Below are 52,759 nucleotides of genomic sequence, written 5' to 3' on the forward strand. Positions count from 1 at the left end.
GCCCCCTCCTCTTCTCCCACTGCTGCACAGGAAGGCCCCACCATGACCACCACGACCACCGCACCCCGCCCCGCCCACCGCTTCGACCCGTACCAGGACGACCCGACGCTGCGAGCAGCCGAGGTCGCCGTCGACGCCGCGGCCGCGTCCGGCGACGCCGACGCGACCGCCGCCGCAGCGCGAGCGCTGATCGTCGCCGCTGCCGCCTACGGCTGGCCCACCGCGACCGCCCTCGTCTTCACATACGAGACGACCGGCCCCATCGCCCACGTCTGGGGACTGTGGAAAGTCCTCGACGCCGACCGCCAGGTCCTCCGCGAATGGGACGAGGAGCCCGGCGACATGACGGACGAATCCGACGAGGAACTGATCGCCCTCGACCTCATCAGCAACCGCCGCGCGACCCTCGACTACACCGACTTCGGAAAGCCCATCGGCTCCACGACCCTGATCCTCCACACGCTCGCGCTCTGAGCGCGTGCGCGGGCCGACCCGAAACGGGCCGGCCCGCACGAGGGGGAGAGCCCCCTCGACCCCCCGGTCACGCGCGTGGAACGGCCACGCGCGCTCGAGCGGTAGTCAGCGGCGAGGACGCGGCTTGTACTTCTTCCCCGCCCGGATGTTCCGGTTCTCGATCACCCCGACGACCGCCAGGCCGGCGGCCACGGCGACGATCAGCACCCACCCGAGCACGTTGAACCACTCACCGGTGAACGCCGCGTACGTCTGCTCACCGGCGATCGCGAAGAGCATGAACGACAGCCCGAACCAGACCATCCCGTTGCTGATCAGCGCAGCACGCGCGAGCTTGGTCCGAGGCTTCGACATGCGCCCACCCTCCCACCGGACCCTGGACGTGTCCAAGGTCCTTGGGAGGAATCTCCACCTCCTGCGCCTGGCCGTCGAGCTGGCCGGCCTCGCCTCTAGATTCGAGGAATGAGCCCCAACCACGCTGACGGCACGGTCGAGACGCAACGGCTCCTGACTCTCTGGGAGCAGCTCAGCTCCCGCCGGTTCGCGCCGAGGGACGGCCTGCACCCCTCGAACGCGATACAGGTGTGGACTTTCGCGCACCACGCCGCGCGCCTTTCGCGAGCGGTGCTCCTGCTGCACGGAGCAGGACACGACCTCGAAGCCATGCCCCTCATCAGGCAGACGATGGAATGCGCGATGAACGCGGCCTGGCTACTGGTCACCGATGACGGTGGAGCAGCGCTGAGCGCAGTAGACACGAAGAACCGGCGCCAGACCTTCAAGGAGGTGACCGACCTGGGCCTCGCTGACCTGTCCGACGTGATCCGTCGACTGGACGAGGAAGAGAATCGGGACGCCCGCGCCAAGAGCACGCGTAGCTTCAAGGAGCGGTGCGACGCGATCGCTGGAGGCCCCCAGATCTACGCGATGTACCGGACGCTAGGGCTCTACTCGCACGGCACGTCCAGCGTTGCGGACGTCTACCTCGCCATAGCGCCCGAGAACGAGGGAAACCCGTACGGCGTGAAGCTCCTATGGGAAGCGGACTGGGACCAGGGCGAGACGTGGATGCGGGTCCAAGCCCTCATGCTGCTTCTCGCTCAGATCGCAGCCGACGACGCGCAAGCCAAGCCGATGCACCGGACGCAACTCGACAGAGCACGTCGCCGTCTCGGCGTCACCTGGCAGATTCGCGCAGCGAAACCCGGCTAGGGCTGGTTGGGAAGCGAGGTCTTGTATCTCTTTGACTCCGCTCCGAGGGAGTTGACAACGGCCAAGACAGCCAGAACAGCCTCGGCAGCCCCCTGCATGTCGTTCTTCGCGGCGCACGCTTTCGCCTTCGCGAGGTACACACCCGCCAGGTCGACGCCGGTGTGGTCGTAGGCGAAGAATGACAGCTGCCCCACCTTGTGATAGTCCTCGCTCTGAAGTGCGATCTGCATGTCATCGAGTGTGTTGAGGAGCGCCTGCATCGTCATGAACCGCAGCCTAGCGGGGCGCTGAGGCCTAGCCGCGAGGAGTCCAGTTAGGGGATCGCCTAGCGGCCGCCCTCCGCGCAGACTGAGCCCATGACGTCGGTAGAACTACTCAATGCGCGCCCCCGAGACGACGCGCAGATGGAGACACTCTTCGGTTCGGGGTGGCCGGCGTTCATCTCCGCCGACCGCCTCGCGGAGGAGCACCTGCCGCACATCCGCGAGCGATTCACCCGGTTCGAGCTCGTGGTCCTCGATGAAGACGTGCCGGTCGCCGCGGGCTGGGCTGTGCCAATCCGGTGGGATGGCACCCGCGAGGGTTTGCCCGCCGGGTACGGCGACTCCCTCCGCCGGGCGCTCGAGGAGGAGGACGAGGCGACGACCCTCGTCGTCTGCGCCGCCCAGGTGCATCCCGACCGCACCGGCGCCGGCCTCGCCGGGACGCTGCTCGGCGCGTTTCGCGACCTCGGCGTCACTAGCGGCTACGACCACATGATCGTCCCGCTGCGCCCGACGATGAAGCCGCGCTACCCGCTGACCCCGATCGACGTCTACGCGGCGTGGACGCGGGAGGACGGGCTGCCGCTGGATCCGTGGCTGCGTACGCACCTGCGGATGGGCGCTCTCGTCCTCGGCGTCGCCCCTCGGTCGCAGGTGATGACCGGCACCGTCGCCCAGTGGGAGGAGTGGACCGGGATGGCCCTGCCTGCGTCGGGGGAGTACGTCATTCCCGGCGGCCTTTCGACGTTGCGCGTTGACCGTGATGCGGACGAGGGGATCTACGTGGAGCCGAACATCTGGGTGCAGCACCACTGAGCTGGCGGGTGCTGCTCTCGGCCGCGCCATGCGCGCAGCCGAGAGCAGGGCGGCACCGGAGCCCCTTGCCCGGTATGGCCGCTCGCGGCGTCAACGAAGTCCCCACTTCTCAACCGCACCGCACCATTAGACATGAAGTGCCAACGTTGGCGACGCCCCGTGCACCTGGTCGAGCGGTCTCTACTTGCGGTCGCGTCGCGCCTCGCGGCGCATGAGGACCACGAACCCCACGATCACGAACAGGACGACAAAGCCGACCGCGATGAAGGGCAGGTAGTTCAGGAAGAGAACCAGCAGGAACGCTGGCAGGTCGAGAGTCACCTAGGTCAGTTCACAAGCGCGGCCGGCGGGAGCGGAGTGCGTAATGGCTACCTCTCAAGGGCAACGGATCCGAAGGACGGGTAATCGGGGCCTTCGTAGTTCATGGCGGTGAGGGTTCTGATCGCCGGCATGGTGTGCGCTCCGGGTATTGCGATTTCCTGGTCCGGCTGTTCCGGGTCCAGGGGGCCGATGTCGAAGGAGTAGCCGGCAGTGTCGACCCAGGCGCCAGAGCTGTCCTGCTCCAGTGCACCCTCCTTGAGTTGCAGCCTCAGATCAGATGCGTCACCGGTCGACAAGTCGGTGAGGATTGCCCAGGTCGATCCGTCCGCTCGGCGCTCGATCAGGACCGATCCTGTCGTCTCGGTCTGCTGACTGACGAAGTCGCCCCTCAGAGGGAGTTGCTGCTCGAATGCGCTGAGCTCAGGGCCATCGGACGCGGCCGGCGCCGGCGAGCCTGCCGAATCCACGCCTGATGATTCGACAGCAACTCTCGATGATTCGTCGCCGGCGGTCTCGTTTGCGGTGCAGCCGGACAGCACAACTACGCCGGCTATGGCGAGCGTGATTCCGATTCTGCTGATTCCCATGGCCCGATCCTGGCATGAGGGCGCACCGGCAGTCAGGGCGCCGCTCCCTGTGCTGGAAGGGGATCTTCCGGTGCTCATGTCTCGTGCGGTCTGTTCAAGGTTGTCTGCACTCGCGGCGCGAGTGTGGCGGCGTCGGTCCATCTTTCAACCCCAGATCGCGCGAAGTATGGCAACAGCGTCGTCTAGGGAGACGTTCGCCGAAGCGGCGGAGTCCGCGAGGGCTCGTGCGCGTTCTACGACGAGTTGGGGCGCGCGTGATGCTCCTGGGGCGACGCGGGTGCCGGCGGCGGTGCGGGTGACGACGAGGCCGTCTTGCTCGAGGGTCTTGTAGGCCTTGGCAGCGGTGGCTTGGGCGACTCCGAAGTCGCGGGCCGTCTGGCGGACGGTCGGAAGGCGTTCGCCGTCACCGAGCTGTCCGGCTTGGATGGCTCCGCGGAATCGTTCGGTGATTTCCTCCGCGGTTTTGATCGTCAGCGTGGTCACTGTGTCACTCCGTCGAAGGGGATCGTCTCGATGAGCGGCCGACGTGCACGCCGGAGTGCGGCGGCGGAGCGGAGGGTGTCGGTCGCGACGCGGAGCAAGAGTGCGATGCCGATCCCCTGGCCGAGGAATCCGGCGTAGAGGAGAGGCTGCGCGAAGGTGCGGTAGGCGCTGCCGACGTAGATGAGGTTCCCGTCGGCGGTGGTCTGTCCCTCGACTCCGACAATGATCGTTCCGATATCTCCGGCGTGCATCCAGACAGCGCCGAGCGTCGTGATCAGCCCGCCGAGTAGAAGCAGGGTGAAGAGGCGAGCGGTGAGCTCTCGCTCCGGGCGCACGCTGGTGGCGGTCGATCGAGCGCGCAGGGGCCGGTTCGCGTCCGTGCGTAGTGCGAGCACGAGGGCGGCCACGGCGAGGACGAGGGTGATCAGGGTGGCGAGGTAGTTCGGCCAGCCGACGCCGGCGATGTAGCCGTAGTTCGCGTTGAAGGGCATGTAGATCGGCAGAGTGGTGTGCTCGGGCACGTTGCCGAGGAAGAACGCATCTGCCGGCGCGCTGGTGGCGATGACCGTCTGCCAGACCGACGTGAGCGCGAGCAGCGCCGCGATGACCGCGCCGACCCACAGCAGAGGCCGAGAAGCGAACTCGTTCCAGCGACGCTGAGGAGCGACCGCAGCTTCGCCCGGCGCCGGAAGGGGCTCGCGGCGCACCAAGAACATGGCGACCGTCACCACGAGGGCGGCGACGAGCAGCGGGGCAGGCCGGCGCCACCACCCCTCGAATCCGGTCGTGTCCGCCGGGGTGCTCACGTGAACGACGAACGCCACCACGATCACGAGGAGAGCGCCGGCCACTCCCGCCCAGGTCAGTGTCGACGTGCGACGTCCGCTGGTCGGCAGCGAGACGATCCGGCGCGGGTACACCCAGGACAACACGAAGCAGATGAGGCCGAACGTGACCGGAGCGGCGACGGCCGAGAGGAGTTGATACACCTCGCGGGGAATGAGCAGTGACATGGGACCTCCACAGCAGACATCAGCGGCGACGACTTCGCCTTGTGCAAGGAAGTTAGCACAATGTTGTTCTAGGAAGAAAGATCAAGATTGCACCCCCTGCCACGCACCCTGTGCTGCTCGGTCGCTGCTCGAGACGTCCCGTGAGGGGACGTTCGGATGGGGCCAGCTCCGCGGGGCTATGTCGTCGCTGTGATGACCAGAAACGGCCCCACCATCCGTCCCGTATGGGGGTCGTTCACCGGGATGGCCCGAGCTCGAGCGCAGCCCGCTTGCGGCGGGAACGGATCCTTCGGAGAACGATGCCGGTCACGAGGAACCCGAGCCCTGTCGGGATGGTGCCTGCGGTCAGAAGGACGGCGTGGAGCGCGAGTAGGAGGTAGTCGATGGAGGACAACCAGGTCATCGACAGAGGGCCGAGGACGTCCATGATCAAGAAGGAGAACAGGGAGATGGCCAGTCCACACCAGGCGAGGCTCGCTGCGGCAGGAATCAAGGCGAGCGGGACGCGGCGACGCGGATGTCTCCGGGCCACTATGTGAGCGGCGACAGCGGCGAGGGCGATCCACGTCCCGACGCCGATCGCACCGAACGCGATTCCGAAAACTCCCTCAGACGGGTCCGAATCGGTCACGCCCGTTGCGACCATGAAGCTGCTGAGCATGAGAATCAGGGCTGCTATCGCGGTGGCGAGTCCCACGCCCGACCAGGTGATGAGGCTGTCCAGTGAAGTTTCGGGTGCTGTAGTCGAGGTCGTCGGAGTTGCTGGAGCGGGAGTGTTGGTCACGATCAGGGGTCCTCGTTGGTAGCGGGAAGGACGTGGCTCATCGTGCAGTGACGGTGAGGTTCAGCTCTTCCCCTACGCGCAATATCTCGTTCGAGGGGAAGCGGAACGGGTTGAGGTAAAACAGGTCATCGTCCGTCATGCCGAATCGTGCCGCGACGTCCTCTGCGAGGTCGTTGCGAGCGACGCTGTATGACGTTGGTACTCCGTTCGTCGTTTTGGTCTCGCCACGTGCTGCTGCGCGCGGGCCGGTGTCCCGGGCGACGAGGGTGCTGCGTTGGGGCTCCACACTCCACTGGATGTCAGCGATGGCGATGATTTCCGTCGAGCAGTCCGGGTCGTTCTGCGGTCGGGTCGTGAGGACGAGCTGATCGATCGCTGTCGGGTCGCCGCGGAACTCGGCGAGGTTCCGCCACGCCTTGTAGGGCTTTCCCGACTCCGCGTCCGCGAGGCGCATCGGGAAATCAACGTTGAAACAGGTGGCACCCTCATCGATCGGATCCAGCGCCCCCATGACCGCGACGAAACCGGAAGAGGATTCTGTTGCGGCGGGGATCGCGAGCGCCTCTGACGCGAGGGCCAGCCGACCGTCTGCCGCACTCAAGCGAATGACGCTGGCCGTCCCATCGCTCCCCGTGAACGTTGCCACGCCAAGGTCGCCGGTGAGCGCAGCGTCGGAGCTGCCATCCGTGGGCGTCACCCGAGCCGGCGGCGTGGGCTGTGGCGTGCATCCCGTGATGACGATCAGGCATGCTGCGACTACGACCGTGCTTCGCGCCCTCGAGAATGCCCCCATCGGCTCAGGGTAAGCAATGTCCCCACTCCTTTCTTGGTGGGCAGCGTTGGCGCCTTCTCCTGTAACGCTAGGGATGATCGTCTACCGGGTGGGTTGGTTGAAGGATTCTCTGGCGTCGGTGATGGTGCTTCCGTTGCGGAGGGTGAGTGTGACGGTGAAGGTCGGCTCGGGTCCGCTGCGGCCCGTCTCGCCTCCCTCGGTGAGGCCGGTTCCGGGCCACCAGGCTGCCCAGTGGCCGTCTGTGATCGTGGCGAGGACGCTCGTGCCGTCGTTGGTGCGGATGGTGAGTCCGGTCACGTCCGAGCCGACATCGCCGCTGGTGAAGACGGCGGGCGGAAGGTTCTCGCCGGTGAACTGGCTGATGCCTCCCTGCGTGTATTCGTCAGCGAGCGGAGTGAACCCGCCCTCGCTTCCGGTGGAACTGATGAGCGCCCTCCCGGCAGTGCTCGTCCCGGCCGGGATCTCGATGAGGCACGCCCGCTGGCTGGGGGTCGTGTAGGAGAGCAGGACCCAGTCGCCGCGCCGTTCCCCTATCGCCGGCTGCCCGAGCTGCTCCGTGTCACCAGCTGCACACGCCGCGCCGGCGACGGTCAGGTCGGAGGCGCTGGCAACCTCCGCGGTCGACGTCCATGAGGCGTACGCGCGGGAGTCGACACCGGACGGCAGGACGGCGAGAGCGACCCCCAGCGCTGCGGCCGCGAGTCCTGCGGGAAGGATGAACTGCCATCCCCGAGGACGCCGAGCGGCGGGCTCTCGAGCGGCCACCGGGTCGCTGTGGAGGATCATCTGGAGCCGCGCTTCGGCGGCCTCGCGAGCCGGGCCGTCGAGCTCGTACTGGGCGGCCGGGTCGAGGTCTTTCGTGGCGAGGAGTTCGGGCGTGGTCATGATGCCTCCAAGGCGGGCGCGTGGTGCTGATGCGAAGGGGGATCGAGCAGTGCCCGCAGCGCGGTGCGTGCTCGGTGAAGTCGGAGCCGGAAGGCGACGGCGGTGATGCCGAGCACTCCGGCCGCGGACGGGGAGTCGAGTCCTTCCCAGGCCGTCAGCGCGATCGCTTCCTGGTGCTGCGGTTTGAGTTGCTGCCACGCCTGGTAGAGGTCGAGCCGGGTCGCGATCGCGTCCTCCGGTGACCGCGCGGCCGCGTCGGTGTGAGCGGCGACCCGGATCGCGAGCGCGGCGGAGCGCTGCTGGCCGCGAAGGTCGTTGAGGAGGCAATTCCGGGCGATGGTGAACAGCCACGCCCGCGCGGGCTCGTCCTCCGACGGCGCGGTGTCGTGGCGGCGCCAGGCGATCAGGAACGCCTCGTGCGCGAGGTCGGCGGCACGCTCGGGGTCAGCGCGACGCCTCAGGAATCTGACGACGCTGACGTACTCGCGTTCGTACAGCTCGGAGAAGCTCGCCTCGCGAGCGGACTGTGGTGGGCTCATACCTGGGACATGTCCCCAGCCGAGCTGCTGTTACAGATGATCGACCAGTTGATGTTCTGTCCCACTCCGGGACCTCGGCTACGGAACCGCTCGCGAATGATGAAGCCCGAGTTCGGCACGTCAGGCGCCGAGGGCGCCAGGCAGTTTCCTTTCGAGTCGCGCTGCTCGGCTCGCGGCGAGTCCGATCGCCAGCAGCACGCCGCACACGATGGGGAGCTGCAGTCCAGCCGGCAGCGCTGGATACATCGGGAAGAGCACTGCTCCGAGCACCTCAATCCCGATCAGCAGGACAGGCAGACCGATGAGTACGAGCGTCGAAACCGCGGCGGTGACTCGCCCGCGCCAGGGGAGCGCTGTGAGCAGGCCGAGCGCTGCGATAGGCGCCGCTGTCGAGAGGCCGGGACCAAGCCACCCAGCGGACGCCGAAACGAAAGCGATGATCAGTTCCGCGGCAGAAGCCGCCAGTGCCATGCCGCGGGCGGCACCTGTTCGTCCGGCCACCGCGAGCCCGAGCGCGACAACGAAAGCGGCTCCCGCAAAGACGGAGGGATTGGTGAACGGTCCGATCGCGCCGGGATAGTTGATCCCCGGTGACCAGTTGATCGTGAAGTAGAAGATGAAGAACGCCGTGGCGAGAGCGAGCGGAATGATCGCGGCCGGCGATCGGCCAGCGTGCGAACGGAAGTGATGACGCACCCCACCGACCATCAAAGTGACTCGCTGTCCGAGCGTGGGGCGGGACCGGCCTGCGTCGTCGGCTTCGTCCAACAGGATGCCGAGCAGCACCTCACCGTGCTCCGCCCTCCATACGGGCGGGTACCAGCGCAACGCGCGTCGGAAGCGGTCGGCTCGGTAGGCGTCATCGTTCGTCGTCATGCCGTTCTCCAATCAGGGGCGTGGCCAGGTCGGATCGCTGCGGCGGGAACGAGTCCGAGGTTCGCCCGTGCTCGGCGCGCGCTGGCTTCCATGCGGTCGACCTCGACACCGAGCGCAGTACGGCCGGCGTCGGTCAGTCGGAAGTAGCGACGGACTCGACCGTTGATCCGCTCATCTCCATCGGAAGAGATGAGTCCCTCCGTATCGAGCCGTTCAAGTGCCGCGTAAAGCGTCGTCACTCGAAGGCGCACGCGATCCTCGGACTGCTCCTCGATGTCCTGGAGGAGTGCGTAACCGTGGCGCCGACCTGTCGCCAACGTGGTCAAGATCCAGAACGTCGTCTCTCGCATCTCGCCGACCATGATCCGAACCATACTCCAACGCTCGCACTATGAGTCACCGAGTGACTCCACCGCACTCGTGCGCCAACACTTGGCGCTACATTCCGGGAATGACCAATCGCACGCTCGGCAACGCGTACACGGCCGTCCTTCTGATCGTGGGTGCGGCAATGACTTTCATCGGCGCGTTCACCTCAGGCTCAGTGGGCGCCACCGCCGCCGTCGCCTTCGGTGCAGCGGCGGTGGCGGCGGGGCTCGTACTCATCGGTATCCGCTTGACGACCCCCACCCGTTAGTCGCGCGACGAGCGGACTTGAGGAGCGGTCCCGTAAGGGGATCGATCCGCGGGACGCTTTCAGCGGACTGCTCGGAGGGGCTACTGCTCGTCTTTCCGGGCTGCTCGGCCGACGAAGTGCACGGACCGTCGAGCGTCGACGAGTTCGCGCTTCTCGAAGTGGCGAACGACGAAGGCTCCTGCGACGAACGAGTAGCCGATGCCCTCCGCGATTCGTGTGAGGACCGGGATGGTGCTGATGATCTGTTCGACGGTGGGTGATCCGTTGGCTTGGTAGGGGGCGATCCAGAACGGCACGATCGTGCCGAAGACGATGCCCAGGAGAATCCCGGCGACACCGATCCAGAACATGGAAGTGGACGAAAGTGCTCTGAGCATGGGATCCCCGGAATGTTCGGTGGGCGAGTCGAGAGGCGCCGCTGTCGGACGCGCCGTCCTCGCTCACGGCTGATCGGTCTGGTTACAAGCGCAGGTTGAGCGCGGCGAGGACGGTGACGAGGCCGGCCGCGACGACGACGACCGTCAGTGCAACGCGCCCCGCCGTACGGCGGAGAAGGCCGGTCATCGTGGCGGCGTCCGCCACGCGAGTCGCGATCACGAGGTCAGGAACGCCGGCCGGCGGTTGCGGTGGCGTCGTGGAGTCGTCTTCGCTGGCCGGGACGCTCACGGTCTGCTGAGCCGGCTCGATCCGATCGGGCAGCTTCTTGAAGCGGCCATCATTCGATTCGCCCACAGCGACCTCCCCAGCGGTCGCCGCATCGCGACCCTCCTTCGTGACTGTAGCCGTGCAACTCCATTGCGTCAGCGTGAGCGCGTAGCGGCCTGGAGCTGGAGACTGCTGCGGCGCACGTCTCCTCTCCACTCCTCGAGCGTCCACCGATCGGGTCCCGTAGAGGAACCTGCTGCTTCCCGAGCGCGCTGCTCGCTGCCATAGATTCCAACGACGTCGGTGGCGTCTGCCCAGAGGGCTGTCCTGAGGAGGAGGTAGTGCTCACCGTCACTGCTGTTCTTCACGCCTCGGATCCTCGTCGGTTCCGACGTCGTTCGGTCACCGTGGCGCGAGGTATCACAGTGCTGGCGCGCGTCCCGTATCGGGATCCTAAACCGGTCACCTATAGCGGCGTTTCTCGCGGCGTCGTTGCGCTCCTCAGCGCGTGTGTTCTCGCGGCACTGTGCGACTGGGCTACTCCGCGTCGTCGCTAGCAGTGTCGCCCCGGCCGCTTGCAAGAGGTCTGTAGCTGGGCAGAGGGGTGGAGCTCGCATCGAACCCCTCAGGGCGATCGTCTCCGTGATCCGCGGTCTCGCGGTCGGCTTCCATGCGCTGCCGCCGTGCCTGCTCCTCGGCCACGGCAAAATCGATGAGCCTCTTCGATCCGTACATACGACCACCTCATTCCTCGGAGTGGCGAGCGTATCGACCTCGGCTGGGGAAGGCGTCATCCCGGTACACACGACCGCTGCCCGCGGTTCCCGCCGCAGCCGACGTCGCCCGTGCCCCAGGTCGCTTACCGGCATTCGCTGCAGCGTGTTCCGTATGGGGATCGATCTGCGGGACGCTTTCAGCGGACCGCTCGGAGGGGCTTGGCGTCGTCGTCGCTTGCTGGTGATGCCGCCAGGGTCGACCGCAGGTCTTCTCGTGCTCGTTGGTAGCGGGTGCGTGCCGTGGACGCGGGGACGCCGAGGAGTTGTCCTGCTTCGGTGATGGAGAAGCCGTCCCAGTGGATGAGGCGGACGAGCTCGGCCTGTTCTGGCGCGAGCCTGGCGATCGCATCGCGCACGTCGACTCCTTCGTCGGCGGGGCGTCCTTCGGTAGGAGCGGTCGCCAGAACGCCGCGGAGCCGGCCGGAGAGGTCGGCTCGCCTGTTCTCAGTGCGGGTGCTGTTCGAGAGGACGTTCCGGGCGATGCCGAAAAGCCACATCCGCGACTCCTCCGCGGTGCGGGGAAGGGCGCCTACGCGGCGCCATGCGGTGAGCATGACGTCCGCGAGTGCGTCGGCGGCGTCCTCGAGAGGGAGGCGGCGTTGCAGGTACTTGAGCAGGTCAGGCGAGGCGACGCGCAGCGCCTCGGTGAGTCGCTCCGCCTCGTCGGTCTTCCTGCGGGTCACCAGGTCGCTCCGGGGCAGTGGGCCTCGCCCGCGATGCTGAGGTTCGCGGCGTCGACGTCGACGTTCTGCGCAGTGAGCTCGGCGTCGAGAGCGTTGCTGATGATGCGCCCGACGGCGGTCGAGTACTCCCGGTCGGCGTTGTAGAACTCGGTGCCGTAGCCGGCCGGCGTGCGGGATCCGTCAGCGTTGATGAAGGATCGGTCCTCGGTACGCAGCTGCGCGATGGTCTCCTGGAGTGCCCCGTCGCTGAGGAGGGCGTCTATGTCGGTCGTCTGGTAGAAGTTATCGACCACGGCGACGGCCGCCGGATCGGTTCCTTGAACGTCTCCCATGCGCTCCTCACACTGAACACCGCTGGGCAGCGAATAGGTGATCGAGGCGTCCGGCGTCTCCGCCCACGGCGACCACGCGCCCGTCGCCGCGGCGGCCGCGGTCGCCATGCCACCGAGCAGTACCAGCGACGCCACTCCGGCGACCGCAGGACGCGCCCAGCGGTGACGGTTGACGCGGGCCTCTGCCGCCGCGAGCTGCTGAAGCTCGGCCAGCTCGACAGCGACGTCGTTCGTCACTGTCGATGTGCGGGGGCTGGACTCATCCAGCAGGACGTCCAGGGGGTCTCGGTCAGGGGCGGCAGTCATGACGGGCTCCTTCGAAAGCGGGTTCATCCTGTACATGTCCACCCGACCCGCAAACGTCTGCCGCAGCATGAAACCGGCTCGCCGCCCTCGTCGCGGTGCCAGCGCCGACGCCGGACGTCAGGTCGCGAGGGAAGAGGCGAGTTCGGCGGGCGCTCCTGCGGAGCGGGGCTGCCACGACTCGAAGACGCCGTAGGCGATGATCCGCTCCGCGGTCGACAGCAGCGGATTGCAGCTCGTCATCGTGATCAGACGATCCGTCGGAACGACGTCGCTCGTCCAGGGGACCGGATCGATGACCTGCACTTCGGAGGGCTGCACGTATTCGAGGTTCCGGAACCGATAGGTGTACCAGCCGTCGGCGGTCTCGATGTAGATCGCGTCACCTAGTTGCAGCTCATCGATGAGGTGCATTCCTCCGCCGGCGGCGGAGCGGTGCGCCGCGATCGCGAAGTTCCCCATTTCGCCGGGCATCTGCGTTCCCGGGTAGTGGCCGATGCTGCCCACGTCGAGCACGTTCTCCGCGTCGACGCCCTCAGCGATCGTGCGCACCCACCCCTCGCCGTACCGGGGGATGTAGAGGTTGCCGAACGTGGTGTCCAGAGCTGCGACCGGCGCGATCACCGGGTCACCGGGGACGGCCGGCTCAGCGGTCGGCTCGGACGGCGCCTCCGCGGACGGCGCGTCATCGCCCCAGCTCTGGCGCAGCTCGGCCGCTTGATCTTCCTGCCGCCCTGCGATCACCGCATCGTTCCACCACAGCTGCCAGGCGAGGAACAGCAGAACGAGCACCCCTACGGTCATCAGCAGCTCACCCAAGACGCCGAAGAAGGACAGGCGGCGACGAGCCGGACGACGTCGGCGCCGCGACACGTCCACGGATGACGAAGCAGTCATGCGCAGGAGTCTAGGTGTGCCGCTCTCACCCGCATCGCTGCTGGAGATCGTTCACCGAACGAGCGATCGCCCTGGTGAAGCTAGCTGCGCGGAGAGGCGTCGTTGTGCCAGTACGCGGCAATTGCCGAGGTTCGCCGCACTACCGCGTCCGCCGAGGCAGGCGCCGGCCACAGATACAGCGCGTACCGGTCAGGCGCCGGATGCGCTTCGTCGGCGACATCTTGTCGCCGGCCCTCTTCCATGCCGGAAGCGCACCACCGGGCCCGATAGGCGGACGCCGTGAGCTGGAACGACGCGGCGGAGTCCCCAGACCATCCGCTAAGCACCGCATCCGGTCCTTCGGGCTGGAAGCTCGCCTCGACGATCTCCTCCCACAAGCCGAGCTCAGGCGCTGTGTCCAACGTGCTGACTCGAACCTGTACGTACCCGGTGTGGATACCTGTCCGCATGAAGAGGGCGCCGGGCAAGCTCGCTCCGCACAGCCCATTCTCTTGTCCGTCGAACGCATCACGAGGATCCTCAACCGACGCAGCGCCGGTTGTGAGTTGCAGCTGGGAGTAGTGCGTCCACACGGTTCCATCGAAGACGACTGGCATAACAGCCATCCTCCTCGACGTTCCCAGCGTCGCGTCCCATATGGGGATCGCTGGCCGGGCGTCCGGGAGGATCAGCGCATGTTGCCGGATGTCGAGCTTGCCGCAGCGCTCGAGGCTGTCGGGGTGCGGCGGCGGTGCTCGACGTCGACGTTGGGTAGCTTCGGGACATGGATGAAGCCACTGAGCCGTCCGCGCGTGGGTAGCGTATCGATCTCAACGAGCCGCCGAGGCTTCTGTGCAGTGAAGCGGAGGCAGCGCTCGTGCGCGCGTCGGAGGAGAGTGCACTTCTTCGCAGCCAGCCCTCGGGATCCAGTGGGAGGGAGAGGGTCGTTTCTGCTGCGCGCTCCGCTGTTCTTCTCGGTGCCAACGAGGACGAGCTCGCCGTGGCGATGGGGTTCACGCTCGAGGCTGTTCGGTCGATGCTCCGCGACGCTTGAACTAGGCCCGGGCCGTCCCGTATGGGATCCGCTCGCGCTTGCGCCACGCCTCGAGGAACGTCAACGACACCACGTCCTCCGCCTCCCCAGGAGTCGGAGCGAGCCCGAGCGCGTGCCGGCGGACGCGGTCGCGGTGCCGGTCGAAGATGCGACCGAACGCCTCACCCTCACCCGCTACGACGCGAGCCCAGTCCTGCTCATCAGTGACGCTCATACCAAGAAGTGTCCGCAGTGCTGCAAATCGCTGCACCCTTGGCCAAGTCCCCTCGAGTGCGAAGACTTGTGCCGTCCCGTAGGGGGATCGTTCAGCGGTTCACGCGATTCGCCGCCGTCGGAACGATCGGCAGCTTCTTCGCGCGAAGGGTGGTGGCGAGGAGCCGGCCGAGGAGGGAGGCGATGCCTGCCGTGACTGCGTATTCCGTGATGAGGCCCGCGGAGGAGGGCCAGGTCGCGTTTCCCGACGCGAGTACCAGTGCGGTGGAGGCGGCGGCGCCGATCACGAGTCCCAGACCCAGGAACGCGGCCGCCTGCCCGACACGCGGGAAGCGGCGTGTCCGCCGGTCGAGCCAGAGACTCGAGGGAAGCCACAGGAGTGCGCCCGCGACAGTGAACGCAGCTGCCGTGCCCGCGATGAGCCCTGCTGCGGACCCGCCCGATACATCCCAGCTGCCCGCTGTTCGCAGCAGCGCGAGGACCGCAACGGCCGGCCACGCCAGAATCCCCCATGCCAGTTCTCGTGTTTCCATGAGCATCATGGTCCGGCACGTCGGTGAACACGCCATGAATCAGAACGTTCAGCACTCCACGATCATGTGTTCCGTAAGGGGATCGTTGAGCGGCAGAGGGGGCGCTGCGCTATGTCGTCGCTCGGTCTTCCGGCGACTCGGTGATGAGCTCCTGCTTGCGTTCGGCTCTGAGCGCGACGACGGTTCCCGCGAGAGCGAGTGCGGCGGCTGCGGTGAAGAGGGCGGTGGCGTCCCACCTGTAGTGACGGATGGTGATGCCTGGTGAGGTCTCGCTGGCTGCGTAGGTGCAGGACAGGCCGAGCGGGTAGAGGATCTTCTCGCCCGACACGCGGCTGGAGTAGAGATCGATCCCGTCGGGGTACTCGCTCTTCTGGCACTGCACGGCGCCCGGTTCCCAGCCGGTCTGAACCCAGCCGATCGTGTGTGTGAGAAGGGCGACTGGGGTCCCGACCACCATCGCGAGGATGCCGAGCGTCTTCGCGGTCCGCAGTTCCAACCCGTCAGAGTAGGGCGGACACCACCCACCACGCGCGTCCCGCAAGGGGATCGGTCAGCGCTTCACTTGGGTTCGGCTGAGTAGGTGCGTGCCGCCCAGCTTGGCCAGTAACTCTCGGCCGCGTCTAGGTCGATGCCGCGAAGACGGATGAGGCAGACGTCCTGGTCGCTGCGGGTAACTACCCAGAGGCTATGGGGCCGGCCGTGAGCTCGCTTCGGGATCCAGGCCAGCACCTCGTCAAGGTCGGTTTCTGAAAGCTCCCACTCTTGGTTCGACGTGCCGTCTTCGGACCAGAAGTGGACGCGGTACGTCGGACCGTCGACCTGCAAGGTTTGGTCGCGCGGATCGTGCAGCTCTGCTTTCATGCGCCCACTGTAACTATCGGGGTGCTCGAGGCTGGCCCGTATGGGGATTGATCACCGGGTCGTCACGCGGTGCGGCCGAGCATCGCAGCGGACGCTGCGGCGCAGTTCTGCGGGCGACGCGCTCGATCGTGTCTTCAGAGCATGGCGGCCTACCGAGGCGACTGCTTCAGAGGACTTGTCCGTCACCTATGGCTTTGGGGCCTTCAACGATAGTGAAGGCCGCTCCGGCGCTGAGGGAGCTGTAGTCGATGTCGTACAGAAGCTGAAGGGTCACTTCGCTCGTCTCGCCGGGATCGACTTCAGTAGCCTCGCTGCTGCGCACGATCACGCCGAGATGCGTTCCGTCGCCGCCGACGACGACGACATGAGGTCGGTACCTTCCGTCGAGACCGATGGGCGCCTTTCGGCCGCCGTCGCTGGTTGGACGGAGACGGATCCTCGCGCGAACCGTTCTCGCGTCTGATTGCGGTGGTGTCACCGGCTGACCACTATGCCTACTGTTCGATGCATGGACTGATCATCGCAGCCGCGCTTCGCGTCCCGGATTGGGATCGTTCAGCGCTTCGGTCGCAGGGGCAGGCCGGTCCGCCCAGTAGGCGAAGGATTCCGATCCTGGGCCCGCGTCAGGAGGCGTCGCTGTCTCTAGTCGAGGCGTCGATCGAGTCGAGGGTGACAACCATGACGGGCTGTATCGACCGCGTTTGAACTGCTCGAGCGTCTTCCACTGCTCGAGCGTCTTCCACTGCGCTGCGGACGAGCGTGAAATGGACAGACCCTGATGCGAAGTCGGCTTCGGGGTCGACAGAGATTGGCGACGACTGAAGCGACAGGACGGCTTGAGCCGCACGGCCCGCCGAGAGTCGAACCATTCGGGGGAGCAGCCCGTCGATCAGGAACAATCCTTGTGCGACCACCTGCTCCCGCCACGATACGTTGGCGGCCGGAAGGTTCGAGCGTAAGTGGATGCTATTCACCCACCACTCCACTCCCCAAGCATCGGACGGCGGAGCCGTCCGGAGGCGAGAGGCGGCGTAGGCCCGAAGTACAACCGAGTCACCTGAACGAGTGAACCCGCGTTCGATGAGCGGTCGGAGCGTGGGATCGTCGTTCAACCAGCGCTCCACGGCTCAACTCTGTCACGCAGTGACGTTGCGCATCGTCCCGTAAGGGAATCGACTGGCGGGCTATTCCTCGATCGGTTCAGCGCCCTCGAGCGGAGTCAGCGTCGCCCAGAATCCGTTCCCGGAACTGAGGTACAGGCGGAGGGGCTGGTCGGTGTCCATCGGGTCTCCGTCCGGGTAGAGGTCGGTGCCGCTGCACGCATCAGGCATCGACACGACGCGGATTGTCTCTCCTGCAATGAACGGTCCCTTCTCTGTCTCATCCACGGTGACCATGTATGCGGATGCTGCGACGCTGAAGACGCTCTGAGTTCCCGAGGCGCGAGGGGAGGCAGTCGTGATGACCGCTTCGGCGACTTCGTAGCGGGCTTCCGCGGATCCAAAATACGCCCAGCCCGGGCATCCCGACGTCTGCACCGCCGGCGCGCAGCCGGCGGCGGTGAGCAGCGCCGCTCCGGTTGTGAGCGCGGCAGCAACTCGAATGCGGTGACGCGAACCCGAGGTCATGCCGGTGACGCTACCCGCTCAGCTCCGTCCCATATGGGGATCGTTCTGCGGATCACCAAGTCGCCGGGCCGACCTCCGCCGGGTGCCGTGGTTCAGCGAGAGAGCCCTCCCGCTGTCAGCTTGCGCGGACCGACAGGTTCTTGCCGAGCTGGGTCCAGCCGTCGCCGGTGGCGTCGTCCGGTACGGCGTCGTCGGGGTGGATCTGTACCGTCCAGTCGTTCTGCTTTGACAGCTTCTCGCCGCAGCCGCTGACCGGTTCGTCGCCCTCGTTGACGATGACGCAGTGTCCGGCTCCCTCGCGAGGTAAGGCCAAGTAGAAGTCGAGGCCCTCGACGGACCCGGCGAACCGGATCGAGTCGGGATCGAGCTTGTCTCCGACGCTGCCGAGCGAGGGGAGTGCGTCCTGCTCCTGCTGCGCCCTGTCGTAGTCCGAGTACACGGTCGGGTCGTCGTAGACGGTGGTGTCCTGCGCGCACCCGCCGAGAAGAGGAAGGGCCATGAGCGCGACCGAGGCCGCACCGATCTTGAATCCGTAGGTCGATCGTTTGTGGCCCATGGCGTCCCCCGTCGCGTTTCGCTCACCCTACTTCGCCTGAACTCCAGAGCACCGGCTCTCATCAACGGAGCGAAGAGCGCGAGGCTGCCCGTTCCGTATGGGGATCCCCTAACGGGACGACGCAAAGCCGATCGAAGGTCAGTAGGCGACGTCAGCGGGCGCTGGCTTCCCGACTCGGCTGTGATCGGGCCGACGGGCTCGGTGGGAAGATCTGGCCAGGAGGAGACCTGCAGTCACAGCAGCCAGCGACGTGGCGACGCCGGTGAAGGGCAAAGTGTCCGCGACATCCCACGGGAGAAAGAACGCTCCAGGGTCGGTGAGGGGGTTGATGACCAGGAGGAGCCCGACACCAATCAGTGTGACGGGTCGTCCCGGCGAGAGCACGAGGGCGCCGAGTATCACGAGCGGGAAGGCGATGGCCCAGAGGATCGTCGTGGCGATCCACGTGAAGTCCGACTGTGTGGCGCTGTAGCAACCCTCGTTCAGGCCACTGAAGCACGAGCTCCAATGCACCAGGAACGCGGCGGCACCAGCAGCGCCGAGCGATGCGATTGTCCATCCAACCAACGGGCCTGACTTAGCGAGTCGCTTCATGCGCTCACCATAGGACTCGAAGGAGAACCTGAGCTAGATCCACATGGTCGAAGCGAAGGCCACCGCCGCGCCCCCACTCGCTCTGATGAACGATCGTTCAGCGAAACCATTCCAGGCCTGGAGCGCGGCGATCCCACCTGAGGGTCAGAGGGTGGGGAACCAGCTCGAGTTGTCCACGATCCACAGCGACACAGAGTTCCAGAGCCCGGTGATGACGAGGACGCCGATGACGATGAGGAGCACGGCGACGGCCTTGTTGGCGTAGGCGCCGATGCGGCGCAGCCAGCGGCGTGAGCGTGCTGCGCGGGCGAGGACGAGTCCGAGTAGGAACAGCGGGGTGAGCATGCCGAGGAAGTAGACGAACCCCAGCGCGACGCCGAGTCCCACGGTGTCGATGTTGGAGGCGAGGCCGTAGGCGATGGCGAGGGATGGGCCGAGGCAGGGGTACCAGACGGCGGCGCAGCTGATTCCGAGCAGCAGTGCTTTCGCGGCCGAGCCGACTGGGGTGGAGGTCTTCGTGATCCAGGGGATCCGGAGGAAGCCGAGGGAGTAGAGGCCGGCGGCGATGAGTAGTCCGCCGGCGATGAACGTGTACGGCGGCCGGGCGAGGTTCACGTTCGCGCCGAGCGCGAGCAGCAGCGCCACGGATCCGATCAGCACGAGAGCGGCCCCGACCGCGAACGCGAGGATCGACCACACCTGTCGAGACGGTCGAGCCCGTCCGTCCCCTGTCGAGGTGAGCGCGCCGACGATGCCGGGGAGGATCGGTGCAGCGCAGGGGGAGAGCAGAGCGAGCGCGCCCGCGAGGAACGCGGTGCCAAGCTCGGGGAACATCCCCTCACCCTAGTTTCCGGAAAGGGCGCGTCCTGGCCCCGCGCTTCCTAGGCTGACCTCGTGACCTGGACAAGTCGACCGCGCAGCATCGCAAGGGTGACCGCTCGAACCCTCGCCATCACGGCCATCGCTGCCGCGGGCGCGGCCTCGCTGAGCGGGTGCTTCACCACCGCCGAGCGGCCGCCGCTCACTTTCGCGGACCTCGACCGGGCGGCGACCGACGCCGATACGTTCCCGACGCTGCCCCCGCGGGCCTCCTCGTCCAAAATGGACGAGACCAGCTCCCGGCTCGTCGGCCGAGTCGGCGACCGGTCGCTGTTCCTGGCGCGCACGAGCGATCCGGAGACGACGTGCCTGACGAGCTTCGCTGACGAGGACACATGGAACCAAAGCTGCGGCGTCGGCGGGTTCGACTCCACGGTCGACCGGAACACTCTCCATGTCGTCCCGGACGGCGGGAGAGTCGAAGAGACGTGGACGCCGCTGAGCGAAAACGTCTTCATTGACAGTCCTGGTGTGCGGTGACGACGATCGAGGAGCTTCGACTGGATAAGAGAGGCAGGGAGCGGATGACTCAGAATCAAACTCGACTGCTCTCGTTCGCGTCGGCAGGAGCCCCGATCTTTGCAGTCGGGTTCGATGCTCGAGGAGGTCGCGGCGTTTCAAGTGCGAACTCCTTCTACCATCACCCCTCATTCCGACAAACGTTCTGGTCGCGGGTGAACCAGTGAAGCGTCGCGTCAGGTGGCGCTGGATTGCTCTCGCGGTCATCGTCCTCGTGGCGGGGTTTCTTCTCTCAAGCGACCTATCAGGGAGCTGTATGGACTACGTGAACGCGCCAGGCGTGTGCACTCGCGCCAACGAAGACCCGAGAACATGGGTCCTCCTTGTGATCGGTCCCCTGATCCTTGTGGGTGCGCTCTACCAAGCCTTCCGGCGTAGGTGACAGACGAAGAGGTATGCCCCTCTTGGGAGCGACATACTGCTTCGCGGGCGGGAGCGGTTGATCTATGACCGTCCTGGTCGTCGTGCAGAGATGGTTGATCGGTTGAACGGCTGGCGAGGTGCCGATTCGTGGCCCGTCTCAGGTGGCTGGCGGTGCTGTGATCTCGAGAGAAAGTTCGATCTCGATCGGGTCACCGCTGTGTGAGCGTAGGGCAAGAACAGCGGGGCCGGTGGGCAGGTCGGCGGGGAGGTCGAAGGACTCGTTGACAGTGGATCGTTCGCCCTTCGGTATCGGTCGGCCGAGGAGTATCTCTTCGCCGCTCGCGGAAGGGGTGATGGTCACCGTGACGTCCGAAGCTGCGCGGCTCGTGCCTCCGGTGTCTTCACACGTCTCCCAGATGAAGTCGGCGCTGAGCCGGACCACTCCGTCTGGTTGCAAGGTCGACTCTTGAAGCTCGACCGCCTTTGCGGCGCAGGATCCGGCCGAGCTCGAAGTCACGCCGGCGCAGCCGCTAACGCTGAAGACCATGCCTGCCGCGACGACAATGGATGTCAGCCCTGCTGTCCGTCCCTGCCTCATGCAGGTCAGTGAAGCATTGCGCGCTCCTGCTCTCATCACGAGCGCCGCAAACGTCATCAAACCGTTGATGTCCCGCACTCGGCCTTCGGTAGAGATCCGGAGGGCAGCGCCGGTCGAACCTCCCGTAACGGGATCGTCGTCCGGACGGTGAAACTACCCACTGACATCCGGCGTCCGGTGGCGGTCCCCTGCTGAACGGTGCGGGGAGGCAGCCCGTTGCACTTACTGGTCGAGCCGTCGAGCGAAGTGATGGGCGGTGATGTCCATCCGTTCGCGTAGGTAGAAGCGATGCGCCTCGAAGCGTTGCACGCCGGAGTCGAGCTCGATCGCGCTGCACCCCAGTTCCCGGCCTCGCTCCGCTAGGGCGGCTAGGAGTGCCGCGCCGTGACCGTGGGATCGCTCGGCGGCGGCGGTGGAGAGGTCATCGACGTAGAGCTTCCTGATGGCGCTCGTGTTGACGACTACTCGCCAGCCGGCGACAGCCACGCAGCGATCGTCTTGCAGTAGGGCGGTGAAGCGGAGACCTTGGGGCGCGCCTTCTCGCAGTACCAGCTCGAGCAGTTCGTCAGTGAGATGGGGGCGCAGCTCGCGGAGGACGAGAAGAGCGGCCGCCCACCGCGCGTCGCCGGGCTCTAGATCAATGATCACGGCGAGGAGACTAGCGCTCGCATCGTCCCGTACGGGAACGGGTTAGAGGGCGTCCCGTAAGGGGATCGCCCACCGGGACCCCCACGACCTCTTTGGCTGCCCTCTGACGCAGCGGCTCCACGGTGGAGAGCGAGTTCGGGCGGGGTCAGCTCCGGGGTCCTCGGTCGCTCCTGTGACCGGTCGAGCCGCTTAGGCCATCGCGCGTGCGAGTGCCCCGCCGGGAGGTCATCGCGTAGCGACGGCGAGGTTCAGTTTCTCACCGACGCGCAGAATCTCGTCTGAAGGGAAGCGGAACGGGTTGAGGTAGAACAGGTCATCGGCCGTCATGCCGAATCGTGCCGCGACGTCCTCTGCGAGGTCATTGCGGGCGACCGTGTACGACGTCGGCGTTCCGTCCGTCGATGTCGTCTCGCCACGCGCTGCTGCACGTGGGCCGGCGTCCTTGGCTACGAGATCGCTGCGTTGAGGCTTCACGCTCCATTGGACGTCAGCGACAGCAATGATCTTCATCGAGCAGTCGGAATCGTTCTGCGGTTTGGTGGTGATGACGAGCTGATCGATCGCTGTTGGATCGCCGCGGAACTCTGCGAGGTTCCGCCACGCCTTGTAGGGCTTCCCTGACTCCCCATCCGCGAGACGCATCGGGAAGTCGACGTCGAAACAGGTGGTCGTCGCATCGACCGGACTCAGCGCCGCCATGACCGCGACGAAACCTGAGGAAGATGTGGTCGCGGCGGGAATCTCTAGCTCGTCTGATGCCAGAGCCAGCCGGCCGTCAGCCGCACTCAAACGGATGGTGCCGGCCGTCCCATTGCTGCCCGTGAACGTTGCCACGCCAAGGTCACCGGTCAGTGCGGCGTCGGAGCTGCTGTCTGTGGACACCGGAGGCGGAGCCGGCGGTTCAGGCTGTGGCGTGCATCCCGTGACGACGATCAGGCATGCTGCGATCGCGACCGTTTTTCGCGCCTTCGAGAATGTCCCCACCAGCTCAGGGTAAGCGACGTCCCCGCTCTTCCCTTGGTCGTGCGGTTGGGGCGACCGGATGGAGTGCTCGCGATTTCCTCCGCAGAGGTCAGCTAGGGGCTACAGCAGCTTGCTAGTGTCCGGGCCTATGGATGAGCCCCGAAAGCGCGGACGCCCTTTCGTCATCGCGGGAACGACGATCGCGGCTGCAGCCGCCCTCTGTGCTCTCGTGCACTACGCCGGTCTGGCCGTATTCAGGACCGAGGGGGACGTGCCGGCGGCTTCGGCCGTCGACCTTCCAGACGGGAGCGAGCTCGTCAGTGAGACTGTCGAGTGCGCCTCCGGTGGGTGCTGGCGGCTGCTCTCGGTGCGCCCGCCCGACGCGATGACTCCCGAGCAGCTGTCGAGCGAGCTCGGAACGACGCCGCAAGCGCGCATCGCAGGAACACTCTGGGACCCGCGCACCATCACGGTGAGTTCCGCTATCGACGGACCCCTCCTCGAGGTCCGGGCCGATTACTGGTCACAGGAGTACGCGCCCTAGGCGCGCGAGTGACGCGTTCTCGAGTCGACAGCATTGGCGCCCCCCGACTGTTTCGCTGGGGGATCGCTTACCAGATGTCCTGCTCCTCACGCTGCGTCAGGGGCGACGGTGGCGGAGATCCGCCGCGTCCGTTCGATGATCAGGATGTCGGTGACTCGGATGCCGAGTGCGGTGAAGAAGCCAGCCACCGCATTCCAGTAGAGAGTCCAGAGGATGAGGCCGCCAACTTCGTTCTGGTCGTCCCGGGGTGGAGCCCAGTCGGCGTTCGCGGCGTGGACCTGCCAGATCACAGCGAGGGCGATGCACAGCAGGCACGCTCCGAGGCCGAAGGCGAAAAGGATCTTGCTCCCGGAGTTCGTGCAGCCGAATCTCCACAGCACGTTCCTGAGGACGATGAGCCACACGGGGATCGCTCCGAGCGAGAACGTCCATTGCTCCCACGTCACGAGAATGCCCCCGGCTCGCAGCGAGCCGGATCGTCGGCAGGTGCCGTCGTCACTCTTCGGAGAGCGGGGGAGTGGTCGCGATCATTTCAGGAGAAGGTGTCTCGTAACCGCCGATGATGAGCGTGCTGGTGTCGGTCCAGCTCGGCTCGGAGTAGGCAACCGGCTCGGGGTTTCCCGCGGCAGGCTTCTCGCTGGTGATCCCGGTAGCCACCGCACCCACAGCAAGGAAGCCGGCGACGATCCCTGCGACCGTCACGGTAAACACGGTGTTGCGAAGCGTCTGCATCGTGCTGCCCCTCGAGTAGGTCGAATGGTGGGGAGCGTACCAGCGCAGGTGCTCGCGACGCCATGCTACTGGTCCCGTATGGGGATCGTTCACCGGTACACGCAGACGCGACACCGAGCGCCGCGAAAACCCGCGGCGCTGAGTGTCCCGTTAGACCCGTCCGATGATTTGTTCGGTAGGGGGGCGTCAAACGGGATACTGGTCAGATGGCTGAGCTGATCGGATACGCCCGGGTCTCGACGGACAAGCAGGACGCGCAGGCGCAGCGTGACGCGCTGCGCGCTGTGGGGGTGCCGGCGGATCGGATCTACGTCGACGCCGGCCTCACAGGGTCCAACCGTGAGCGGCCCGCGCTGCGCGAGGCCCTGGCCGCGTGCGACACCGGCTCGACCCTGTTCGTGACGAAGCTCGACCGGCTCGCGCGGTCGATTACGGATGCGCGCGACATCGTGGACGAGCTGACCCGCAGGGGAGTGCGGTTGAACATCGGCGGGTCGCTGCACGACCCGACTGACCCGATGGGCCGGCTGCTGTTCAACGTGCTTGCGATGATCGCGGAGTTCGAGGGCGACCTGATCCGGTCGCGCACGCGCGAGGGGATGCAGATCGCGAAGGCGAAGGGGCGCCTGCGCGGCCGCCAGCCGAAGCTCTCCCCGAAGATCGAGGCACACCTTGTGGCGGAGTACCGCTCGGGCAACTACACCGTGGCCGAGCTCTCGGAGCAGTTCGGGGTGACGCGCTCAACGGTCTACCGCGCGGTCGAGCGCTCGAACATGACAGAGTTGCGCGCCGTCGACGTCACCCTTCCGCTCCCCGAGGGAGAGCGGAAAGACTGAGTGCCCAAATGGTCACTTGATGCGGCGTGTCGGATCGCGTTAATCACAGCCACAGCCCTACGTTAAACGCATGGCTTCGACGCGGCGTCCCCGAGGAACGATGGTGGATCCCACCAACGTCGCCTGGACCGTCGAGCGCCAGGCTCGCGACGACTTCAATGTCATGGCGCTGCGCGCGAACGTGTCGGCTGCGGTGTTCTTCGAGCGCCTGGTCGAGCACGTTCAGAGCGAGCTGACCGACGAAGGAATTCCGTCCTGGTGGCCTGCACAGCCGACTCTCCTCGAGGAGGAGCTGCCCATCGACACCCGTTAACGCATTAGGCCCGCCGCTCTCGCGACGGGCCTAGAAGCCTTGGCTTCCCACCTCGCACAGTTTGGCGACTCAGAGGTGTGAAGCAGTCCCACCCAAGAACCGGTATCCAGCCGGGCCTTCGGTGTACCCACCCGGAACGTACCCGGAAGGAATGCCCACATCGTAACAGCGGAGTCCGTCTCCGTGCACACCCGACCCACCCTTTTTTCAGGGGAGGAGTCGGTCGATTGTGCACCTGAGACGCCACAGGCAGCCGCGTCGCGGCCGAACAGTTCTCGAGCGAGCTCATGGAGCCCCGAGCCGGCGCCAGGCGCGTACGGTCCGCTTCCGGCGTGGACGTCCGGAGCGCACTGGTTCGACGCGCTGATGGACGCGCTGGGGACGTCGCCGGGGGAGGAGCTGCGCCGCGCTGCACGTGTCGCTCCGGACACGCTGCTGCGCGTCGCTCGCGCCGACTGGCTGGCGGCCGACGTCGACACCGGGCGCGGTGTGACGACGGCACACGAGACGGTCGCGGCCGCGCTGGGCATGTGCGGCAAGACGGTGCAGCGGGCCCGTGCGCTGATGGAGTCGCTGGGCTTCGCCGCGACGGTTCTCGACGGCCGCTACCTGACCCGCGCTGAGCGGAACGCGGCGCACGCGGCGCACGGCGGCCGACAGCTCCGCATGGCCTCCACGAGGGCGCTGATCATGCCGCGTCCCACGCCGGCGACCTTGCCTGCACCGACGTCACGGACGGGCGAATCTTTCGGTTCTGTGGAGAATGTCCAGCTACCCCGTAGGCGCCCACTTACATCTACAGCCCCAGTTAAAAGACACTCACCAACGCGCGGTGAACCGCGCTCAGGAGCCGCTTCGCGGCAGCCGAGGCGACGGAGTGATGCAAAACGCAGCTCGACCGGTCGGCCGGCGGTTCCCAGATCGATCGAGTTGCAGCGCTTCGCTGCTGCGCTGGCTCATCGCATCCCGTGGCTCGCCCGTGGAGTGCACATCGGGCACGTCGTCGGGATGCTCGACCGCACAGGTATCGACGTCTCCGAGTGGAGCGTCGAAGGGCTGATGTTCGCCATGAACGCCTGGCTGTCTCGCGACGGTCGCCGTGTCCCGGAGACGTTCACGAGCCGCAACGCGCTCGGGTTCTACGGGTGGGTCATCCGCCGGGTCATCACCGAGCACTCGCAGCTCGACACCGCGCGCCGGGTCGCTGCTGCGCAGCGCGACGCCGACCGTGCTCGGGCCGCTGCGGAGCGAGCGGCCGAGGCCGCCCGACTTGCGAGCATCGACCAAGACGAGGTGGACCGGATCATCGCGAAGATGAAGGCCGATCAGCGCGAGTTCGAGCGTGCAGCTCGGGACCGCGAGATGGCCCGCAAGCGCGCCGCCGCCGAGGTCCGCGAGGAGCTGGCCGCGCGCGCTGCGGAGTTGCGCTCTCGGGGCTGAGCACGCACCGAGGCCATCCATCCGATAAGCGGCGCGATGCCGGAGACGGGCGGCCGTCAGGAGTGCCCCGCAGGGGCATCCCGAAGGGACGCGCAGCGCTCTTGACGGTCGATCGGCGCAGGCAAGAGTGAAGCGTCGGATGGACGGCCGGACCGCAGCCGGCGCGCTTGTCGTGGGAACGGAGAAGCCCCCGCGAGCATGAATGCTCTAGCGGGGGCCTCCACAGCGACGAGGGGGGTTGTCGTGCACGATCAAATTACTCGTTCGGCCACGTCGCCAGAGCGTCGTAGTGAACGATCGTCGGCACTCCGTCGACGGTCTGGATCGTCGTGCCGGGCTCTCCGAGTCCGGCCCCGTGTGCGATCGCCGCGAGGACCAATCGAGTGTGCGCCAGGTCGAGGCCGGCGACGTCCTCGCGGAGGTCGACCGGGACTCCCTGGCCGAGAGACGAGGCGATCCGCGCGATGCGCTGCTCGCCTCCACTGAGCGCTCCGATTTCGTAGGCGAGGCGGTCGAAGTCGACGGCGCTCGTCTGCCAGGCGTTGTCGGTCTTGATCCACGGCGCACCGGCGTAGACGAGACGCGACCGGATGAGAAGTTCGACGGCCGCGGCGAGAGGGTTTGAACCCTCCGCCCACGAGCGGACCTGCGCGTGCAAAGCAGCGGAGGCGTGGTTGGTCATGCCACGTTCTCCATCGACTCCGCGCCGTTGTTCTCCGTCAACTCGGCGGCGGGGGCGTCAGCAGTAGTCGACCGTCGAGAGCGGGTGACGCGCGCTCGCGGCTGGTCAGGCCGCGGCACTCCTGCTGCGCGGAGTTCCTTCTCTGACCATCCCGACGCCAGCGCCTCAGCCCAGGCCTTTGCGTGACGGTTCTGCGCGTCAGCGAGAGCGGTCCGAGCAGCGTCCGTGTCGTTCGCGGCGGTAACGATCGTTCGGACGGCATCGACGCGCTTTTCGACAGTCGATTCGAGGAGGCGGCGCGCAGCGTCAGCCGCGTCCTCTGGGTTTCTGGTGTTGTCGCTCATGCCGTCAGGGTACATGCCCAAATGGGCATCTGAAAGGCGCGATTACGTCTCCGTTTCGGAGGCCCAGTTCTACCGCCGCGGAGTGCCGCTCGCGGTCCGGCTTCGTGCTCCTTCGCTACGCTCGGGCACGGCCGGTTTGTGGAGCAAGCTGTCGACTTACCGCCGGTAACTCGCTTGCCGACCTGGCGCTGCGCGCCGGCCGGGGGCATACTGGTCGTATGGTCCCCGCCGATTTGGCGGGTTCGCTGCGCTGGGCCGAAGGACAGGAAGGACACGCCGATGAGCGAAGATCGCGGTCGTGCGTTGTTCAGCCGTAAGCGGCGAGCGAACGTCGAGGGAGACGAGAAGCGGGACAAGCCGTATCGCGTCTACGTCACCGACGAGGAGCGGGTGCAGCTTGAGGCTCGGGCGGTCGTCCAGAGCGTCACGGTTCCCCGGCTGCTCTTCGAGTCCGCGATGAACGCCCAGGTGCGGACCGACACGGAGTGGAAGCAGGCTGTCGCCGAGCTGTTCTCCGTGAACTCTCGCCTCGAGAACCTGACGAACAACGTCAACCAGCTCGCCAAGTTCGCGAACACCGAGGGCCGATTCCCTGACGAGGCTGCGGCGATCTACCGCGAGTTCCAGAAGCTCGCTCCCGAGATTCGCGACGCCGTTCGTCGGGTGGCCGGCCTGTGATTCCGAACGTCACCTACGGCGGCCGCATGGACGGCCTGATGACCTACCTTGCGGGCGAGGGGCGCTCGAACGAGCACACCGAACAGCACCTCATCGCCGGCAACGGCGCGATCATGGCGATGCACGGAGAGAGCGTCCTCGACCACGCCGCCGCGCTCGCTGTCGCGCGCGATCTGAACCTCCCCAAGGAGGCATTCGGCGTCACCGTGCAGCGCGCGGAGAAGGTCACCGACCCGACCACCGGTGAGCTGATGATCGACTCCCGTACCGGGAAGCCGGTCACCGAGAAGGTCGACGCCGACGTGTGGCACTGCTCCCTCTCGCTGAAAGCCGAGGAGGGGCAGTTGAGCGACGAGAAGTGGGGCCAGATCGCCACCGAGTTCGTGCGCCGAATGGGGTTCGCTGGCGAGGACATCGGCAAGGCCGACTGTCGGTGGGTCGCCGTGCGGCATGGTCTCTCGAAGAACGGCAACGATCACATCCACATCGCCGTCTCCCGAGTGCGCGAGGACGGCACGAAGGCGTACATCCCCTACGACAAGCGCCTCGCCCAGAAGGTCAGCCGTGAGCTGGAACGCGACTTCGACCTACAGCCTTTGCACGCTCCGGAGCGCGAGCTTGGTGAGCGCGGAGTCGTCCCCGGCGAGCGTGAAGCTGCACGCCGACGAGGCGCCGTCGAGGTCGACGCACACCGACTCGAACGCGCCGTCCGCTCAGCCGCGACCAGTTCCGCGGACGAGGGTGAGTTCGTGCGTCGAATGCGCCAGGCCGGGGTGCTCATCCGCCCCCGCTACGCCGCCGGTCGAGACGACGTTGTCGCCGGCTACTCCGTCGCGCTGCGCCCCGACAAGGGAGCGCCGGTCGTCTGGCACGGCGGTGGGCGCCTCGCTCGCGACCTGACCCTTCCGGAGTTGCGGAAGGGCTGGCCGGACGAGCCACAGACTGCCCAGGCAGCCGTGGACGAGTGGCGCGCCACCGCGAAAAACCCGTGGCGGTACGAGCCGGTGAAGCCTGGCCGCGAGGAGGCCGAGCTGTCGAGTGACTTGTACTCAACCTACGCCGAGGACATGACCCGGCTCCACGACTACCTGAGCACCGTCGACCCGTCCGATCGGGCGACGTGGGCTCACGCTGCACGAGAAGCATCCGGGGCGTACGCAGCGTGGTCGCGGCGCCTCGAGCCGACTCCCGGACCGCTGGCCGAAGCGTCGCGCCAGCTCGCCCGATCCGCGCACCTGCGCGCGCACGAGTCGACGCCGCGGCCGACCGCGATGCCGTCGATGGCCGGCACGACGATGCTGATCCTCGCGACAGCCGGGAAGCGCAACAAGGCCGCCGAGGAGGCGATGTTGCTGCGCCAGATCGTGCGCACCACGCGGGCGATTATGGACGCCCACAAGGCCGCTGGCGACGCGCGACGCACCCAGGAGCTCGCGGGGACGATCCGGAACCAGTTGAAGGCGGTTCACGAGGGCTACAACGCGCAGATCCAGAAAAACGCCTGGGATGCTCTGCCCGAGGACACCCGTCGCGCACGCGAGACAGTGCAGGCGAGTTTCGCGACCGGGAGCCCGGTGCCGACGAAGCTCACCAAGGCTGCGCCGGACGCCACATCTATCGCTGCCCCGCAGCGCGGCGCTGAGCCGCGCGAGCGCGACGGACGCGACCGCTAGACCTACACGAGTGAAGGGGAGGCATCACTATGGCTGACGACGACGGAGGCGTGGAGGAGTCCATCAACTCGTCCGCACGGATCGCGCTCACAATCGCGGTCCAGCTGGGCGAGAAGCTGGCTCGCGCGTACCAGGAGGCGATGCGTGAGGCTCAGCAGCGCAGCGCGATCGAGGCGCGCGAGCTCGCAGCCCGCTACGAGGCTGAGCGGGCGTCTGCACGGCAGGCCGTGACAGTCGTCAACGATCCCCAGTGGTGGGATCAGGCGACCGTGCATGACGTCGCCCGCGTCGCTGAGACGGCCGCGGCGTGGAAGGACGCGGACCCGCAGATCGCGTCCGCCAGCGCCCTGATCGCGTCCGAGGCGAAGGAGCGCTACGGCGTCGACGTCGCCACGCTGCAGGGCATCGCCCGCGACACCCCGACCGAGCTGGACCTCGCGAAGCAGTGGGCCACTACCGCCGCACCCGAGGGGTACCACCGGCACGACGAGGACCGTCTCACCATGCCTGTCGGAGACGCCCGAGAGCCCAATCTTTCGGCCGAGCGTGCTCTCATCGAGGACTACCGCGCAGCGGTCGCAGGCGACATTCCCGCGATGCACGTAAGCCTTGCGGAGGAGTGGAAGCGCGCCAACGATCCGGTCGGCTACCAGGACTACCGCGTCGAGACGGCCGTCGCCTTCGATGACGACGGACGGGTGCAGCCCGCAGACCCGGCCGTTGCCGAAGCCGCCCGCGCCGCTCTCGTGCAGGAGTGGCGCACGGACCAGACCGGCGGCTCTGCCGTCGACGCAGCGGATGCCGAGCGGGCACAGTCGCAGCGCGACGTCACCGAAGCTCAGGTGATGGTCACGGAGGCCGACCGCCTCGACCGCGCCAACGACGCATCCCAGAACACGTCCGTCGAGATCCCCGTCGACGGCGAGCGTCGCGCCGATGAGCTCGAGCAGCAAGCTGCTCAGTACGACCGAGACGCGGAGGCCGGCGGGACACCCACGCAGAGCCCTGAGGAGCTGCGTAGCCTCGCTGAGGACGCTCGTGCCCAGGTCGCGCTCTACCGAGACGACAGCGGCCAGCAGAGTGCCCCCGACGCTCCCGCACCCGCTCAGGAGGGGCGTGCGGCCGCGGCACGCTCCGAAGGAGAGCTTGCGTACGACAGTGCCGAGCGGCGAGCACACACCGCAGCATCGATGCAGGCTCAGAACGTTCCCGAGGAGCAGGTCAACGCGCGGATGACCGTCGACGCCTCCTTCGCCACTCCTGCGCGCGGCGCGGAGGCCACGAAGCGCACTCGCGTCCCCTCGACGCGAGGCGCGCGTGGCCAGGGTGCTCAGATCGAGCGGTCCGAACCAGGTCGCTGACGCTGGAACAGAGAAGGGCCCGCGACACCGGTTGGTGTCGCGGGCCCTTCTCTGTCCGTCGTCCTCAGCCCTGTGCGTCCTCGGGAAACATCCCGGTCGGAGGGGCTGTGTAGGGAAGCATGTCGCCCGGCCGGTTCTCGTCTGTCGACGTCGCGAACGGGCCGCTGGGCGAGAGCAGGACTCGCATGTGCGGGTCGAGGTGATTGATCCAGTAGGCGCTCAGGGAGCCGGCGCTGGTGCGGATCTCTTCCCACATCCGCCAGAGGGCTTCGATGCGGGTCAGCGCCTCGACGCTGCTCCACCACTCAGCCGCCCACCGATCGCCGGCGGCCTGGCCCTTGGCCGTCACCCGGCGTCGATAGGAGGGCCGGAGGAACTTCCTGACCCACTCGTCGGCAGATCCGAAGTACGTCGCAGGCACCTCCTCCTCGTCCACCTCCTCCTCGACGGGGTGCAGCGTGACGGGATCCGTGTCGACGTCGAACAGATCCTCGTCGCTCATCGCTCGCCCCGGAGAGTCGCGTTCTGCTCCGCGTCGACGTCCGCCGCAGGCTGATCCTCGAGCGGAGGCATCACCGTCACGACAGGCGAGACGGGTGCAGCGTTCGCCGGTCCGCTGCTGGCGTCGTGGGCGGCGATGGAGGCGTTGATCGCGGCGACCTGCTCCTTCGGCCCGTTGTACCAGGGCACCGTGTCGACCAGCGCCGCGCGGGCTCCGGAGGAGAGCATGATCGCCCGTCCGCGGCCCATGCTGGTGAGGTCCGCGACTTCGAGGATCTTCTCTCGCCGCAGCGCCGAGGTGGTGGAGCGCACACCTTTGTTGTAGCTGGCGGAGGTGGTCTCCTTGTCGTAGGTGCCGATCAGCTCGGAGAGGGTGCGCAGGAACTCGTCTTCCGCGACTCCGCCGGCGTACAGCTTCACGTTCGCGGCGGACCAGAGCTTGAGCATGCCCTCCTTGCCGAACACGCCGACGCCCTGGGACCAGGACTGGAACACGGCCATGATCGGGATCCCGCGCGATCCGTAGTGGGAATACAGGTCGGGGAGGTCCTTCCACCGGCAGACGTTCGCGGCCTCATCGAGAACGGCGACGAGCGGCGTCGCGAGGCGCCCGCCGCGGGATCGCGCGGCGTGCTCCTCCGCGGCCTCGATCGTCGCGGCGGTCAGGGCGGTGACGAGCGGGCCGGCGGTGCCGGCGCCCTCCTTGGACAGCGAGTACAGCGTCTGGGTCGACGTGACGAACGTCTCCGGGACGAACTGCGGACGGGTGTCGTTCGGGCGGGCGTTCACCCAGTCGGCGGTCGCGGCGCTCTTCAAGCACACCGCCATGCCCTGCGCGGTCGAGTAGATCCCGTCGCGGGCCTTGTCGGCGGTGTTCATGATGCCGCGGACAGCTCGCGCGTTGGTCGGGTAGCCGTTGTCGTGCAGGAGCTCGACGGGGGTTTCGTCCTCGACGGAGGTCAGCCAGAGCAGCACGTCGCTGATCGGCCGGTTGCCTGCCGCGGCCGCGAGCAGCAGGTCGGACAGCAGCTCTTGGCCCTTGCCGTCGAAGTAGGCGTCGGTCTTCGCGTTCATCGCCCGGGTGCCGGAGGCGAAGTGCGTCGCGAGCTTCGCGGCCTTGGTGTCGTCGGTGACGTAAGAGAGGGGGTTCCACCACCATGTCGCGTCCTCGAACGCGACGCGCTGGGGGTCGAAGACCCACACGTGACCCTTGGCGGCGCGGACGTCGCGGGTCGCGTCGAGCACGTCGCGCTTGTTCGACGTCGTGACCACGGCGCCGGGCGCAGCCATGATCGCGGGAATGACGAGGGAGGTCGACTTGCCCACGCGGGGGCCGGCGATCAGCAGCATCATGTCCTCGAACGAGGCGTAGAGCATCTGCTTCCCCAGGTGCAGCCGGCCCACCGGGACGCCGGGGTTCTCAGCGACGCCGAGGCGGGCGGACTTCTTCAACGCCTCCTTGCGCATCATCGGCGCCAGGTCGCGCGGGGTCGCCATGTAGCGGGCGGCGTGGTCGACGCTTGAGCGGTTCTTCCGTCCGAGCGAGCGCATCCACACGAGCCAGAGGCCCACGAGGACGATGACGGCGACGGCGGCCGCGGCGATCATCGTTGCGGACGTCGACCACACCACTTGGCCGCGGAACAGGCCCGAGATGATTTCAAACGGGTCCGAGGGCAGGCCCTCGTTCACGCCGTCGAGCTTGGAACCGACCGCGACGGCCACCCAGACGATGCCGATCGCAGCGATCGCCGCGAGGGCTGCGCCGAGCATCAGGGCGTCGTTATTGGCCTTGCCAGGCTCGCGGCGGCGGTTGTTGGCGGTGGCGCTCATGCGGACTCCTCCGTGTAGATCGGGCCGGCCCACCGCGGGGTGCAGTCGTTGGCGGGTGCTTGGTGCGAGGTCCCCCAGGAGAGGACCGCGAGGCCCCGCTCCGCGAAGGAGACGGGGAGGTCGGTCGTGTGGAAGCCGTGCTCCCCCGGGGCGGACCGCTGGCAGGTCCAGCGGTAGCCCTCGAAGGCGAGCGTCGACGGGCAGCTCACGCGATCACCCGGTCCCACTGGTCCCAGGCGACGAAGCTCGCCATGAGCCCGACGCCGGTCCAGCAGAGGGTGAGCAGGAACCGATCGCGGTCTGCCGTCCGCTGACGGGCTCGGATCGCGTTGATGATCGCGGCGCCGGCGGCGCCGGCCGCGACGCAGCTCGCGCCGAGTGCGACGAGGACGCTCACGGCAGGATCTCGACGTTCACGGGATCGGTGGGCAGTGGCTCCGCTGCGCGGCCGGCGCGGGAGGTCGCGTGCCAGAGCTTGTTGGTGTCGTTGACCTCCTTCTCTGCTGCGGTCAGCTCGACGCGCACCGGGATACCGGGACGTCCGCCGACCTTGATCAGGAAGCGGCCGCGGCCGGGAGGCTCGGACTCGTGCCCGGACACGGGGTCCCAGGCGGGCGGGTCCTGCCAGGAGGTGAGCATCCCCTGTTCCGCGATCGACATCGGCACCGCCGAGGTCAGCAGCGGCATCTCAGCACCGGGGAGGCCGCCGCAGATGACCATGCCGGAGCGTTCCACGAAGCCCTTCGCCTTCATCTGATCCTCCGAGGAGGCCAGTGCGAGGAGGTCGGACATGGTGTGGCTGATCATCGCCAGGCCGACGCCGCGCGCACGGTTCAGGCGGGTGAGCGCGTCGACGCGATCGACCATGCCCTTACCCGCGCGCAGCGCCCGCCACAGCTCGTCCAGGATCACGAAGTAGTGCCGCTGCGGTTCGAGCTCCGCGTCCGCGAGGGCGGCCGCGACGTTGACGGTCCCGAAGCCGGCGGACCAGCAGGCGAGGAGGATCGCGGCCTGGAGGTCGCCTTCGGAGTCGTCGATCGAGGACACGTCGTAGACGACGGGCCGGTCCCGGCGCATCGGCGTGGTCGTCTGCTTCGAGAACACCTCGCCCAGGCGTCCACCGGTGGTGAGGCCGATGAGGGAGGCTTCGAGGTTCTCGGTGACGTCCTTGTACTTCTCGATGTTGCCGCGGTCCAACGCGACCTGACGAACTTCGTCCGGCGCCTCCTGGATCACGCGCAGCAGGTCCGCGAGGACCGGCACGCCCTGGTGGTGCTCGTCCAGGTACTTCAGCGCCCGGTCGATGATCGTCTCTTCACGGTCGCTCGGCGGCTGGGAGCGGAGGATCGTCAGCAGCGCTGCGACCATCGTGTGCCGGCGGCCGTGGGCGTCCGCGAGGACCTGGTGCGCGAGGCGCTGCACCTTCGCGGCGTGCTTGCGCAGCCGACCGACCTCCGCGATCATCGCCGCGGTGTCGTCGGAGACGCCGAGCGCGTCGACCTGGTGCGCGAGCTCGTCGGCCCGCTCGAGCGAGCGGTCGGCCTCGTCACGCAGGCGCTGCGCCGCCTCCGACGCCTCACCGGGATCGAGGATGTTCAGGTACCCGCGGCCACGGCCAAGAGGGATCACCTGCCCGTCGAGAGCTTCGATCAGATCCACGTAGTCCGGCTTGAGGTCGCCCAGCACGAGCGGGATCGTGCCGTACCCGGCGAGGCCGGCGGCCATGCGGCGGGTCAGCGAGGACTTCCCCAGGCCGGGCTTGCCGAGCACGAACATCGACGGGTTGCTGATGAGGTTTGCGCGCTGGAACCAGCTGATCGGGTCGCAGCAGACGGAGGCGCCGGTGGAGAGGTTCTTCCCCAGCGGCACCCCGATCATCGGCGTACCCGTCCCGACCGAGAACGGGTACAGCCCGCACACCTGCACGGTCGTCCCGCGGAACTCGTCTGCGGCCGTGACGTTGACGGCTTCACCACCGCCGCGACCGAGCCATCCGCGGATGCTCGGGCGCAGAGGACGGCGCAGCGCCGTCCCCTGGCTCTTCTTCTTCCCGCCGTGCGGGATCTCGATCTTCTTCCCCTCTCGGCGTCGGGTGCGCGGGGTGGTGCGCTCTCTGGTGAGCGTCGGGCGCTGAGCGACCGCTGCTACCGGGGCTGGAGCTTCGCCCTGCCCGCGCGCAGCCCGCCGCGAGGGTGCCGTCGTGTCGGTGCCGGGCTCTGCCGAGGACGACACGGCACCGGTGGGCAGGCCGTCGCCGGTCAGCTCCTCCCCCGTCGTATCGCCGTGCGCGGCGGTGACCGCTCCGTCCGGCAGGACGTCCTCGCCGGGCTCGAGCTCGTTGTCGCTGTTCGAGGAGAACAGGCGGGTGATCAGGCTCACAGGGACTCCCTCACTTCGGTGGGCAGGCGCAGGTGACGCGGGAGCACGAGCCCCAGCGGCAGACCCGCAGCGAAAACGGTGTCCTGCGACCCGAACGCCGGCCGCACCCGAAGACGCGCCGCGGCGGTCAGCGAGTCGATCGCCGCGCGGGCGTCCGCTTCGTGCACAGCGTCGGTGGTCGTCGCGGTGACGATTAGGCCGAAGTTGAGCAGGCCAGCACCGGAGGCCTCCTCCGCCGCGGTCGCCTGGGCGGAGCGGGTGGAGAGGGTCGAGCGGGCGGTGGGCTTGGTCGACGCGGAGCTGTTGAACTGCGCCGCGTTCAGGTCCGCCTCCACGATCGCCGCGGCGCGGGCCGGGTCGATGGGGCGGTAGAGCAGGGTGACGCGCTTGCGAGCGACGTCGCGGTGCGGCGCGAGCAGGCGCGCGAGGATCCCGGACTGCACGACTCCGCGCGGCGGGGAGGTCATCGTCCACGACGTCGACACGGCGCCGTCGTGCCGGTACGACTCCCACCGGGACTCCGCGGCCGCGGGGCCGACGTCCGTCCACGACAGCTCGGGCACGTCCCCGGAGGCGCGGGCCTCATCGATCAGGACGGCGGCGGCGGGGTCGTAGGCGATCCGGATCACCTCGCACAGCTCCTGAGCACCGAGCGGCCGGGCAGCGCCGGCCCCTGTCGCGGCAAGGCTCGTCGTCAGGCCGGGCAGGCGGGCGGCGAGGTCGGCGGCGACCTCCTTCGCGTTGCGGCGCTTCCCGCCGATGCGAGACAGGGAAGAGAAGGTGATCGCGACGTAGGCGCGGATCGTGGCAGACCCGACCGGGTAGCTGCTCACGACCTCCGAGAGCATCGCTCGAGCGAACTCCGGCGCATCCGGGTCCATCGACCCCTCGACCTCCGAGCGCAGGCGCGTACCGGTGTCGGGGGCCGTCTCGACGGTGACGGAGGCGGCCTCGATGCCGGGCTCGTCTCCAAGGTTGGAGAGCCAAATGCCGTACTCCGCGACCTGGTTGTTGACCTGCTCCTGATCCACCAGCGCGGCGCCGTCCGGCTCGGTAGCGATTACGACGGTGTAGTGCTTGGTGGAGGGGACGTGCACGAGAGCGAATCGGCGCCCGTGCGAGTCCTCGTGCTCGGAGAGCTGCGACGCCGCAGCGAGTCCGGGGAGCTGGAAGGTGCCCCATTTCGCCCGACCCGCGGGACCTGAACGGTAGACGTTCGCTCCCTTGGCCTTCGTCCGCATCCAGTTCACGCGATTCACCGTCCTTCCGAGGGCGCTCTGCCCGTGCTTGTCCTTCACCGAAACCGTCAGCAAGATCCCGCCGAAGATCGCGGCGACGATCAGCGCGGCCACGAGGCCGGAGAACATCGACGCGATGATCGAGGAGAGGATGCCGACGAACAGCACGCCCGTGGCGAGCTGTCCGAGGCCGCCGAGTCCCGCAGTCTGCGGGCGACGCCAGTTGCCGTACGTGCGCGGCGCCTCAGCGCTGCGCGTAGGAGTTGCCGTGCTCATCAGTTCCCGCTTCCGTTGCCGCCAGTGGCGTCGTCCGTGGCGGCCTTGACCGCCCCTGCTGCGTGCTTCGCGCCTTCGGCGGCCTTCCCTGCCACCGCAAGGCCGACACCGATCGGGCCTCCTGCCGCGGCTGCGGCACCACCGCCTGCCGCCGCACCGCCCGCTGCCGCACCACCGCCGGCCGCAGCTCCGCCAGCTGCGCCACCGCCTGCTGCTGCGCCGCCGCCTGCACCGGAGGCGGCCGGAGTCGCCGCGGGTGACCCCTTGCTGCCGGCGGAGGCGCTACTGCCGGACGGTGCGGAGCCGAAGCCACCGCCGCCGGGCGACCCTCCGCCCCCGCCGCTGTCGCCTCCGCTGCGCGAGCGGATTGCTCCGCTGGCAATCTCCGCCGCTCCACCGGCCGCGGCCGCACCGAGCAGGAGGCCTGCACCGCCACCGCCACCGCCCACCGAGGCGACAGCGGGGACGAGGAAGCGCATCAGCGCGGGCAGGGCCACGAGCGCGATGAGCATCAGCGCGAGGCCCGTGACGATCTGGAACAGCCCGGTCCCGTCCGACTTGAACAGATCAGTGCCGGTCATCCGGAACGCGATCGCGTAGACGATCGCCGCGGCGGGCTTGTAGAGGATGAAGGCGAGGGTCCAGGCCATCGTCTTCTTGAACCACTGCTGCCCGATTTCCGTATTGGTCGCGGCCGCAGCGATCGGGAAGATGCCGGCGAGGACGACGAGCATCGCGCCGCGGAACACCATGAGCGCGATCTGAACGTAGGTCATGAGCACGGCGAGGATGCCGAGGAGGAACAAGCCGATGAGGCCGATACCCGACGTTGCGGTCAGCGAAATCATCGCGAAGATGTTCGTGCCGAAGCAGTTGCTCTCACCGTTGGTGACGTCGCAGTCGGTGGAGTTGTTGAGGATCCAGATCGAGAAGGCGTCGCCTGCCTGCGTGGCGAGACGGATCACGACGAGTCCCGCGCCGGCGACGGCGATCAGCGTCAGTACCGACCGGGCGAGGGTGCGCAACTCGCCCGCACGCTGCGTCCAGACCATGCGGCCGGCGGCGACGAGGATCGACAGGATCGCGAGTCCTCCGGCGTACCACTCGAGCTGCCCTTGCACCCAGCCGACGACGCTCGAAGATTCGTTGAGGTGCAGCGCCAGGGGTAGGAACCCCGTGACGAGCGCTGAGGCGGAGGAGAGCAGGAAGACGGCGAAGATGATGACGCCGATGCGTCCCATGTGCGCCTCGCCGTCGCCGTGGCGGCGACGGGTGCTCATCATGACGCCGGCGATGATGAGCGACATGACCGCGAGGCCCGCCGCGACCCACGTCACGTAGCCGAGGATCGTCTCGAACGCTTCCGGCAGGGGCGGGGTACCGCCACCGTTAACGCCGCCTCCCCGGTCGACCACGGTCACCGGGGAGGGAACGTTCACCCAGAGGGTGCCGAGCGAGACGACCGCTTTGCCGAAGCCCTCCAAGATGTTGTTCACGAACTGCTGCAAGGCGTCGTTAGACGCCTTCGAGACGACTTCGCCGATGCCTGCTGATGACCAGCACACGACGTCCCACGCTGCGCAGGGCTCGCCTGCGGGTGGAGTCACTGTCATTCGGTACCTGCCCAAGGGATATAGCCGCCCAAGCTGGTGAGTGCGGTCGGACGGAACGGCGGCTGACCGTCAGCGGTCAACACCGACTTCCAGTCGCCGTCGACCCACGTCACGGGAGCGGGGAAGCTGAGGAGCTGATTGGTGTTAGAGCGGAAGGCGATGTCGATCGTGGCTTCGTCCGCGGTGTACGAGCTCACGCGGAAGCCGACGATCTGGACACTGCCTCCGGTGTTGCTCTGGGGAATGTCCGCGGCGATCGCGGCATCGCGACCAGCGCCAGGCGCGGTCTGGCGCTCGAGAACGGCGTCGGCCAGGCGCCCATCCGTTCCCATCGCCCAGAGGTTCGCCACCGAGAAGAGCGATCCTTCGACGGTGTGCGCGTAGCAGCTGCGCAGCCCGTCCTCTCCGATCACGCCGGGGCCGGCGGTGTCCGACGACGGTGCGGCCATCGTGCCGACGATGGTCCAGTCGGTGACAGGTGCCGTCGAGAGCGTTCCGCTCTCGTCGTAACCGGGAAGGTTGCAGACGCTTGCTGCGGCGGTGTCGGTTTCCGGTGAGGCGGTGACGGCGGGCGTCGCGGAGGTGGCGGGAGCACTCTGCCCGCCACCTCCGCCCAGGGACGTAATCGCGAGGAGGATCGCCGCCAGCACGAGGACTCCGAAGATGATGGCTCCGAAGATGAATCCTCGACTGGTGAACGGGTTGCGGGACTCCGTGTCGCTCATGACGTCGTGCCTTTCGTTGGTGATGCGGTCGGTTTCCTCCGGACGCTACGCGCCCATGAGGAAGCCGACGATCGTGAACGCGGCGGACACGATGATCACGCCGACGAGCAGGCGGCCGAGCCAGCCGCCGATCTCTCCGCCTTCGCCGCGGCGGGCGGAGACGGTCATGGTGACGCCGAGGATGATCAGGCCGACGACGGCGACGCCGAGGCCGACCCACTTGGCCCAGCCCATGACGGTGGTAAAGGCCTCGAACCCGGGGGGCATGCCGCCGGGTCCCGGGTCGGGCACGACGGCGCCGAGCGCGCCTGCGGTGGTGAGGATGTCGGTCGTCGCTGCGAGCAGGGACATGAGGTGCTCCGTTTCGTTGGTGGTGCTGGGGGGATCGACGTCGCGGTCGCGACGCCGAAGAGGTCCGGTTATCCGGTGGTGAGGGGTCCGTCCGCGAACCCCACGTCGAAGTGGAGGTGGTTCGGGGTATCGGTGAACTGAGTGATGTGCTCGTAGCTGGTCGAGCGGCACTGGATTTGGCCGGCCCGGGAGCCCTGGGGCACCTGCGGGTCCAGAACGGTGAGGAGTTTCAGCGCGTTGGGGTCGCAGCCGGTGGTGGCCGTGCCGTCGAAGGAGAAGAAGTCGACCGCGTGACCGCCGCCATTGATCCAGTGCGAGGAGCCGGTGCCTGCGCCCAGGAGCGAGCCGGTGCACTGTCGGTTGAGGTCGGAGACGCCGACCTTCCCGAACGTGTTCAGCGCGATGGTGATGACCTGGAGGATCCGGACGTCGATGCCGCAGTTCTCTTTGGCGGTCCCGGCGGCCATGTCGCGGATCTGCTGCGCGTAGCGGTCCTCGAGTAGGCGCAGGCGCCCCTCGTCCATCGCCGTCACGAGTCCGGCGGCGAGGGCCTGCGCGTCTCCGGACACGGCTACGCATCCACCGACCGGCGCAGCCGTCGTAGGCGTGGTGCTGGTCGGCGTCGACGGAACACTGACCGGTGCGCCGGTCGTCGCCGGCCCCGTCGTGCTGCTACCGAGCCCGTTCAGGTAGGTCATGATCGCCACGGCGTCGGCGCGGTACTTCGTGTAGTGGTTCGGGTCGGCGTTGCGCTGGACCTTGTTGATCGCGATGGAGGGCTCCATTGCCGGCCAGCCCTCGACGGCCACGAGGCGGTCGTAGAAGAAGCCCGCCGAGGTCGTCGGGTCCATGCGCTGCTCGACGGTGCCCCAGCTCGACTGCTGCTGGAACAGGCCGATCGAGTCAGCGACCGATCCGTCCGGGTTGATCGCGCCGTCGCCGTAGGTGATATTCACCAGCGAGGACTCCCCGATCGCCGTCTGGACACCGAGCGTCTGCCCGTCCGCGCCGAGCCCCTTCGCTGCACCTGCATTGACGATCAGTGCTGCGTTCACGAGCTGGTCGTGCCCGTAGGCCCCGACCTTCGCGTCCGCCGGGATCGCGGACACGTTGACCGGGCCTCCACCAGGTAGGCATGCGGCCGCGGCCGATCCGCCGAAGAACAGCACCCACAGCAGTAGCGCCACGGTGACGATCGGCACCATAACCGCCGCCAGTACCCCAATTCCCCCCTTCTGCACCGGCCTACTCCGAGGCCAGGGGGGTGATCTGCTCGACGCCCCAGGGCGCCGTCTCTACAGCACGGTGGACGTAGACCGAGTAGTCCCCAGCGTCGGTGGGCACCAGAACGCGAATGGTGAACGTGCCGTCGCCGTCCCGGACCCGAGCATCGCCGGTCAACGACGTGCAGGGCACGTTCATCGGATCGACCGTCTCGTAGGCGATCGCCGCTTGCTGAGTCAGGAACGGGTAGAGCTCCGCGATCCAGGTGTCGTAGTCGAGCGTCGGGCGGCAGAACGCCGTCACTGCCGAGGCCGCGAGGGCAAGCGCGTCGTTCTCGACTCCCGGAACGGGAACCGGCTCAGAGTCGACCGGAGCGGCGGCCGCAGTCGGCGTCGCCTCAGCCGTGCTGGCCGCAGTCGAGCCCGATGCAGAAGGGATCTGGGCGGTCGGCGTCGGTGCAGTTCGTGCTGTTTCGGGAGCAGCGCCCGAGCACCCTGCCAATGCGAGCACAGCCGCAGCGGCCATCGCGGCGCAGAGGCCGGTGCCGGTGTGCTTCGTGTGCTTCATGTCGTTGGTTCCCCTCGTTGCCTTCATCACAATCTAGTCCCAAACTGCCCGTTTGGACACTCGTAGATGCCCAAATGGGACACTGACTGTCTACACTGACGGCACGTCGGTAGCCGCCGACCTAGAATCGTGGTGTGGAGGTGGACTCAACGAACGTCAATGCCGTCATAGGCGAGGCCGTCAAGAGCGCCATCTACGACGCCGGTTTCAACGTGAAGGCCGCGGCTGAGCGAGCCGGCCTGCCCTACCGGACCGTCCTTCGGTACATCAAGGGAGAACGGGACATGCCTGTCCCTGTTCTTCTCGCGCTCGCGCACGCCACGAACGCCGATTTGGACTCGCTCGTGAAGCAGCTTCAGGGCCGAGTAGCCTTTAAGGAACTGGTCAGCTACGTCACAGACGGCGAATCCATGCCGACTGAGGAATCCAGCGCTCTACGTCCCGCCGAATTGGCGCGTCGTCTCTCACTGGTCTTCACTTCACGAGGCCTCGACGCCACTACCTCCCGCACCAGAATTTCCGAGATCCTTCTCCTCAGCGGGGCCTCGATCGATCGCCAGGAATGGGGCCTGCTCATGGCCGGGCAACTCCCCTCGGCACCACGAGTCGAAGTGCTCTTCGCCGTGGCCGAAGCACTCGACGTCGACCCCGACTACTTGCTCAGAGACGACCCCGAGCTGGTCGAGGCCGTGGAAGCCCGCCTCGGGTTCGACGGCACCATGCGCTCGCTCGGCATCGAGCGCGTCGCCGCCCGATCGCTCGGAACAATCGAGCCCGACGAGCTACGCGGCATCGCCGCCGTCGTGTCCGAAATCGTCACCGAGCTACGTCGATAGCCGGCCGCGCCGTCCTGTAGGGCCACGCAGCTCCGCTCGCGCCCGGAATGCCGTCTAAAGTGGATGAGCTTCTCCCGGCCAGGCGAACGGAGTCCATCGATGCCGTCAGACTCCACGGAACGAGGTCGCGGCCGGTGGCGGATGCTCCGCCGCAGTGGCCAAGGCCGCAGTGGATCGATCGTTCAGGCGGCCGACGAGTTCGTGAGCAGGCTCGGACTTCCGGCCGCCGCGACGTGGGACGATCTTCAATCGTCCGTCGAGAAGGTCTACGGCAAGCCGATCTATCTGATCGCCTCCGCCAGCGCTGACCTCAAATCAGTGACAGGGCTCTGGATCGACACAGCCGAGTTCGGCACCGTCGTCTGCCGAGAGAGCGACGAGCTCCACTACCAGAGCCAGAACGCGTGCCATGAGCTTGCGCACATCCTCTTCGTCTACGCTCCGGACGCCTGGTTCAGCGAGCAGATCCCGCGGCTGATCCATCCGGGCCGGCGGCACGGAGCCACACACCTCTGTGCCCCGACAGATGATCCAGAAAGCACAGAAGCGAAGGCGGAGATTGCCATCGAGGAAGTAGCTTTCGCGATGGTCCGCCGTATCCAGACACTCAATCGGACGAGCGAAGAAACGTATTTCGGATGATCCAACAGGTTTGCCTAGCGCTTCTCATTGCGCTGGTGCTTGTGCGGGCTCCTCGCGCCGCAGCGAAGCCCGCAGCGCGTCCCGCTTTCTGGGCCACGGTGAGCGGTGCCGTCGCACTCTCCACCTACGGATTCCCCATCCCCTTCTTCACATATGACGCGCTACTGGGTGGCACCAACGTCATCACCCTCGTCCGCGACCTGGCAGCAGCATCGGCCTTCTGGTTCTTCCGCGAAGCGCTCGGACGGCGCGCCGGCGGCGAAGGCCGCGTCGGCAGTCGGTGGGGCCTGGCGATCATGTTCGGCTCCTACATCGTGCCGTTCCTGCTGATCGGCAACCGGGGCCGCACAAGCGTCGACTTCATCATCGACCGCCTCGACCAGACCGCCGTCTGGCTCTACGGATCGGCCTACATGGCGACTCTCGTGTGGCTATCCGTCTCCTCGATCATCAACGCGCGTCGCAACTGGCGCGGGGTTCAGCTCGTCTTCATCACCGGATTCGCCATCACCACGATCGGCTGCTTGATCGAGATTGCCTTCCTCACAGCCTCTCACTTCGGCTACGGCGGAGACGCCTTCCGCTACTCCGCGTGGAACGCCGCTGAGATACCGTTCTTCCTCGGTCTTCTCATCATCATGCTCGGCATCGGGTGGACGGCGATCGTCGTTCCTCTCCGTCGCCGGATCGACGTCGCTCGAGCATCGAAGGCCGCCGTCCGACACGGCCTCATCGAGCGACCACCGTTCACGACCTACCTGAGCGACCGGCGATTGATCGCACACGCTCAACAGATCCTCGTGCTCACGAAGAACGCTGAGGTTCGCGGAGAGGGCGCGTTCACCTTTGACGAGAATGCAGCTGTCGCTCGGGTCCGCACGCTCATCGCTCCCGACCAGGCGTTCACTCCGCGAGTGATCGGCGGCGGCTTCCGGAAGGCCGCATAGCCGGTGAGCGCACTCTGGGTCGCGATCCCCGCAGTTGGTGTCGGCGTCGCCGGAGCCGCGGTCGTCGCCACCGTTGCGCGCCGTGTCATCCGACCGCAGCGCAGCCGCCCAACACCGATCGTCGCGGTTCCGACGCCCGATCGCATCGTCCTCGGTCCTACTCCGATCACGAAGCAGAACGGCAAGCTCGGCCTGCTCTACGACGACGAAACCCGCCACGCGGTCCTCGGTCCGATCCTGCGAAGCGGACCAGACGGGATCGAACGCATCCTCACACTCAATGCTGATGCCCCCTCCCCCACGGCCGGCTCCCTGAGTCGACCCATCGGGAATGTGTTCGCGACGGCCCGAGAACTCGACCCGGACGCCCGCGAGGTGACCGTCGAAACCGAGCTTGGACAGGCGCCTGCCTGGTTGTTTTCCGGCAAAGGAGACGCCGCAGACACTTGGGCGATCCACATCCACGGCAGTCTGTCCGGCCGAGACGCTGCCTTTCGCTCCGTGCATGCACTCAGAGGCACCGGCTACACCTCACTGGTGCCTTCCTTCCGCGGTGACGGAGAAGGCCCAACGGCGCCACTCAATGCGTTCACGCTCGGTCAGACCGAATGGGTCGACGTCGACGCTGCGATCGCGCTCGCTCTCGAGCGGGGAGCGCGCCGGGTCGTCCTCGTCGGCTGGTCCAGCGGCGCCTCAATGGCGTTGCGCCTCGCCACGAGCTCGTCGCACCGATCCAGAATCGCAGGCTTGATCCTTGTCTCCCCCGTCCTCAGTTGGCGCAACAGCGTGCTCTTCAGCGCCGCTAACGCCGGAGTCCCCCGTGTCGTCGCTGCGGCCGCCACATGGGCTCTCGGCGCCCGCGGTGTCAGTCGTCTACTGGGCTCACCAGTTCCTCTCAACTTCAAAGCACTCGACTGGATAGACGCAGCCGCACCACTACGCATACCGGTGCTCCTGATTCATTCGGGGGGTGATCGCACCACGCCGTTCAGCGACTCCCGTTCGTTCAGCAACGCGCACGTGAATGCGACGCTGATCGCCAGCGACCCCGCCGGCCACGCCCTCGAATGGAACGCCGATCCAGAGCGATTCGAATCCGCCGTTCGCTCCTGGTGCAACAGCGCCATTTAGATTCTGCATGAGAATCAAGATAGCCAGATACCTATATAGGTATCTGGCTATCTTCGAGGGGCTCGGGCTCAGCTGAGCGGGTTCCGGTCGCGGTACTCGCTCAGGGCCGTTTCCACGATGTTCTTCTTAGTGCGACCGGTCGCGGCTCGCAGGTCTTGGACGTAGTACGACAGCTCGGCATCGACGTCCACATGCAGAACCTCCGTGGGCTGCTTCCGCGGCGGCGTGGCCGCCGTGCCCGCATTCGCCCGCGATACCGGGGCTGCTACCGGCGCCGGTGCGGGCGTCGGAGCCGGACGAGGCTTGGACGCGATCGGGTCGCTGCGGTCGGGCGCCGGCTGTGCTCGGCGCGGGAGGCTGGCGGGGCGATCTTCGTTCGTCATCGGATGACCTTTCGTGCGAGTTCACGGTATGCGGCGGCGACGGGTGCGCCCTTGCGGAAGTTGCCGTACCAGTCGTGCGAGTACCGGACCTCTCCGACGATGGTCCGGTGCGGGACGAGCGGAGTCAGGAGAAGCCCCGTCTCTCGCATCTGCTCGATGCTGTGCGTAGCCTCTCGCGGCGTGATCGTCTCCTTGTAGCCGCCAACGATGATGCCGGCCTCCTCGACCGCTGCGCGGTCGCTGAGGTCGTTGTAGCGGCGCACACTCTCCTGTGCACCAATGAATCCGTCCACGCCGTCAGCGGTGGGCGTGGCGGCGTAGATCACTGACTCCGCCGCCGTCAGGGCGTTGTAGATCAGCGACCCGCCCTGGCGGTTCGGGCAGTCGATGATCGCGAGGTCCGCAGGCACATCCTCGAGCGAGTCCGCCAAGCGATGCCCGACTTCTCCGGGATCGTCCGTTTCGCGTGCGCTCACGCTGCGGTCGGACGGGATCACTCGAAGGTTCGAGTGAAAGGGCGAAGGCACGGCGAGCTCGTCCGCCCATCCCCTCGGGTCGGCGTTACCCAGGATCGCTCCGACGTCGAGCCCGACGTCGACGGGCTGCGCGTCGAGCCACTTCGTGGTCGCGCCACGCGGATCCAGGTCGATCAGGATCACCCGCCGCCCCTCCTCGGCCGCCACCATCGCCAGGGAGACCGCGGTGGTGCTCTTCGTCGCACCGCCGCTCTCGCTGTAGATCATCATTGTCTGCATGCCGCAAACCTATATGGCTATCTATCCACCTAGCAAACTACCCAGATACCTATATAGGTATCTGGGTAGGACTCGCCCGGTATGAGCACCCGATCCCGCTCGGTGCGCGGGCTGGGAGCGAGTGTCGGTGGGGCCGACCTACACTCGGACGCATTCGAACATATGTTCGATGAGACGAGGAGGGGGCCGACCATGAGCGTGACCGTTGTGGAGCGCATCGCGACTCCGGCCTCGGACGCCGTCGCCGTCGCCTTCCTCGTCACCAGTGACGCGGTGGCTGCCGGGTTCCCGTCGCCGGCACAGGACTACTTCGACGGGTCCCTCGACCTCAACGACCACCTCATCCGGGACAAGACCTCGACGTTCATCGTCCGCGTCTCGGGCGAGAGCATGACCGGCGCGGGCATCAGCGACGGCGACGAGCTCGTGGTCGACCGGTCGATCACGCCGACGCACGGGAGCGTGGTCATCGCGATCCTCGACGGCGAGCTGACCGTCAAGCGCCTCGAGCTGCACCCCGGGGGAGTGGTGCTGCGGGCGGAGAACCCGGAGTACCCGCCGATCCACGTCGCCGAGCTGAGTGACCTCCAGGTGTGGGGCGTCGTCACGGTCTGTCTCCACCGGCTGCACCGTGCGCTCTGAGCGGCGCGTCGGCCTGGTCGACGTGAACAGCTTCTACGTCTCCTGCGAGCGGCTATTCGACCCCAAGCTCGCCGGCCGGCCCGTTGTCGTCCTCTCGAACAACGACGGCTGCGTGGTCGCCCGCTCCGACGAGGTGAAGAAGCTCGGCATCGAGAACGGCACCCCCTGGTTCAAGATCGAACCCCTGATCCGCTCCGGCCGTCTTCCGGAGGTCATCGCCCGCTCGAGCAACTACGAGCTGTACGGCGAGCTGTCCGCCCGCGTGATGGAGCTGCTGGGCCGATACTCCGCCTGGCAGGAGGTCTACTCGATCGACGAGAGCTTCCTCGGCGTCGACGGCGACGTGGCGGAGCGGGCGAAGATCGGCCGCGCGATGCGCGCCGCCGTCGCCAAGAACGTCGGCCTGCCCGTCTGCGTCGGGTTCGGGCCGAGCAAGACGCTCGCGAAGTTCGTCAACAAGGGCGGAGCGAAGAAGCACCCGCGCCTCGGCGGGGTCTGCGACACCGACTGGTACACGCCCGATCAGCTCGACGCGCTCATGGCGTCGCAGCACGTCACTGAGCTGTGGGGAGTGGCCGGCCGCACCGGGAAGCGCCTCGCGGAGCTGTCCATCCACACGATCCGGGACCTGCGCGATGCCGACCCGGCGCTGATCCGGAAGAAGTTCTCCGTGGTGCTGCAGCGCTCCGTCTACGAGCTGCGCGGGGTCGACTGCATCCCGCTCGAGGCGGCCCGCACCGTCCGGGATCAGCTGATCTTCTCGCGCTCGTTCGCCACTCCGGTGACGACGATCGCGGACATGGAGCAGGTGCTCTCCGTCTACGCGCAACGCGCCGCGCACCGCCTGCGCGCGCAGGGGTCGGTGACGAAGACGATGAGCGTCTTCGCGTCGACGTCGCCGTTCGCGGACGCGCCGTACGAGTCCGCCGGCGGCCTCGCCGGCTTCCCCGTGCCCACCGACGACCCGGTGGGTATCGTCAAGGCCGCGATCGCGACGTTGCGCCCGCGGCTGCGCGAGGGCGCCCGCTACGTGCGGGCCGGCGTCATCCTCACCAACCTGTCGCCGAAGGACTCCCACGCCTTCCTCGACGTGTTCGATACGGCTTTCGACTCCAAGGGTCTGGGCGCCACGATCGACGCCGTGACGAAACGCCACGGCCGCTCCGCGGTCGGACTGGGCCTCGCCGGGATCCGCAAGGGGCCGGTCTGGACGATGAAGCGCGAAGCGCTCTCGCTGCGCGCCACGACCCACTGGGCCGAGCTGGCGACCGCTCACGCCCGCTGACTTCTATCGGCGGCCAGCCTCCTCAGATAGAATGTTCTATAGGAGGTGGTTGCCGTGTCGATCATTCAGAGGCCCGATGGGGAGACCATCCGCAAGCTGCGCAGCTTGCAGGTCGTAACGCGGGTGTCATATCTTCGCGCGCTGCGCCGCGCTGCGGAGGACACCACGCAGAGGCAGCTCGCGCAAGAAATTGGAATCTCACAGCCCTCCGTCAACAGCGCATTGAAGTCCGCGGCCGCAGTGTCGGACGTGCGGCCCGGATTCTCTGGCGCAACGCCTTACGAGATTGCTCAGCGCTACGACGCGGGGGAGCTGACGAAGGAGCAGGTCATCGATGAGCTCGGCCGTTGGTCCTACCGTCCGGGGTCAGCTAGCGACGGCTACGACTGGACGACCGCGGACGCGGGAGAGTTTGCAGAGGTGCGACGCGCTCTGAGTGAGCACCTCATCGACGTCGACACATACGACGAGATCCTGGACCGCTACAGCGAGCAAGGTCGGTGACTGGGGAGGACTCGTCAGCGATCGCCAAGCACCGCGAGACAGTGCGTGCATGGGCGCGAGCGGGCGGGCCGCTGAGCCCCAAGAGCGAACACGCGACGGTGAACAACCGAGAGTGGTTCCGGCTCGGCGCCGACCAGGATTACGAGCCGCGTGGTGCGCGGCAACAACTACACGACCGCTTTGTGGCCGACTACCGCGCACAATTCCCTGACGTGCGCCAAGAGCGGAAGGCGATCATCCTTGCCGGCCCGCCTGGTGCCGGTAAATCGACCGTTCTCCGAGACGTGCTCGGCACCGACCGCAACGCCTGGCTCACCATCGACGCCGACGAGTTCAAGCGGGCGCTGCTCACCGAAGCGATCAAGGACGGCACCTACGACAGCACGATCCTGCCGCCCGAGGTCCGCGCCGCCGAGGCAGCGGGGGAGAAGTTCTTCCCGCTCGAGCTGGCCTCGCTCGTGCACGAAGAGTCTTCCATTCTCGCTATCCAACTCCGCGACGCGGCCATTCGGGACGGCCAGAACGTCGTGATCGACACCGTGCTCTCTTCGCCCGAGAAGGCGGTCGAGCTGGGGCAGCGGTTCGCGGCAGCCGGCTACAGCGTCGAAGTGATCGACGTCGAGGTGCCGTTCGAGCTGTCGGAAGCGCGGATCGCCGGCCGCTGGCAGGACTCCTACGAACGCGCCCTCGCCGGCGCCGACGAGCTCGGCGGTCGATGGGTGCCCAGCGAGTACGCCAGGAACGTTTATGCCGGCCCGGGAGGTCGGTCCCTCCCTGAGTTCGCCGCCGAGCAGCTGGCCGATACCGGCTCCACCGTGATGCGATTCCGCCGCTACAACACCCCCGCGGAAGGGCAGCCGCGCACTGTCGAGGTCGACAAGTCGCGCACTGCGTTCGGGCGCCCTCTGATCGACACCGCCCTCGCGCAGGCTCAGGCGACCGTCTCTCGCAGCTTCTCCACCACGGCGCTGACCACGGCGCCCGAGCGCGGTGACCGAGCGATCCCGGCCACCTCACCGACGCCAGCGCCGGACCGCGGCGACCGCGGTCGCTAGAGCGGCGTCGTCACCACTTAGAAAACCTGTCCACCAGGTCGACGTCGATCGAGGAGGTCCGCGGGTCCAGGCCGTCGGCCGTCTCGTCGGGGGCGTCGATGACGTCCAGGAACACGGCAGTCGCGGGCGTCACGAACGCTGAGGTCGTTCCGCGCGACGTCGGGATCTCTACGAAGGCGCCGCCGGCGGCCGCCGCCTGTTCGAGGCGCTGCGTGAGCCCGACGCGATCGACGTCGACCGGCAGCGAGAAGTGGCGCGGTCCGATAGTCAGCTCGAGCAGGTGCATGGGATTCCCGTCGTCGGCCGCTTGCCTACCAGGTACCCATCCTCCCGCGTCCTAGACGCTTCCGAGCCCGTTCCGGGGGCGCGAGATGCCCTCGCGCAGCGGCGCCGCGCGCCGCAGGTTGGAAGCCGCCACGGCGGCCCGTTCCACCTGTTTTCTTCACCTCTCCGCGGTTTCAACCTATTTCGCTCCACCGGCTGCGTGCCACCGATCCCGAACGCGGTCGCTGCGCTCCCTCACATCGCTCGTGATCGGCGTCACTCCGCCGCCTCCACTCAAACGGTCTTCCCCGCCGGAGAGGCAAAGAAAAACGATCAGCCAGAGGGAGACACACCATGAGCCAGCAGCGCGGCACCCGTACCGAGGTCATCAAGAGCGAGTACCACGGACCCGGAGCGGACGGGATCAGCCGGACCGCCCGTCAGGTGGTCATCGTCGGCGCCGGTGGCCGCGACCCGGTGACCGAGCAGACCCCGGCCGTGCACCTGGTCACCCGCGAGGGCCGCGCGGGGCTTCCCGGGGTGACGCTGCAGCACTTCGAGCCCGTGGAGGCGCTGCCCGCGGATCGCGTCGGCTACATGGCCTCCGGCGCCTACGTCGTCGTTCCGGTCGACGTCGCGCGAGCGCTCGACCTGTTCCCGGCCGCGTACGCGCTGCACGACCGCAGCGAGACGCCCGCCGACTACCGCGACAACGACTGACCCCCCCCGAACCGAGAAGGAGAACCGACATGCTCACCATCACCCACACGCCCGAAGCCGGAACGATCATCGAGGGCACCAGCCGCGGGGACGGCACCGCCGAGATCCTGAAGGCGTCCGGCTGGCGCTGGGGCCGCTCCATCGGCGCCTGGTACGTCCCGCAGTCCCGCGACCGCCTGCCGAAGTGGTGGACCATCAACCGGGCCGCGACCGCCCTGCGCGACGCCGGACACGAGGTCACGATCAAAGCCGAAGAGACGTTCCGCTCGACCGCCGAGGCGGAGGCGGCGACTATCGAGCGCCAGGCCGCCCGGGTCGACGCGCTCGACGCGAAGGCCGAGCGCCGCGCCGCGGACGCCGATACCGCCGACGCGGCCGCGCGCCGCGCGTTCGACCGGCTCCCGGAGGGTGGCGAGCCGATCAAGATCGGCCACCACTCCGAGACGCGGCACCGCAACGCGATCGAGAAGGCCCACAACGCGATGGGCCGCAGCGTCGAGGCCGACCGCGAGGCCACCCGCGCCCGCGCCCGCGCCGACGTCGCCGCCGGGACCACCGAATCCCGCTACGCGCCGGGAATGGTGGCCCGCCGCATCGACCGGCTCGATACCGACATTCGCGGCTGCACGCGGAAGATCGAGGGCAGCTCGCACAACTTCGGTGGCGGCTACATCGAGACGACCGCCCCCGCGACGGGCGCCTACCGGGAGCGGCTGCTCACCCAGCGCGCGCAGCTCGAAGACCAGCGCGACTACTGGACCGCCGTCCGCGAGGCGCAGGCCGCGGCCGGACGGGTCACGATCCACAGCCGCGACACGATCGCCAAGGGCGACATGATCAAGCACCGCTTCGGCTGGCACGTCGTTACCCGCGTGAACCCCAAGAGCGTGACTGTCGCGCTCGACTGGAACGACGGAACCCGCCCCTACAAAGTCGCCTACGCCGACGTGCAGGGACACCACACCGCCGCTGAGGTGGAGGCAGCCCGAGCCGCCGCCACCGAGACGGCCGCCGCGAGCTGATCGAGCGAGGGCTACCTACCTATATAGGTAGGTAGCCCGTGAGGGGCGGGCCCCTCACGCTCCCCGGGGATCCCGTTCCGGGAGGCGCGAGCTGCGCTCGTGCAGCGGCGACGAAGCGCCGCCTAGAGGTCGCCCGGCTGCGCCGGCCGCCGTTGGTCGCCCTACGGGCTCACACCCTTTTTTGCCGTGAAGCCTTCGGCGGCTCCCTCCGCTTCGCTGCGGTCGTAGCTACCTACGGGCTCCGTTCAAGTGGCTGCGCCACCGGCTCCTCCGAGACTTTCGGCACGCGGTCGCTGCGCTCCCTCACATCGCGCCGAAACTCTCTCCACCGCCGCCCTGCGGGTTGCACTGCGCCCTCCGGTTGCTAAGGCGGAGAACCGCCTTGACGGCAAAAAAACGATGAGGAAGAGGAAGAACATGCAGCAGATCACCACCGTCAGCACCTTCGTCCCGGCCACGAACGAGGACGGGATGCAGAGCCAGTTGCGCCGGATCGCCGAGCGCGACGTCGACCTCTCAGGTCTGGCACGCAACGGGTGGGCGCTGGCACACACCG

Annotated in this window: 70 protein-coding genes; 22 read left to right on the forward strand and 48 right to left on the reverse strand. The window is 67.5% G+C overall.

Features of this window, described 5'->3' with window-relative positions:
• The first annotated feature begins 42 nt into the window (after positions 1–42).
• Positions 43–474 carry a hypothetical protein gene (locus C5C82_RS08650; RefSeq protein WP_104354924.1) on the forward strand — a complete coding sequence of 144 codons (432 nt, stop codon included), beginning with the start codon at positions 43–45 and terminating at the stop codon, positions 472–474.
• Positions 475–579: 105 nt separating this feature from the next.
• Here the strand turns inward: C5C82_RS08650 and C5C82_RS08655 are convergent, their stop codons facing one another.
• Positions 580–828, reverse strand: coding sequence for a hypothetical protein (locus tag C5C82_RS08655; RefSeq protein ID WP_104233598.1), 249 nt, complete (start codon positions 826–828; stop codon positions 580–582).
• Between the two features lie 108 nt (positions 829–936).
• On the opposite strand from C5C82_RS08655, the gene C5C82_RS08660 reads away from it, so the two are divergent.
• Entirely contained in the window at positions 937–1,686 is a 750-nt protein-coding gene (locus tag C5C82_RS08660; RefSeq protein WP_104234391.1) for a DUF5677 domain-containing protein, read from the forward strand.
• On the opposite strand, the gene C5C82_RS08665 is transcribed toward C5C82_RS08660, so the two are convergent.
• Complete coding sequence (locus tag C5C82_RS08665) at positions 1,683–1,952, reverse strand: hypothetical protein (RefSeq protein ID WP_104234392.1); 270 nt, start codon at positions 1,950–1,952, stop codon at positions 1,683–1,685. The two genes, C5C82_RS08660 and C5C82_RS08665, sit on opposite strands and share 4 nt — an antisense overlap.
• A gap of 138 nt (positions 1,953–2,090) precedes the next feature.
• Here C5C82_RS08665 and C5C82_RS08670 point away from each other — a divergent pair, with 138 nt between their 5' ends.
• Positions 2,091–2,765, forward strand: a complete 675-nt coding sequence (locus C5C82_RS08670; RefSeq protein WP_219813018.1) for a hypothetical protein — start codon at positions 2,091–2,093, stop codon at positions 2,763–2,765.
• Positions 2,766–2,945: 180 nt separating this feature from the next.
• Here C5C82_RS08670 and C5C82_RS17505 read toward each other — a convergent pair whose 3' ends face one another.
• The 10 genes from C5C82_RS17505 to C5C82_RS08715 form a co-directional block, all read right to left on the reverse strand.
• Positions 2,946–3,086: a hypothetical protein gene (locus C5C82_RS17505; protein WP_181067866.1), complete on the reverse strand. Its 141-nt coding sequence runs from the start codon at positions 3,084–3,086 to the stop codon at positions 2,946–2,948.
• Between the two features lie 47 nt (positions 3,087–3,133).
• The gene (locus tag C5C82_RS08675; protein WP_146080960.1) at positions 3,134–3,673 is read right to left on the reverse strand and encodes a hypothetical protein; all 540 of its coding nucleotides are present in this window, start codon (positions 3,671–3,673) and stop codon (positions 3,134–3,136) included.
• 144 nt (positions 3,674–3,817) lie between these two features.
• Complete coding sequence (locus C5C82_RS08680) at positions 3,818–4,156, reverse strand: GntR family transcriptional regulator (RefSeq protein ID WP_104234395.1); 339 nt, start codon at positions 4,154–4,156, stop codon at positions 3,818–3,820.
• Positions 4,153–5,169, reverse strand: coding sequence for a hypothetical protein (locus C5C82_RS08685; RefSeq protein WP_104234396.1), 1,017 nt, complete (start codon positions 5,167–5,169; stop codon positions 4,153–4,155). Before C5C82_RS08685 ends, C5C82_RS08680 begins: the two co-directional genes overlap by 4 nt.
• Before the next feature lie 235 nt (positions 5,170–5,404).
• Complete coding sequence (locus C5C82_RS08690) at positions 5,405–5,953, reverse strand: hypothetical protein (RefSeq protein WP_146085970.1); 549 nt, start codon at positions 5,951–5,953, stop codon at positions 5,405–5,407.
• A gap of 37 nt (positions 5,954–5,990) precedes the next feature.
• Positions 5,991–6,746 (reverse strand): hypothetical protein, encoded by a 756-nt coding sequence (locus C5C82_RS08695; protein WP_146080961.1) that lies wholly within the window; start codon positions 6,744–6,746, stop codon positions 5,991–5,993.
• 81 nt (positions 6,747–6,827) lie between these two features.
• Positions 6,828–7,631 (reverse strand): hypothetical protein, encoded by an 804-nt coding sequence (locus C5C82_RS08700; protein ID WP_104234399.1) that lies wholly within the window; start codon positions 7,629–7,631, stop codon positions 6,828–6,830.
• Positions 7,628–8,170: an RNA polymerase sigma factor gene (locus C5C82_RS08705; protein ID WP_104234400.1), complete on the reverse strand. Its 543-nt coding sequence runs from the start codon at positions 8,168–8,170 to the stop codon at positions 7,628–7,630. Before C5C82_RS08705 ends, C5C82_RS08700 begins: the two co-directional genes overlap by 4 nt.
• Before the next feature lie 120 nt (positions 8,171–8,290).
• Positions 8,291–9,046, reverse strand: coding sequence for a hypothetical protein (locus C5C82_RS08710; RefSeq protein WP_104234401.1), 756 nt, complete (start codon positions 9,044–9,046; stop codon positions 8,291–8,293).
• Positions 9,043–9,408, reverse strand: a complete 366-nt coding sequence (locus C5C82_RS08715) for a PadR family transcriptional regulator (protein ID WP_219813019.1) — start codon at positions 9,406–9,408, stop codon at positions 9,043–9,045. The genes C5C82_RS08710 and C5C82_RS08715 overlap by 4 nt, the downstream gene beginning before the upstream one ends.
• 89 nt (positions 9,409–9,497) lie before the next feature.
• On the opposite strand from C5C82_RS08715, the gene C5C82_RS08720 reads away from it, so the two are divergent.
• Positions 9,498–9,683, forward strand: a complete 186-nt coding sequence (locus C5C82_RS08720) for a hypothetical protein (RefSeq protein WP_104234402.1) — start codon at positions 9,498–9,500, stop codon at positions 9,681–9,683.
• Positions 9,684–9,763: 80 nt separating this feature from the next.
• Here the strand turns inward: C5C82_RS08720 and C5C82_RS08725 are convergent, their stop codons facing one another.
• The 15 genes from C5C82_RS08725 to C5C82_RS08785 form a co-directional block, all read right to left on the reverse strand.
• Positions 9,764–10,033 (reverse strand): hypothetical protein, encoded by a 270-nt coding sequence (locus tag C5C82_RS08725; protein WP_104224259.1) that lies wholly within the window; start codon positions 10,031–10,033, stop codon positions 9,764–9,766.
• A gap of 109 nt (positions 10,034–10,142) precedes the next feature.
• Positions 10,143–10,415: a hypothetical protein gene (locus tag C5C82_RS08730; protein WP_104227086.1), complete on the reverse strand. Its 273-nt coding sequence runs from the start codon at positions 10,413–10,415 to the stop codon at positions 10,143–10,145.
• Positions 10,416–11,241: 826 nt separating this feature from the next.
• The gene (locus tag C5C82_RS08740) at positions 11,242–11,787 is read right to left on the reverse strand and encodes an RNA polymerase sigma factor (RefSeq protein WP_104224254.1); all 546 of its coding nucleotides are present in this window, start codon (positions 11,785–11,787) and stop codon (positions 11,242–11,244) included.
• The gene (locus C5C82_RS08745) at positions 11,784–12,425 is read right to left on the reverse strand and encodes a hypothetical protein (RefSeq protein ID WP_146079378.1); all 642 of its coding nucleotides are present in this window, start codon (positions 12,423–12,425) and stop codon (positions 11,784–11,786) included. Before C5C82_RS08745 ends, C5C82_RS08740 begins: the two co-directional genes overlap by 4 nt.
• A gap of 117 nt (positions 12,426–12,542) precedes the next feature.
• Positions 12,543–13,319, reverse strand: coding sequence for a class E sortase (locus tag C5C82_RS08750; RefSeq protein ID WP_104234404.1), 777 nt, complete (start codon positions 13,317–13,319; stop codon positions 12,543–12,545).
• Positions 13,320–13,399: 80 nt separating this feature from the next.
• Positions 13,400–13,915, reverse strand: a complete 516-nt coding sequence (locus tag C5C82_RS08755; protein ID WP_104234405.1) for a hypothetical protein — start codon at positions 13,913–13,915, stop codon at positions 13,400–13,402.
• Positions 13,916–14,353: 438 nt separating this feature from the next.
• A complete protein-coding gene (locus C5C82_RS08760) occupies positions 14,354–14,566 on the reverse strand; it encodes a sigma factor (RefSeq protein WP_104234406.1) in 213 nt (70 codons plus the stop codon).
• Between the two features lie 91 nt (positions 14,567–14,657).
• Positions 14,658–15,107 (reverse strand): hypothetical protein, encoded by a 450-nt coding sequence (locus C5C82_RS17260; RefSeq protein WP_146079377.1) that lies wholly within the window; start codon positions 15,105–15,107, stop codon positions 14,658–14,660.
• 100 nt (positions 15,108–15,207) lie between these two features.
• Positions 15,208–15,594 (reverse strand): hypothetical protein, encoded by a 387-nt coding sequence (locus tag C5C82_RS08770; protein ID WP_104234408.1) that lies wholly within the window; start codon positions 15,592–15,594, stop codon positions 15,208–15,210.
• 62 nt (positions 15,595–15,656) lie between these two features.
• Complete coding sequence (locus C5C82_RS08775; RefSeq protein WP_104234409.1) at positions 15,657–15,959, reverse strand: hypothetical protein; 303 nt, start codon at positions 15,957–15,959, stop codon at positions 15,657–15,659.
• Between the two features lie 166 nt (positions 15,960–16,125).
• Positions 16,126–16,287, reverse strand: coding sequence for a hypothetical protein (locus tag C5C82_RS17510; protein WP_181027273.1), 162 nt, complete (start codon positions 16,285–16,287; stop codon positions 16,126–16,128).
• 856 nt (positions 16,288–17,143) lie between these two features.
• Positions 17,144–17,587: a hypothetical protein gene (locus tag C5C82_RS17265; RefSeq protein ID WP_146076925.1), complete on the reverse strand. Its 444-nt coding sequence runs from the start codon at positions 17,585–17,587 to the stop codon at positions 17,144–17,146.
• Positions 17,588–17,702: 115 nt separating this feature from the next.
• On the reverse strand, positions 17,703–18,143 hold the full coding sequence (locus tag C5C82_RS08780) for a hypothetical protein (RefSeq protein ID WP_104234410.1): 441 nt from the start codon (positions 18,141–18,143) through the stop codon (positions 17,703–17,705).
• Positions 18,144–18,281: 138 nt separating this feature from the next.
• On the reverse strand, positions 18,282–18,737 hold the full coding sequence (locus C5C82_RS17270) for a hypothetical protein (RefSeq protein ID WP_146079385.1): 456 nt from the start codon (positions 18,735–18,737) through the stop codon (positions 18,282–18,284).
• A 144-nt stretch (positions 18,738–18,881) separates the two neighbouring features.
• A complete protein-coding gene (locus tag C5C82_RS08785; RefSeq protein WP_104234411.1) occupies positions 18,882–19,571 on the reverse strand; it encodes a cytochrome c biogenesis CcdA family protein in 690 nt (229 codons plus the stop codon).
• A gap of 96 nt (positions 19,572–19,667) precedes the next feature.
• On the opposite strand from C5C82_RS08785, the gene C5C82_RS08790 reads away from it, so the two are divergent.
• Positions 19,668–20,096, forward strand: coding sequence for a hypothetical protein (locus C5C82_RS08790; protein ID WP_104234412.1), 429 nt, complete (start codon positions 19,668–19,670; stop codon positions 20,094–20,096).
• A 559-nt stretch (positions 20,097–20,655) separates the two neighbouring features.
• On the opposite strand, the gene C5C82_RS08795 is transcribed toward C5C82_RS08790, so the two are convergent.
• The 3 genes from C5C82_RS08795 to C5C82_RS08805 form a co-directional block, all read right to left on the reverse strand.
• Positions 20,656–21,174: a hypothetical protein gene (locus C5C82_RS08795; RefSeq protein WP_146079334.1), complete on the reverse strand. Its 519-nt coding sequence runs from the start codon at positions 21,172–21,174 to the stop codon at positions 20,656–20,658.
• Between the two features lie 144 nt (positions 21,175–21,318).
• Positions 21,319–21,744, reverse strand: a complete 426-nt coding sequence (locus C5C82_RS08800; RefSeq protein ID WP_104234413.1) for a GNAT family N-acetyltransferase — start codon at positions 21,742–21,744, stop codon at positions 21,319–21,321.
• 225 nt (positions 21,745–21,969) lie between these two features.
• On the reverse strand, positions 21,970–22,728 hold the full coding sequence (locus C5C82_RS08805) for a LysM domain-containing protein (protein ID WP_146079335.1): 759 nt from the start codon (positions 22,726–22,728) through the stop codon (positions 21,970–21,972).
• Between the two features lie 127 nt (positions 22,729–22,855).
• Here C5C82_RS08805 and C5C82_RS08810 point away from each other — a divergent pair, with 127 nt between their 5' ends.
• Positions 22,856–23,251, forward strand: coding sequence for a hypothetical protein (locus tag C5C82_RS08810; RefSeq protein WP_146079336.1), 396 nt, complete (start codon positions 22,856–22,858; stop codon positions 23,249–23,251).
• 86 nt (positions 23,252–23,337) lie between these two features.
• Here the strand turns inward: C5C82_RS08810 and C5C82_RS08815 are convergent, their stop codons facing one another.
• Both C5C82_RS08815 and C5C82_RS08820 read right to left on the reverse strand, forming a co-directional pair.
• Positions 23,338–23,655 (reverse strand): hypothetical protein, encoded by a 318-nt coding sequence (locus C5C82_RS08815; protein ID WP_146080962.1) that lies wholly within the window; start codon positions 23,653–23,655, stop codon positions 23,338–23,340.
• 91 nt (positions 23,656–23,746) lie between these two features.
• Positions 23,747–23,983: a hypothetical protein gene (locus C5C82_RS08820; RefSeq protein WP_104234417.1), complete on the reverse strand. Its 237-nt coding sequence runs from the start codon at positions 23,981–23,983 to the stop codon at positions 23,747–23,749.
• 206 nt (positions 23,984–24,189) lie between these two features.
• Here C5C82_RS08820 and C5C82_RS08825 point away from each other — a divergent pair, with 206 nt between their 5' ends.
• From C5C82_RS08825 to C5C82_RS17275, 3 genes are all read left to right on the forward strand, one after another.
• A complete protein-coding gene (locus tag C5C82_RS08825; RefSeq protein WP_104234418.1) occupies positions 24,190–24,819 on the forward strand; it encodes a recombinase family protein in 630 nt (209 codons plus the stop codon).
• Positions 24,820–24,919: 100 nt separating this feature from the next.
• Entirely contained in the window at positions 24,920–25,132 is a 213-nt protein-coding gene (locus C5C82_RS08830; protein ID WP_258061513.1) for a hypothetical protein, read from the forward strand.
• Between the two features lie 366 nt (positions 25,133–25,498).
• Positions 25,499–26,572: a hypothetical protein gene (locus C5C82_RS17275; protein WP_146079338.1), complete on the forward strand. Its 1,074-nt coding sequence runs from the start codon at positions 25,499–25,501 to the stop codon at positions 26,570–26,572.
• A gap of 256 nt (positions 26,573–26,828) precedes the next feature.
• Here the strand turns inward: C5C82_RS17275 and C5C82_RS08840 are convergent, their stop codons facing one another.
• Positions 26,829–27,254 carry a hypothetical protein gene (locus C5C82_RS08840; RefSeq protein WP_104258229.1) on the reverse strand — a complete coding sequence of 142 codons (426 nt, stop codon included), beginning with the start codon at positions 27,252–27,254 and terminating at the stop codon, positions 26,829–26,831.
• Positions 27,251–27,598: a hypothetical protein gene (locus C5C82_RS17280; protein WP_146079339.1), complete on the reverse strand. Its 348-nt coding sequence runs from the start codon at positions 27,596–27,598 to the stop codon at positions 27,251–27,253. The genes C5C82_RS08840 and C5C82_RS17280 overlap by 4 nt, the downstream gene beginning before the upstream one ends.
• 279 nt (positions 27,599–27,877) lie before the next feature.
• Between C5C82_RS17280 and C5C82_RS08845 the strand changes: the two genes are divergently transcribed.
• The 3 genes from C5C82_RS08845 to C5C82_RS08855 are packed head-to-tail and all read left to right on the forward strand — an operon-like array spanning position 27,878 to position 31,310.
• Positions 27,878–28,276 carry a plasmid mobilization relaxosome protein MobC gene (locus C5C82_RS08845; RefSeq protein ID WP_146079340.1) on the forward strand — a complete coding sequence of 133 codons (399 nt, stop codon included), beginning with the start codon at positions 27,878–27,880 and terminating at the stop codon, positions 28,274–28,276.
• The gene (locus C5C82_RS08850; protein WP_104234423.1) at positions 28,273–29,949 is read left to right on the forward strand and encodes a relaxase/mobilization nuclease domain-containing protein; all 1,677 of its coding nucleotides are present in this window, start codon (positions 28,273–28,275) and stop codon (positions 29,947–29,949) included. The genes C5C82_RS08845 and C5C82_RS08850 overlap by 4 nt, the downstream gene beginning before the upstream one ends.
• A 29-nt stretch (positions 29,950–29,978) precedes the next feature.
• On the forward strand, positions 29,979–31,310 hold the full coding sequence (locus C5C82_RS08855; RefSeq protein ID WP_104234424.1) for a hypothetical protein: 1,332 nt from the start codon (positions 29,979–29,981) through the stop codon (positions 31,308–31,310).
• Between the two features lie 64 nt (positions 31,311–31,374).
• Here the strand turns inward: C5C82_RS08855 and C5C82_RS08860 are convergent, their stop codons facing one another.
• The 11 genes from C5C82_RS08860 to C5C82_RS17285 form a co-directional block, all read right to left on the reverse strand.
• Entirely contained in the window at positions 31,375–31,812 is a 438-nt protein-coding gene (locus C5C82_RS08860) for a DUF4913 domain-containing protein (RefSeq protein ID WP_104234425.1), read from the reverse strand.
• Positions 31,809–33,644 carry a type IV secretory system conjugative DNA transfer family protein gene (locus C5C82_RS08865; RefSeq protein WP_104234426.1) on the reverse strand — a complete coding sequence of 612 codons (1,836 nt, stop codon included), beginning with the start codon at positions 33,642–33,644 and terminating at the stop codon, positions 31,809–31,811. The genes C5C82_RS08860 and C5C82_RS08865 overlap by 4 nt, the downstream gene beginning before the upstream one ends.
• Positions 33,641–33,853 carry a hypothetical protein gene (locus C5C82_RS08870; protein ID WP_104234427.1) on the reverse strand — a complete coding sequence of 71 codons (213 nt, stop codon included), beginning with the start codon at positions 33,851–33,853 and terminating at the stop codon, positions 33,641–33,643. Before C5C82_RS08870 ends, C5C82_RS08865 begins: the two co-directional genes overlap by 4 nt.
• The gene (locus C5C82_RS08875) at positions 33,850–34,041 is read right to left on the reverse strand and encodes a hypothetical protein (RefSeq protein WP_104234428.1); all 192 of its coding nucleotides are present in this window, start codon (positions 34,039–34,041) and stop codon (positions 33,850–33,852) included. The genes C5C82_RS08870 and C5C82_RS08875 overlap by 4 nt, the downstream gene beginning before the upstream one ends.
• Positions 34,038–35,645: an ATP/GTP-binding protein gene (locus C5C82_RS17815; protein WP_208323109.1), complete on the reverse strand. Its 1,608-nt coding sequence runs from the start codon at positions 35,643–35,645 to the stop codon at positions 34,038–34,040. The genes C5C82_RS08875 and C5C82_RS17815 overlap by 4 nt, the downstream gene beginning before the upstream one ends.
• Before the next feature lie 374 nt (positions 35,646–36,019).
• Positions 36,020–37,537 carry an SCO6880 family protein gene (locus C5C82_RS08890; protein ID WP_181028841.1) on the reverse strand — a complete coding sequence of 506 codons (1,518 nt, stop codon included), beginning with the start codon at positions 37,535–37,537 and terminating at the stop codon, positions 36,020–36,022.
• The gene (locus C5C82_RS08895) at positions 37,537–39,165 is read right to left on the reverse strand and encodes a hypothetical protein (RefSeq protein WP_181127071.1); all 1,629 of its coding nucleotides are present in this window, start codon (positions 39,163–39,165) and stop codon (positions 37,537–37,539) included. The genes C5C82_RS08890 and C5C82_RS08895 overlap by 1 nt, the downstream gene beginning before the upstream one ends.
• Positions 39,147–39,875 (reverse strand): hypothetical protein, encoded by a 729-nt coding sequence (locus C5C82_RS08900; RefSeq protein ID WP_104234430.1) that lies wholly within the window; start codon positions 39,873–39,875, stop codon positions 39,147–39,149. Before C5C82_RS08900 ends, C5C82_RS08895 begins: the two co-directional genes overlap by 19 nt.
• A gap of 45 nt (positions 39,876–39,920) precedes the next feature.
• A complete protein-coding gene (locus tag C5C82_RS08905; protein WP_104234431.1) occupies positions 39,921–40,226 on the reverse strand; it encodes a hypothetical protein in 306 nt (101 codons plus the stop codon).
• A 68-nt stretch (positions 40,227–40,294) separates the two neighbouring features.
• Entirely contained in the window at positions 40,295–41,431 is a 1,137-nt protein-coding gene (locus C5C82_RS08910; RefSeq protein WP_104234432.1) for a hypothetical protein, read from the reverse strand.
• Between the two features lie 40 nt (positions 41,432–41,471).
• Positions 41,472–42,017: a hypothetical protein gene (locus tag C5C82_RS17285; RefSeq protein WP_146079342.1), complete on the reverse strand. Its 546-nt coding sequence runs from the start codon at positions 42,015–42,017 to the stop codon at positions 41,472–41,474.
• A gap of 134 nt (positions 42,018–42,151) precedes the next feature.
• On the opposite strand from C5C82_RS17285, the gene C5C82_RS08920 reads away from it, so the two are divergent.
• From C5C82_RS08920 to C5C82_RS08935, 4 genes are all read left to right on the forward strand, one after another.
• The gene (locus tag C5C82_RS08920) at positions 42,152–42,853 is read left to right on the forward strand and encodes a helix-turn-helix transcriptional regulator (RefSeq protein ID WP_104234434.1); all 702 of its coding nucleotides are present in this window, start codon (positions 42,152–42,154) and stop codon (positions 42,851–42,853) included.
• 99 nt (positions 42,854–42,952) lie between these two features.
• Positions 42,953–43,495, forward strand: coding sequence for a hypothetical protein (locus C5C82_RS08925; RefSeq protein WP_146079343.1), 543 nt, complete (start codon positions 42,953–42,955; stop codon positions 43,493–43,495).
• Entirely contained in the window at positions 43,492–44,442 is a 951-nt protein-coding gene (locus tag C5C82_RS08930; RefSeq protein ID WP_104234436.1) for a hypothetical protein, read from the forward strand. The genes C5C82_RS08925 and C5C82_RS08930 overlap by 4 nt, the downstream gene beginning before the upstream one ends.
• Before the next feature lie 3 nt (positions 44,443–44,445).
• Positions 44,446–45,573 carry a S9 family peptidase gene (locus C5C82_RS08935; RefSeq protein WP_104234437.1) on the forward strand — a complete coding sequence of 376 codons (1,128 nt, stop codon included), beginning with the start codon at positions 44,446–44,448 and terminating at the stop codon, positions 45,571–45,573.
• A 68-nt stretch (positions 45,574–45,641) separates the two neighbouring features.
• Here the strand turns inward: C5C82_RS08935 and C5C82_RS17290 are convergent, their stop codons facing one another.
• Both C5C82_RS17290 and C5C82_RS08940 read right to left on the reverse strand, forming a co-directional pair.
• Entirely contained in the window at positions 45,642–45,956 is a 315-nt protein-coding gene (locus C5C82_RS17290; RefSeq protein WP_146079344.1) for a hypothetical protein, read from the reverse strand.
• Entirely contained in the window at positions 45,953–46,711 is a 759-nt protein-coding gene (locus tag C5C82_RS08940) for a ParA family protein (protein WP_104234438.1), read from the reverse strand. The genes C5C82_RS17290 and C5C82_RS08940 overlap by 4 nt, the downstream gene beginning before the upstream one ends.
• Before the next feature lie 192 nt (positions 46,712–46,903).
• Between C5C82_RS08940 and C5C82_RS08945 the strand changes: the two genes are divergently transcribed.
• The 4 genes from C5C82_RS08945 to C5C82_RS08960 are packed head-to-tail and all read left to right on the forward strand — an operon-like array spanning position 46,904 to position 50,197.
• On the forward strand, positions 46,904–47,353 hold the full coding sequence (locus tag C5C82_RS08945; RefSeq protein WP_104234439.1) for a LexA family transcriptional regulator: 450 nt from the start codon (positions 46,904–46,906) through the stop codon (positions 47,351–47,353).
• Complete coding sequence (locus tag C5C82_RS08950; protein WP_104234440.1) at positions 47,343–48,638, forward strand: Y-family DNA polymerase; 1,296 nt, start codon at positions 47,343–47,345, stop codon at positions 48,636–48,638. The genes C5C82_RS08945 and C5C82_RS08950 overlap by 11 nt, the downstream gene beginning before the upstream one ends.
• 54 nt (positions 48,639–48,692) lie before the next feature.
• The gene (locus C5C82_RS08955) at positions 48,693–49,142 is read left to right on the forward strand and encodes a winged helix-turn-helix transcriptional regulator (protein WP_104234441.1); all 450 of its coding nucleotides are present in this window, start codon (positions 48,693–48,695) and stop codon (positions 49,140–49,142) included.
• On the forward strand, positions 49,139–50,197 hold the full coding sequence (locus C5C82_RS08960) for a zeta toxin family protein (protein ID WP_181028843.1): 1,059 nt from the start codon (positions 49,139–49,141) through the stop codon (positions 50,195–50,197). Before C5C82_RS08955 ends, C5C82_RS08960 begins: the two co-directional genes overlap by 4 nt.
• Before the next feature lie 10 nt (positions 50,198–50,207).
• Here the strand turns inward: C5C82_RS08960 and C5C82_RS08965 are convergent, their stop codons facing one another.
• Complete coding sequence (locus C5C82_RS08965; protein ID WP_104234442.1) at positions 50,208–50,483, reverse strand: hypothetical protein; 276 nt, start codon at positions 50,481–50,483, stop codon at positions 50,208–50,210.
• A gap of 332 nt (positions 50,484–50,815) precedes the next feature.
• Here C5C82_RS08965 and C5C82_RS08970 point away from each other — a divergent pair, with 332 nt between their 5' ends.
• Positions 50,816–51,181: a hypothetical protein gene (locus tag C5C82_RS08970; RefSeq protein WP_104234443.1), complete on the forward strand. Its 366-nt coding sequence runs from the start codon at positions 50,816–50,818 to the stop codon at positions 51,179–51,181.
• A 29-nt stretch (positions 51,182–51,210) separates the two neighbouring features.
• Entirely contained in the window at positions 51,211–52,203 is a 993-nt protein-coding gene (locus C5C82_RS08975) for a DUF3560 domain-containing protein (protein WP_104234444.1), read from the forward strand.
• Positions 52,204–52,759 lie beyond the last annotated feature (556 nt).

This window comes from Rathayibacter sp. AY1D5, assembly GCF_002932515.1.
Taxonomy (GTDB): Bacteria; Actinomycetota; Actinomycetes; order Actinomycetales; family Microbacteriaceae; genus Rathayibacter.

Coding starts and splice junctions, on each gene's coding strand:
- C5C82_RS08865 (WP_104234426.1), bottom strand. CDS start 33,644: ATGAGCGCCACCGCCAACAACCGCCGCCGCGAGCCTGGCAAGGCCAAT.
- C5C82_RS08840 (WP_104258229.1), bottom strand. CDS start 27,254: ATGACCAACCACGCCTCCGCTGCTTTGCACGCGCAGGTCCGCTCGTGG.
- C5C82_RS08940 (WP_104234438.1), bottom strand. CDS start 46,711: ATGCAGACAATGATGATCTACAGCGAGAGCGGCGGTGCGACGAAGAGC.
- C5C82_RS08670 (WP_219813018.1), top strand. CDS start 2,091: ATGGAGACACTCTTCGGTTCGGGGTGGCCGGCGTTCATCTCCGCCGAC.
- C5C82_RS08785 (WP_104234411.1), bottom strand. CDS start 19,571: ATGTTCCCCGAGCTTGGCACCGCGTTCCTCGCGGGCGCGCTCGCTCTG.
- C5C82_RS17285 (WP_146079342.1), bottom strand. CDS start 42,017: ATGAAGCACACGAAGCACACCGGCACCGGCCTCTGCGCCGCGATGGCC.
- C5C82_RS08675 (WP_146080960.1), bottom strand. CDS start 3,673: ATGGGAATCAGCAGAATCGGAATCACGCTCGCCATAGCCGGCGTAGTT.
- C5C82_RS08655 (WP_104233598.1), bottom strand. CDS start 828: ATGTCGAAGCCTCGGACCAAGCTCGCGCGTGCTGCGCTGATCAGCAAC.
- C5C82_RS08845 (WP_146079340.1), top strand. CDS start 27,878: ATGAGCGAAGATCGCGGTCGTGCGTTGTTCAGCCGTAAGCGGCGAGCG.
- C5C82_RS08925 (WP_146079343.1), top strand. CDS start 42,953: ATGCCGTCAGACTCCACGGAACGAGGTCGCGGCCGGTGGCGGATGCTC.
- C5C82_RS08775 (WP_104234409.1), bottom strand. CDS start 15,959: ATGAAAGCAGAGCTGCACGATCCGCGCGACCAAACCTTGCAGGTCGAC.
- C5C82_RS08890 (WP_181028841.1), bottom strand. CDS start 37,537: ATGAGCACGGCAACTCCTACGCGCAGCGCTGAGGCGCCGCGCACGTAC.
- C5C82_RS08700 (WP_104234399.1), bottom strand. CDS start 7,631: ATGACCACGCCCGAACTCCTCGCCACGAAAGACCTCGACCCGGCCGCC.
- C5C82_RS08755 (WP_104234405.1), bottom strand. CDS start 13,915: ATGCCAGTCGTCTTCGATGGAACCGTGTGGACGCACTACTCCCAGCTG.
- C5C82_RS08650 (WP_104354924.1), top strand. CDS start 43: ATGACCACCACGACCACCGCACCCCGCCCCGCCCACCGCTTCGACCCG.
- C5C82_RS08710 (WP_104234401.1), bottom strand. CDS start 9,046: ATGACGACGAACGATGACGCCTACCGAGCCGACCGCTTCCGACGCGCG.
- C5C82_RS08900 (WP_104234430.1), bottom strand. CDS start 39,875: ATGAGCGACACGGAGTCCCGCAACCCGTTCACCAGTCGAGGATTCATC.
- C5C82_RS08830 (WP_258061513.1), top strand. CDS start 24,920: ATGGTGGATCCCACCAACGTCGCCTGGACCGTCGAGCGCCAGGCTCGC.
- C5C82_RS08750 (WP_104234404.1), bottom strand. CDS start 13,319: ATGACTGCTTCGTCATCCGTGGACGTGTCGCGGCGCCGACGTCGTCCG.
- C5C82_RS08820 (WP_104234417.1), bottom strand. CDS start 23,983: ATGCAGACGCTTCGCAACACCGTGTTTACCGTGACGGTCGCAGGGATC.
- C5C82_RS08810 (WP_146079336.1), top strand. CDS start 22,856: ATGGATGAGCCCCGAAAGCGCGGACGCCCTTTCGTCATCGCGGGAACG.
- C5C82_RS08695 (WP_146080961.1), bottom strand. CDS start 6,746: ATGGGGGCATTCTCGAGGGCGCGAAGCACGGTCGTAGTCGCAGCATGC.
- C5C82_RS08760 (WP_104234406.1), bottom strand. CDS start 14,566: ATGAGCGTCACTGATGAGCAGGACTGGGCTCGCGTCGTAGCGGGTGAG.
- C5C82_RS08945 (WP_104234439.1), top strand. CDS start 46,904: ATGAGCGTGACCGTTGTGGAGCGCATCGCGACTCCGGCCTCGGACGCC.
- C5C82_RS08685 (WP_104234396.1), bottom strand. CDS start 5,169: ATGTCACTGCTCATTCCCCGCGAGGTGTATCAACTCCTCTCGGCCGTC.
- C5C82_RS08860 (WP_104234425.1), bottom strand. CDS start 31,812: ATGAGCGACGAGGATCTGTTCGACGTCGACACGGATCCCGTCACGCTG.
- C5C82_RS08725 (WP_104224259.1), bottom strand. CDS start 10,033: ATGTTCTGGATCGGTGTCGCCGGGATTCTCCTGGGCATCGTCTTCGGC.
- C5C82_RS08660 (WP_104234391.1), top strand. CDS start 937: ATGAGCCCCAACCACGCTGACGGCACGGTCGAGACGCAACGGCTCCTG.
- C5C82_RS08910 (WP_104234432.1), bottom strand. CDS start 41,431: ATGGTGCCGATCGTCACCGTGGCGCTACTGCTGTGGGTGCTGTTCTTC.
- C5C82_RS08855 (WP_104234424.1), top strand. CDS start 29,979: ATGGCTGACGACGACGGAGGCGTGGAGGAGTCCATCAACTCGTCCGCA.
- C5C82_RS17290 (WP_146079344.1), bottom strand. CDS start 45,956: ATGACGAACGAAGATCGCCCCGCCAGCCTCCCGCGCCGAGCACAGCCG.
- C5C82_RS08930 (WP_104234436.1), top strand. CDS start 43,492: ATGATCCAACAGGTTTGCCTAGCGCTTCTCATTGCGCTGGTGCTTGTG.
- C5C82_RS17260 (WP_146079377.1), bottom strand. CDS start 15,107: ATGATGCTCATGGAAACACGAGAACTGGCATGGGGGATTCTGGCGTGG.
- C5C82_RS17265 (WP_146076925.1), bottom strand. CDS start 17,587: ATGACCTCGGGTTCGCGTCACCGCATTCGAGTTGCTGCCGCGCTCACA.
- C5C82_RS08745 (WP_146079378.1), bottom strand. CDS start 12,425: ATGACTGCCGCCCCTGACCGAGACCCCCTGGACGTCCTGCTGGATGAG.
- C5C82_RS08970 (WP_104234443.1), top strand. CDS start 50,816: ATGAGCCAGCAGCGCGGCACCCGTACCGAGGTCATCAAGAGCGAGTAC.
- C5C82_RS08825 (WP_104234418.1), top strand. CDS start 24,190: ATGGCTGAGCTGATCGGATACGCCCGGGTCTCGACGGACAAGCAGGAC.
- C5C82_RS08780 (WP_104234410.1), bottom strand. CDS start 18,143: ATGGGCCACAAACGATCGACCTACGGATTCAAGATCGGTGCGGCCTCG.
- C5C82_RS08720 (WP_104234402.1), top strand. CDS start 9,498: ATGACCAATCGCACGCTCGGCAACGCGTACACGGCCGTCCTTCTGATC.
- C5C82_RS17280 (WP_146079339.1), bottom strand. CDS start 27,598: ATGAGCGACAACACCAGAAACCCAGAGGACGCGGCTGACGCTGCGCGC.
- C5C82_RS08665 (WP_104234392.1), bottom strand. CDS start 1,952: ATGACGATGCAGGCGCTCCTCAACACACTCGATGACATGCAGATCGCA.
- C5C82_RS08715 (WP_219813019.1), bottom strand. CDS start 9,408: ATGGTCGGCGAGATGCGAGAGACGACGTTCTGGATCTTGACCACGTTG.
- C5C82_RS08905 (WP_104234431.1), bottom strand. CDS start 40,226: ATGTCCCTGCTCGCAGCGACGACCGACATCCTCACCACCGCAGGCGCG.
- C5C82_RS08705 (WP_104234400.1), bottom strand. CDS start 8,170: ATGAGCCCACCACAGTCCGCTCGCGAGGCGAGCTTCTCCGAGCTGTAC.
- C5C82_RS17270 (WP_146079385.1), bottom strand. CDS start 18,737: ATGAAGCGACTCGCTAAGTCAGGCCCGTTGGTTGGATGGACAATCGCA.
- C5C82_RS17275 (WP_146079338.1), top strand. CDS start 25,499: ATGGACGCGCTGGGGACGTCGCCGGGGGAGGAGCTGCGCCGCGCTGCA.
- C5C82_RS08975 (WP_104234444.1), top strand. CDS start 51,211: ATGCTCACCATCACCCACACGCCCGAAGCCGGAACGATCATCGAGGGC.
- C5C82_RS08965 (WP_104234442.1), bottom strand. CDS start 50,483: ATGCACCTGCTCGAGCTGACTATCGGACCGCGCCACTTCTCGCTGCCG.